The organism is Streptacidiphilus albus JL83, assembly GCF_000744705.1.
In the GTDB taxonomy this organism is placed as follows: Bacteria; Actinomycetota; Actinomycetes; order Streptomycetales; family Streptomycetaceae; genus Streptacidiphilus; species Streptacidiphilus albus.
Window position 1 is genome coordinate 3954984 of record NZ_JQML01000001.1, and the last position, 56894, is coordinate 4011877.

Annotated in this window: 58 protein-coding genes and 1 tRNA gene (1 of these 59 only partly in view); 43 read left to right on the top strand and 16 right to left on the bottom strand. The window is 69.4% G+C overall.

Annotated features, from left to right (window positions below):
* Nucleotides 1–123 precede the first annotated feature (123 nt).
* From BS75_RS17045 to BS75_RS17160, 23 genes are all read left to right on the top strand, one after another.
* Nucleotides 124–636 carry a P27 family phage terminase small subunit gene (locus tag BS75_RS17045; RefSeq protein WP_034088848.1) on the top strand — a complete coding sequence of 171 codons (513 nt, stop codon included), beginning with the start codon at nt 124–126 and terminating at the stop codon, nt 634–636.
* Nucleotides 593–2227, top strand: coding sequence for a terminase TerL endonuclease subunit (locus BS75_RS17050; protein ID WP_034088849.1), 1635 nt, complete (start codon nt 593–595; stop codon nt 2225–2227). Before BS75_RS17045 ends, BS75_RS17050 begins: the two co-directional genes overlap by 44 nt.
* Nucleotides 2224–2514, top strand: a complete 291-nt coding sequence (locus tag BS75_RS17055) for a hypothetical protein (protein ID WP_034088850.1) — start codon at nt 2224–2226, stop codon at nt 2512–2514. Before BS75_RS17050 ends, BS75_RS17055 begins: the two co-directional genes overlap by 4 nt.
* A complete protein-coding gene (locus BS75_RS17060; RefSeq protein WP_034088851.1) occupies nt 2514–3707 on the top strand; it encodes a phage portal protein in 1194 nt (397 codons plus the stop codon). Before BS75_RS17055 ends, BS75_RS17060 begins: the two co-directional genes overlap by 1 nt.
* Before the next feature lie 9 nt (nt 3708–3716).
* Entirely contained in the window at nt 3717–5000 is a 1284-nt protein-coding gene (locus tag BS75_RS44395; RefSeq protein WP_052069489.1) for an HK97 family phage prohead protease, read from the top strand.
* A gap of 174 nt (nt 5001–5174) precedes the next feature.
* Nucleotides 5175–6872, top strand: coding sequence for a phage major capsid protein (locus BS75_RS17070; protein ID WP_034088852.1), 1698 nt, complete (start codon nt 5175–5177; stop codon nt 6870–6872).
* Between the two features lie 2 nt (nt 6873–6874).
* Complete coding sequence (locus BS75_RS44400; protein WP_152646243.1) at nt 6875–7519, top strand: hypothetical protein; 645 nt, start codon at nt 6875–6877, stop codon at nt 7517–7519.
* A gap of 52 nt (nt 7520–7571) precedes the next feature.
* Entirely contained in the window at nt 7572–7829 is a 258-nt protein-coding gene (locus tag BS75_RS17080; RefSeq protein ID WP_034088854.1) for a hypothetical protein, read from the top strand.
* Nucleotides 7813–8178 carry a hypothetical protein gene (locus BS75_RS17085; RefSeq protein WP_034088855.1) on the top strand — a complete coding sequence of 122 codons (366 nt, stop codon included), beginning with the start codon at nt 7813–7815 and terminating at the stop codon, nt 8176–8178. The genes BS75_RS17080 and BS75_RS17085 overlap by 17 nt, the downstream gene beginning before the upstream one ends.
* Nucleotide 8179: 1 nt before the next feature.
* Nucleotides 8180–8647, top strand: a complete 468-nt coding sequence (locus BS75_RS17090) for a hypothetical protein (protein WP_034088856.1) — start codon at nt 8180–8182, stop codon at nt 8645–8647.
* Nucleotides 8648–8660: 13 nt separating this feature from the next.
* A complete protein-coding gene (locus BS75_RS17095; protein WP_034088857.1) occupies nt 8661–9521 on the top strand; it encodes a hypothetical protein in 861 nt (286 codons plus the stop codon).
* A complete protein-coding gene (locus tag BS75_RS17100) occupies nt 9518–9706 on the top strand; it encodes a hypothetical protein (protein ID WP_034088858.1) in 189 nt (62 codons plus the stop codon). Before BS75_RS17095 ends, BS75_RS17100 begins: the two co-directional genes overlap by 4 nt.
* The gene (locus tag BS75_RS17105; protein WP_034088859.1) at nt 9703–10197 is read left to right on the top strand and encodes a hypothetical protein; all 495 of its coding nucleotides are present in this window, start codon (nt 9703–9705) and stop codon (nt 10195–10197) included. Before BS75_RS17100 ends, BS75_RS17105 begins: the two co-directional genes overlap by 4 nt.
* A gap of 9 nt (nt 10198–10206) precedes the next feature.
* Complete coding sequence (locus BS75_RS17110; RefSeq protein ID WP_034088860.1) at nt 10207–10512, top strand: hypothetical protein; 306 nt, start codon at nt 10207–10209, stop codon at nt 10510–10512.
* A complete protein-coding gene (locus BS75_RS17115) occupies nt 10509–11630 on the top strand; it encodes a phage tail tube protein (RefSeq protein WP_034088861.1) in 1122 nt (373 codons plus the stop codon). The genes BS75_RS17110 and BS75_RS17115 overlap by 4 nt, the downstream gene beginning before the upstream one ends.
* Nucleotides 11630–12202 (top strand): hypothetical protein, encoded by a 573-nt coding sequence (locus BS75_RS17120; RefSeq protein WP_034088862.1) that lies wholly within the window; start codon nt 11630–11632, stop codon nt 12200–12202. Before BS75_RS17115 ends, BS75_RS17120 begins: the two co-directional genes overlap by 1 nt.
* Nucleotides 12202–12708, top strand: a complete 507-nt coding sequence (locus BS75_RS17125; RefSeq protein WP_034088863.1) for a hypothetical protein — start codon at nt 12202–12204, stop codon at nt 12706–12708. Before BS75_RS17120 ends, BS75_RS17125 begins: the two co-directional genes overlap by 1 nt.
* A 66-nt stretch (nt 12709–12774) precedes the next feature.
* Entirely contained in the window at nt 12775–15474 is a 2700-nt protein-coding gene (locus tag BS75_RS44405; protein WP_052069491.1) for a phage tail tape measure protein, read from the top strand.
* 1 nt (nt 15475) lies between these two features.
* A complete protein-coding gene (locus BS75_RS17140; RefSeq protein WP_034088864.1) occupies nt 15476–17698 on the top strand; it encodes a hypothetical protein in 2223 nt (740 codons plus the stop codon).
* Between the two features lie 12 nt (nt 17699–17710).
* Nucleotides 17711–18247 carry a hypothetical protein gene (locus BS75_RS17145; RefSeq protein ID WP_034088865.1) on the top strand — a complete coding sequence of 179 codons (537 nt, stop codon included), beginning with the start codon at nt 17711–17713 and terminating at the stop codon, nt 18245–18247.
* A gap of 13 nt (nt 18248–18260) precedes the next feature.
* Nucleotides 18261–19094: a GH25 family lysozyme gene (locus BS75_RS17150; protein WP_034088866.1), complete on the top strand. Its 834-nt coding sequence runs from the start codon at nt 18261–18263 to the stop codon at nt 19092–19094.
* 35 nt (nt 19095–19129) lie between these two features.
* Nucleotides 19130–19447: a hypothetical protein gene (locus BS75_RS17155; protein ID WP_034088867.1), complete on the top strand. Its 318-nt coding sequence runs from the start codon at nt 19130–19132 to the stop codon at nt 19445–19447.
* 75 nt (nt 19448–19522) lie between these two features.
* Nucleotides 19523–19903, top strand: a complete 381-nt coding sequence (locus BS75_RS17160) for a hypothetical protein (protein WP_034088868.1) — start codon at nt 19523–19525, stop codon at nt 19901–19903.
* 56 nt (nt 19904–19959) lie between these two features.
* Here the strand turns inward: BS75_RS17160 and BS75_RS17165 are convergent, their stop codons facing one another.
* Both BS75_RS17165 and BS75_RS17170 read right to left on the bottom strand, forming a co-directional pair.
* Nucleotides 19960–20937 (bottom strand): SUMF1/EgtB/PvdO family nonheme iron enzyme, encoded by a 978-nt coding sequence (locus tag BS75_RS17165; protein WP_081982394.1) that lies wholly within the window; start codon nt 20935–20937, stop codon nt 19960–19962.
* Nucleotides 20938–20947: 10 nt separating this feature from the next.
* Complete coding sequence (locus tag BS75_RS17170; protein WP_034088869.1) at nt 20948–21745, bottom strand: aminotransferase class IV; 798 nt, start codon at nt 21743–21745, stop codon at nt 20948–20950.
* Between the two features lie 358 nt (nt 21746–22103).
* Here BS75_RS17170 and BS75_RS44410 point away from each other — a divergent pair, with 358 nt between their 5' ends.
* Both BS75_RS44410 and BS75_RS17185 read left to right on the top strand, forming a co-directional pair.
* The gene (locus BS75_RS44410) at nt 22104–22541 is read left to right on the top strand and encodes a hypothetical protein (protein WP_152646242.1); all 438 of its coding nucleotides are present in this window, start codon (nt 22104–22106) and stop codon (nt 22539–22541) included.
* Complete coding sequence (locus BS75_RS17185) at nt 22538–22771, top strand: hypothetical protein (protein WP_034088871.1); 234 nt, start codon at nt 22538–22540, stop codon at nt 22769–22771. The genes BS75_RS44410 and BS75_RS17185 overlap by 4 nt, the downstream gene beginning before the upstream one ends.
* Nucleotides 22772–22777: 6 nt before the next feature.
* Here the strand turns inward: BS75_RS17185 and BS75_RS17190 are convergent, their stop codons facing one another.
* From BS75_RS17190 to BS75_RS17215, 5 genes are all read right to left on the bottom strand, one after another.
* Nucleotides 22778–23026, bottom strand: coding sequence for a helix-turn-helix transcriptional regulator (locus tag BS75_RS17190; RefSeq protein ID WP_042440498.1), 249 nt, complete (start codon nt 23024–23026; stop codon nt 22778–22780).
* A 501-nt stretch (nt 23027–23527) separates the two neighbouring features.
* A tRNA-Arg gene (locus tag BS75_RS17200) sits at nt 23528–23600 on the bottom strand.
* A gap of 221 nt (nt 23601–23821) precedes the next feature.
* On the bottom strand, nt 23822–25324 hold the full coding sequence (locus BS75_RS17205; RefSeq protein ID WP_231607801.1) for a hypothetical protein: 1503 nt from the start codon (nt 25322–25324) through the stop codon (nt 23822–23824).
* Complete coding sequence (locus BS75_RS17210; RefSeq protein ID WP_231607802.1) at nt 25321–26331, bottom strand: site-specific integrase; 1011 nt, start codon at nt 26329–26331, stop codon at nt 25321–25323. The genes BS75_RS17205 and BS75_RS17210 overlap by 4 nt, the downstream gene beginning before the upstream one ends.
* 103 nt (nt 26332–26434) lie before the next feature.
* Nucleotides 26435–27235, bottom strand: a complete 801-nt coding sequence (locus tag BS75_RS17215; RefSeq protein WP_152646241.1) for a helix-turn-helix domain-containing protein — start codon at nt 27233–27235, stop codon at nt 26435–26437.
* Nucleotides 27236–27459: 224 nt separating this feature from the next.
* Between BS75_RS17215 and BS75_RS17220 the strand changes: the two genes are divergently transcribed.
* Nucleotides 27460–27924 carry a helix-turn-helix domain-containing protein gene (locus BS75_RS17220; protein ID WP_231607803.1) on the top strand — a complete coding sequence of 155 codons (465 nt, stop codon included), beginning with the start codon at nt 27460–27462 and terminating at the stop codon, nt 27922–27924.
* A 208-nt stretch (nt 27925–28132) separates the two neighbouring features.
* Here the strand turns inward: BS75_RS17220 and BS75_RS17225 are convergent, their stop codons facing one another.
* Both BS75_RS17225 and BS75_RS17230 read right to left on the bottom strand, forming a co-directional pair.
* Nucleotides 28133–28648 (bottom strand): hypothetical protein, encoded by a 516-nt coding sequence (locus BS75_RS17225; protein WP_152646240.1) that lies wholly within the window; start codon nt 28646–28648, stop codon nt 28133–28135.
* A gap of 455 nt (nt 28649–29103) precedes the next feature.
* Nucleotides 29104–31806, bottom strand: a complete 2703-nt coding sequence (locus BS75_RS17230; RefSeq protein WP_034088875.1) for an AAA family ATPase — start codon at nt 31804–31806, stop codon at nt 29104–29106.
* A gap of 1089 nt (nt 31807–32895) precedes the next feature.
* Between BS75_RS17230 and BS75_RS17235 the strand changes: the two genes are divergently transcribed.
* The 9 genes from BS75_RS17235 to BS75_RS17275 all read left to right on the top strand — a co-directional run bounded on the left by BS75_RS17235 (nt 32896) and on the right by BS75_RS17275 (nt 42149).
* On the top strand, nt 32896–33186 hold the full coding sequence (locus BS75_RS17235) for a hypothetical protein (protein WP_034088876.1): 291 nt from the start codon (nt 32896–32898) through the stop codon (nt 33184–33186).
* A gap of 86 nt (nt 33187–33272) precedes the next feature.
* Nucleotides 33273–34646, top strand: coding sequence for a B12-binding domain-containing radical SAM protein (locus tag BS75_RS17240; RefSeq protein WP_042440464.1), 1374 nt, complete (start codon nt 33273–33275; stop codon nt 34644–34646).
* Between the two features lie 24 nt (nt 34647–34670).
* A complete protein-coding gene (locus BS75_RS17245) occupies nt 34671–35483 on the top strand; it encodes a GNAT family N-acetyltransferase (RefSeq protein WP_042440461.1) in 813 nt (270 codons plus the stop codon).
* Nucleotides 35484–35619: 136 nt separating this feature from the next.
* Nucleotides 35620–36684 (top strand): dienelactone hydrolase family protein, encoded by a 1065-nt coding sequence (locus BS75_RS17250; protein WP_042440459.1) that lies wholly within the window; start codon nt 35620–35622, stop codon nt 36682–36684.
* A 27-nt stretch (nt 36685–36711) separates the two neighbouring features.
* A complete protein-coding gene (locus BS75_RS17255) occupies nt 36712–37728 on the top strand; it encodes a biotin synthase BioB (protein WP_052440113.1) in 1017 nt (338 codons plus the stop codon).
* Nucleotides 37725–38996, top strand: coding sequence for an MFS transporter (locus BS75_RS17260; protein ID WP_042440456.1), 1272 nt, complete (start codon nt 37725–37727; stop codon nt 38994–38996). Before BS75_RS17255 ends, BS75_RS17260 begins: the two co-directional genes overlap by 4 nt.
* Complete coding sequence (locus BS75_RS17265) at nt 38993–40594, top strand: class I adenylate-forming enzyme family protein (RefSeq protein ID WP_152646239.1); 1602 nt, start codon at nt 38993–38995, stop codon at nt 40592–40594. The genes BS75_RS17260 and BS75_RS17265 overlap by 4 nt, the downstream gene beginning before the upstream one ends.
* Before the next feature lie 18 nt (nt 40595–40612).
* Nucleotides 40613–41326, top strand: a complete 714-nt coding sequence (locus BS75_RS44415; protein ID WP_052440112.1) for a 2OG-Fe(II) oxygenase family protein — start codon at nt 40613–40615, stop codon at nt 41324–41326.
* Between the two features lie 40 nt (nt 41327–41366).
* Nucleotides 41367–42149 carry an aspartyl/asparaginyl beta-hydroxylase domain-containing protein gene (locus tag BS75_RS17275; RefSeq protein WP_052069496.1) on the top strand — a complete coding sequence of 261 codons (783 nt, stop codon included), beginning with the start codon at nt 41367–41369 and terminating at the stop codon, nt 42147–42149.
* A gap of 561 nt (nt 42150–42710) precedes the next feature.
* On the opposite strand, the gene BS75_RS17280 is transcribed toward BS75_RS17275, so the two are convergent.
* Entirely contained in the window at nt 42711–43934 is a 1224-nt protein-coding gene (locus BS75_RS17280) for an IS701 family transposase (protein ID WP_081982125.1), read from the bottom strand.
* Between the two features lie 257 nt (nt 43935–44191).
* Between BS75_RS17280 and BS75_RS17285 the strand changes: the two genes are divergently transcribed.
* A complete protein-coding gene (locus BS75_RS17285; protein ID WP_034087588.1) occupies nt 44192–45541 on the top strand; it encodes an IS701 family transposase in 1350 nt (449 codons plus the stop codon).
* Between the two features lie 252 nt (nt 45542–45793).
* On the opposite strand, the gene BS75_RS17290 is transcribed toward BS75_RS17285, so the two are convergent.
* The 4 genes from BS75_RS17290 to BS75_RS44420 all read right to left on the bottom strand — a co-directional run bounded on the left by BS75_RS17290 (nt 45794) and on the right by BS75_RS44420 (nt 49992).
* Entirely contained in the window at nt 45794–46156 is a 363-nt protein-coding gene (locus BS75_RS17290) for a transposase (protein WP_081982396.1), read from the bottom strand.
* 445 nt (nt 46157–46601) lie between these two features.
* Nucleotides 46602–48062 (bottom strand): IS1380 family transposase, encoded by a 1461-nt coding sequence (locus BS75_RS17295; protein WP_081982397.1) that lies wholly within the window; start codon nt 48060–48062, stop codon nt 46602–46604.
* A gap of 85 nt (nt 48063–48147) precedes the next feature.
* Nucleotides 48148–49221 carry a hypothetical protein gene (locus BS75_RS43400; protein WP_052069498.1) on the bottom strand — a complete coding sequence of 358 codons (1074 nt, stop codon included), beginning with the start codon at nt 49219–49221 and terminating at the stop codon, nt 48148–48150.
* Nucleotides 49222–49266: 45 nt separating this feature from the next.
* Entirely contained in the window at nt 49267–49992 is a 726-nt protein-coding gene (locus tag BS75_RS44420; RefSeq protein WP_152646391.1) for a hypothetical protein, read from the bottom strand.
* A 188-nt stretch (nt 49993–50180) separates the two neighbouring features.
* Between BS75_RS44420 and BS75_RS51500 the strand changes: the two genes are divergently transcribed.
* Complete coding sequence (locus BS75_RS51500; protein WP_267970554.1) at nt 50181–50312, top strand: hypothetical protein; 132 nt, start codon at nt 50181–50183, stop codon at nt 50310–50312.
* Between the two features lie 803 nt (nt 50313–51115).
* On the opposite strand, the gene BS75_RS17310 is transcribed toward BS75_RS51500, so the two are convergent.
* Both BS75_RS17310 and BS75_RS17315 read right to left on the bottom strand, forming a co-directional pair.
* A complete protein-coding gene (locus tag BS75_RS17310) occupies nt 51116–51346 on the bottom strand; it encodes a DUF397 domain-containing protein (protein WP_042441001.1) in 231 nt (76 codons plus the stop codon).
* Complete coding sequence (locus tag BS75_RS17315) at nt 51330–52220, bottom strand: helix-turn-helix domain-containing protein (RefSeq protein ID WP_034088883.1); 891 nt, start codon at nt 52218–52220, stop codon at nt 51330–51332. Before BS75_RS17315 ends, BS75_RS17310 begins: the two co-directional genes overlap by 17 nt.
* A 285-nt stretch (nt 52221–52505) precedes the next feature.
* Here BS75_RS17315 and BS75_RS17320 point away from each other — a divergent pair, with 285 nt between their 5' ends.
* The 6 genes from BS75_RS17320 to BS75_RS17340 form a co-directional block, all read left to right on the top strand.
* Complete coding sequence (locus BS75_RS17320; protein ID WP_034088884.1) at nt 52506–52721, top strand: hypothetical protein; 216 nt, start codon at nt 52506–52508, stop codon at nt 52719–52721.
* Complete coding sequence (locus BS75_RS17325; protein ID WP_231607804.1) at nt 52718–52930, top strand: hypothetical protein; 213 nt, start codon at nt 52718–52720, stop codon at nt 52928–52930. The genes BS75_RS17320 and BS75_RS17325 overlap by 4 nt, the downstream gene beginning before the upstream one ends.
* Nucleotides 52930–53118 (top strand): hypothetical protein, encoded by a 189-nt coding sequence (locus tag BS75_RS17330; RefSeq protein WP_034088886.1) that lies wholly within the window; start codon nt 52930–52932, stop codon nt 53116–53118. Before BS75_RS17325 ends, BS75_RS17330 begins: the two co-directional genes overlap by 1 nt.
* Nucleotides 53119–53252: 134 nt before the next feature.
* Nucleotides 53253–53423: an FxLD family lanthipeptide gene (locus tag BS75_RS46550; RefSeq protein ID WP_081982398.1), complete on the top strand. Its 171-nt coding sequence runs from the start codon at nt 53253–53255 to the stop codon at nt 53421–53423.
* Nucleotides 53424–53508: 85 nt separating this feature from the next.
* Nucleotides 53509–56538 (top strand): lantibiotic dehydratase, encoded by a 3030-nt coding sequence (locus tag BS75_RS17335; protein ID WP_034088887.1) that lies wholly within the window; start codon nt 53509–53511, stop codon nt 56536–56538.
* Nucleotides 56535–56894: the 5' portion of a lanthionine synthetase C family protein gene (locus BS75_RS17340; RefSeq protein WP_034088888.1), read on the top strand. It continues 777 nt past the right edge of the window; only the first 360 of its 1137 coding nucleotides appear in the window; it begins with the start codon at nt 56535–56537; its stop codon lies off the right edge, out of view. Before BS75_RS17335 ends, BS75_RS17340 begins: the two co-directional genes overlap by 4 nt.

The following is a 56894-nucleotide window of genomic DNA, read 5'->3' on the forward strand; positions in this document are numbered from 1 at the left end:
CGGCCGGGCCGGATGATCTTTTTAGCATGATCATCTTCCTGACCCCGCGCCCTTGGCTCCCTTTTTGCGTGGTACCAAGCGATCCGTTTTTTCCCAGCGACCGTTTGCCGGAGGGAGGCCCCGATGCCCAGGACCAAGAAGCCCGCCGGCGCGGCCGTCGACCGGCGCAACGGACGCAAGGCCGAGCTGGTCGCCGTCGCCGGTGGCCGCCTGGCCCTCCCCGACCCTCCGCCCGGCGTCGAGTGGTGCGCCGACGCGGTCACCGCCTGGTCCCGGTACTGGGACGACCCGGTCGCCTCCGCGCTGACCCCCGCCGACGAGCACCTGGTCACCCGCTGGCTCGAGGCGCTCAACCGCTACCTGCTGATGTCCCGCACCGCCGACCAGTCGCCGCTGGTCACCGGCTCGCAGGGCCAGGACGTCCTCAACCCGCTCTACCGCGCGGCGGAGTTGGCCTTCAAGACCGTCGAGGCCTGCGAGAAGCAGATCGGCATCGGCCCCGCCAACCGGGCCTCGCTCGGCATCGCGCTGCTCACCGAGAAGCGCACCTTGGCCAGCATGAACGCCGCCTACGTGGCGAAGGAGGTGACCGGTGCCCAGGACGAAGACCCCCGCGTCGCCCGCATCGACCGCTGACGTCTGCGTCGACTGCGGCTGGCTGCCCGAACCGGGCCAGCTGTGGCCCACCTACGGCGGCCTGGCCTGCCGCTGGATCCAGGAGAACCTGATCCTGGCCGAGGGCGACAGCTTCGGGAAGCCCTTCCTGCTCCGGCAGGACCAGAAGGCCTTCATCTGGCGCTGGTACGAGTACTGCCCGCACTGCGACACCTGGCGCTACGACGAAGCCCTGCGCGGCGCGGCCCGCGGCGACGGCAAGACCGCCCTGGTCGCAGCCCTCGGCGTGCTCGAGTTCGGCGGCCCCCCGCAGCTCGCCCCGATCAGCCCCAACGTCGTCGTCGCAGCAGCGTCCTGGGACCAGGCGAACCTCCTCTACGCCGCCGCCTCGACGATGATGGGCGGCCGGGACCAGGACGTCGAGGAAGCCCCGCTGTGCGGCTTCTTTGAGGTCTACGACGGCGAGACGAAGCTCGCCGACGGCCGTCCGGGGCGCCTCTTCCGGACCGCGACGGTCGCCGGCACCAACCAGGGCGGCCAGCCGACATTGCTGTTGGCCGACGAGATCCATGAGTTCGGCGCACCCGGCAGTCCCCGGGCCAAATTCCATGACGTCGTGTCAAAATCCTGTACGAAGCGCCTGCTTACGTACCGAATCCCGCTGGAATCCGGGGAAATCCGGGAGGTTCGGCGCGGTCCGGGCAGGGTCATCGACCTGTCCACGGCCGGCGACGATGTCGACCACTCCTTCCTCGGGCTGAAGTACAAGCGGGGCCTGCGCGAGATGCACCAGGGCGAGCCCACGAAGTTCCTCTTCGACTGGCGCCAGGCGCGCCCGGGCCTGGACTACACCCGGCCCGAGGACCGCGCCATCGCCTGCCGGGACGCTTCCGGTGCGGCCGACGTGATCTGGTCGGTCGACACCCGGGTCCGCGAATGGGACAAGGACGAGGTCCGACACAGCGACTGGCGCCGGTACTTCGCGAACGAGTGGGTCGACGTCGCCGACGAATCCTGGCTGGCCGACCACCCCGGCGCCTGGGACGCCTGCAAGGGCGAATGGACCCTCACCGGCACCGAACCCGCCGTCTTGGCCGTCGACATGGCGCTCAAGCACGACTCGGTGGCCGTCGCCGAGGTCCGCGAGCTCGCCGACGGACGCCGCGCGGTCACCGCGAAGATCTGGTACCCCGGCGACGGCAACATCGACCACGTCGCGGTCTTCGAGTGGATCAAGGCCCGCGCCGGCAAGCTCGGCACCGCCTTCCAGGGCCTGGTGTACGACCCGCGCTTCTTCCAGCTGCCCGCCATGGAGCTGGAGGACGAGGGCTACATGGTGATCGAGATGCCCCAGTCCCCGGAGCGGATGGCTCCCGCCGTCGGTCTGACGTACGACTCGATCCTCAGCGGCGCCCTGGTCCACGACGGAGACCCGGATCTGGCCGCACAGGTCAAGGCTGCGAACAAGCGCCCCGGAGAGCGTGGCTTCACGCTCTCCAAGGGCCGCTCCCGGAAGCACATCGACGCCGCCGTGGCGATGTGCATGGGCGTCTGGACGTCCGCCGAGCTGTCCGGGCAGATGGAACCCTCGATAACGGAGTGCATCTGGTGACCGAGAACACGATGATGACGACGCGTCTGACCGCTGGCACCGCGCACCTGCGGCGGCGGGCCCGCGCCTGCGGCGTGGCCGCAGCCGGGACGGTGGCCGCCGGGCTCGGCCACGCGGTGCGCCTCGGGCGCCTGGCCGTGCTCTTCGTACCCGGGCTGGCCGGGGCGGCCCTGGTGAGCTGGGGTGCGTGGATGGCCTGGCACCCCGCCGGACTCATAGCGGCCGGCGGCTTCTGCCTGGCCTGCGACCGGCTGCTGCCCGCCCCGGGCCGGGGCGGTGAGTCCTGATGGCACTGTTCGGCCGCGGCCCGGCCGGGCACCGGGAGACGCGCACGCTCAGCTTCATCGCGCCGATGATCGGCGCGCACGTCCAGGCCCAGGAGGACTACTCCGGTGGCAGCGTCGAGGGCGCGATGCGGCACGCCGCCGTGTGGAAGTGCGTGCGGCTGCTCTCGGACGTGACGAGCTGCATGACGCCGATGCTGTACCGGGGGACGCCCGGCGTCCCCGGGTCGGTGCGGCTGGATCCGCCGATGATCCTGACCCAGCCCTCGGCCGGCGCGGACATCAACGACTACGTGTACATGGGTATGTCGTCGCTGCTGCTGCGCGGCAATGTCTACGGGAAGATCCTGGACTGGCAGAGCGGCTATCCGACGCAGATCGAGCTGCAGCACCCCGACCACGTCAGGGTGCAGGTCGACCGGGACGGCAATACGGTCTACAAGTTCGGCAACAAGGTCATGGACGCCCGCACCGAGGTGTGGCACCGGATGTCCTACCGGATGCCCGGCATGCACCAGGGCCTGTCGCCGATCTCCTACGCCAAGGGCCTGGTCCACCAGTCGTTCTCCGCGCAGAGGTTCGCGCAGGACTACTTCGACTCCGGCGGCCACCCGACCGGCATTATCTCCAACTCGACCGCGAAGAAGTTCGCCGACCAGCGCGAGGTCACCACCGTCAAGGAGCGGTTCCTCGCCGCGACGCGGAACCGCGAGCCGGTGGTCATGTCGGGCGGCTGGGAGTACCAGGACCTGAAAGTCTCGCCCGAAGAGAGCCAGTTCCTGGCCACCCAGAAGTACACCGGCAGCCAGATCTGCGGGATCTTCGGCGTCCCGCCGGAACTGGTGGGCGAGGCCAGCGAGGGCTCGGCGATCACCTATGCCAACGTCGAGTCCCGCTCGCTGGACTTCGCCAAGTACTCCCTCGCGGGCTGGATCGGCCGCTGGGAGCGCTGGCTGGGCTCGCTGGCCCCGCGCGGCCAGTACGTCAAGCTCGACAAGGGCGGCCTGCTGCAGGCCGACACCCTCGTGCGCTACCAGGCGATCCACATGATGGTCGCCGCCCGGATCATCACGCAGAGCGAGGCCCGGGCGATGCTCCTGGAACTGCCGCCGTTCACGCCTGAACAGCAGGCCGAGGTCGACAAGCTCGTGCTGCCCACCCCGCCGCCCGTCGGCTCCCCGAAGATCGGCTCGTAGGAGGTCACCATGTCCATCACTCGTCCCGGCCGTGCGCTGAGCGTGGCCACCCCGCCCGAGCTCCTGCGCGAGCGCCGGTCGTCGATGCGCGGCCGGCGCGAGGAGCGTCGGCAGCGCATGCCCGCGCAGTTCGAGTTCCGTGCCAACCCCTCCGGCGCGGGCCCGCAGACGTTCCGGTTCAGCGGCTACGCCGCCACCTTCGAACAGCCGTTCGAGATGTGGGATTCCTGGGGAGACCCGTACCTCGAGACGCTGGCCGCCGGCGCTTGCGCGCGGACCCTGGCGAACGGCGCGGATGTCCAGTTCCTCATCGGGCACAACACCATGGGCATCCCCATGGCTCGCACACGCTCCGGGACCATGACCCTGTCGGCGGACACCACCGGCCTGCTGGTGGAGGCCCCGAACCTGGACGGCCGCCACTCCCAGGTGCAGGACCTGGCGGTGGCGATGGAGCGCCAGGACATGGACGAGATGAGCATCGGGTTCATCGCGCTGATGCAGCAGTGGTCTCCGGACTGGATGGAGCGCCGCATCACGGAGATCTCCCTGAACCGCGGGGACGTCTCGGTGGTGTGCTGGGCGGCCAACCCGAACGCCACCGGAGCTTCGCTGACGACGGCGCTGCCGGTCACCGCCGCCGGGGCCCTGGCCGCCGGCGCCGGGCGCGAGCGGCGCACGCCCACGGCCCCGTACTCGGCGAAGCCCGGCGAGGGCCTGGAGTGCCCGCAGTGCCACTCCGCGAACGACGCGGACGCCAGCTACTGCGACCAGTGCGGCACGGCGGTCCGCTCGAGCGGGGCGTCGACCGCGCAGGAGAACGAGACGCAGCGGTGCGGCTGCGGCGTGTGGAACGCGGACGACGCGAAGTTCTGCGCCAGCTGCGGCACCAACATCTCCTCGGACCTGGACGCCGACAACGGCGGTGCGGGGAACGGCGCGACGTCCGCGCCGTCGCCGTACGGATGGGCGGCGCGCAGGGTCGAGACGCGGGCGCTGCCCGCCGACGGGCCGCAGCCGGATTTCACCGGCAAGCCCGCCCATGACGCGGCCGCGCACGGCACCGGATCGCCGCAGTGTCCCGACCCGAACTGCGGTGCAGCCAACGCGTCCGACGCCGCGTTCTGCGACCAGTGCGGCGGCGGCCTGTACGACCAGGGCGGCCTGGTGCAGAGCGTCGGCGACATGGACGACGTCGTCACCGACTCGGACGGCATCGTCGAGGAGGACGGCCAGGAGTCGCTGTCAGCCGAGCGGGCCCGCCTGCGGGTACTGATGCTCTCCGCTCCCTGACGACCCGCCAGGCCGGTGCTATCATCGGCCCAGAGTTGATCTTTCAGCCAGCATGACCCGGAGCACCCGCGCCGCCCGGCCCCGACCCCCACCCGATCGCGGGGGCACGACCCGGGCGAACGGCCCGCAACCACTCCTCTGCGGCTACGTCCCATACGACGTAGAGGAGTTGTCATGCCAGTCGACGTCCTCGCGGACATGCGCGAGAAGCGCTCCGGGCTGCTGGCCCAGATGCGCACCCTGACCGAGCTGCCGGCCATGTCGCCCGAGCAGCGCACCCAGTTCAAGACCCTCGACGGCGAGATCACCGGCCTCGACGAGGAACTGGACCTGCGGCAGAAGCAGGCGGACCGCGAGGCCCGCGCCGCCGCCGCCCGGGCCGAGTCCGGGAACACCGGCGCGAACGCCCCCGACGGCGAGCAGCGCCAGCGCTCCGGCTGGTCGGTGGGCGAGGAGCCCACCATCTACGGCCGCGGCTCCGGGCACTCCTACTTCCTGGACATGGCGCGCGAGAAGCTGGGGCGCGGTGACGGCGACGGCGGTATCGCCGCGTCCAGCAACCGCCTGCGCCGGCACGCCCAGGAGCTCGAGGTCGAGGTGCCCAAGCGCCGCGAGGCGCGGGCCCGGGCGGCGGCCGCCGCCTACGAGGAGGCGTTCGCCGGCGGGAACCGGGCCGAGCGGCGCGCGATGGCCCGGATGATCCGCGAGGGCCACACCCCGTTCGAGCGACGGGCGCTGAACCGCACCGACGGCACCGGCGGCTACGAGGTCCCGCCGCTGTGGCTGATCGACGAGCTGATTCCCTACCTGCGCGCCGGCCGTGATTTCGTGGACCTGTGGAGGCCGCTGCCGCTGCCCCCGGGCACGGACAGCATCAATATCCCGCGCCTGCAGCTGGGCAGCGCGACCGGCCCGCAGACCGCCGATGGCGGCACGGTCCCCGGCCGCGACATGCAGGACAATTTCGTCAACGCCCGCGTGGTCACGGTCGCGGGGCAGGAGGACGTCGCGCTGCAGCTGCTCGACCAGAGCCCGGTGGCGTTCGACGAGATCATCCTCGGCGACCTGGCCGCGGACTACGCCATGCAGCTGTCAGGCCAGTCCATGGTCGGCGGGGGGCCGGGCATGGGGCAGCTGACCGGCATCTGGCCCAACGGCGCGATGTCGACCGCCTCCGGCATCTACGTCGCGAACACGAACAACACCTCAGGTCAGACCTGGCTCAACGGCGGCAGCTCGTCCGTCGTGAACTCGGTGTTCCAGGCCTGCGGGCAGCTGCTGTCGCTCGGCGCCCGGACGCGCATGATGCCGTTCACCCACTGGGTGTTCCACCCGTGGATCTGGTACCAGCTGACGACCACCGTCGACTCCCAGCTGCGGCCCCTGGTCGTGCCCGGGACGCCGAACAACATGGCGTACAACCAGATCGCCGTCGACGACGGCGGCCCGGCCGCGAGCGGTCCGGTCGGCTACTACATGGGCCTGCCGGTCATCCTCGACCCGAACGTTCCCACGACGTTCGGCGGCGGCACCGCGCCGCAGATCACCACGATCTCGGCCGGCCAGACCGCCGCCACCCCGGGCTCCGGCGTCTACACGCCGGTCGTCGCCGGCCGCTGGAACGACCTGTTCCTGTGGGAGGGCGACATGCGCACCCGGGCCCTGAACGAGGTGCTCAGCGGGACGCTGCAGGTGCGGTTCCAGCTCTACAACTACGTGGCGAACATGCCGAACCGCTACCAGGCCTACAGCACCGTGCAGACCGGCTCGGGCCCCACGACGGTGGCCAACGCCGGAGCGTCGGTGTCCGTCGCCACCCTCAGCCAGTTCACCGCCAACGGCGTGCTGAACATGACCGGACAGGGGTTCTGACCATGGATATGCCTGGCGGGCGCTACCCCGACTACGAGCAGGAATGGCTGCTGGACGGCCAGCCCGCCTCCCAGTACCGCCGCAGCATCAGCCGCGGCGACATCAACACGACCGCCGTCACCGGCGCCGCGACGCAGGTCCCGTACGTCGTCGCGGTCCCGGCCCAGATCGGGGACGTCATCAACTTCGTGACGTTCGGCATCGGCACGCTGGCCGGCACCGCGGGCAGCACGTCCTTCGTGGTCGTGTACTCCGCGATGCCGACGTCCTCGGCCGCAGCGACCGTCCTCGGCGTCTCGGCCGCGACGACCTTCACCGCCGGAGCGAACAAGATCGCCCTGGCGGCGCCGGTATCGCTGGTCCCCACCGTCGGCACGCCGCAGAACGCCGCCGCGCAGACCAACAACCAGGGCCCCCTGGTCCTGGGCGTCGCGATCGTCGAGACCTGGACCACGACCGGTTCCCAGTTCGACGCCATGGCCGGCGGAAGCTCAGCGTTCAAGGGACTGCTGACCGGCCAGCTCCCGCTCGTCACGAAGCTGCCGACCCTGGGCGGCACCCCGCCGACGGTCGGCACGAGCTCGGGGACCACGGTGACCGCGCCAGCCACGGGCCTGGTCCCGTACGTGGTCCTCAGCCGGACCTGACGCTCCGGCGGCCCGGCACCAGCCGCCGGGCCGCCCACAGCTGGAGGCACCCATGCACACCACCGAGCCCTTCCCCCCACAGGTCCCGCGCTCCGACGCCCTCGGGCGCCTGCGCCGCGAACTGAGGCTGGCCCAGGACGTGGGCGAGACCCGCCTCGCGCAGGACCTGCAGAACCGGATCGACCGGCTCTGCGCACGCTCCACCAGCACCTCGCCGCAGCGGGAGACCACTGCCGCCGCCACACCGCGCCGGGAGACCACCGGCGCCAAGCCCGCCAACCACAGGAGCCCCCGTGTCCCTCGCCAGTGACCTGCTGTCCGTCCTCGACAAGTTCCGCACCGTCGTCGCCGGGCACGTCAACAGCGGCCAGCTCGTGACCATCGACAACCACATCAACTCCATCGCTAACGTCGCCGAGAACGACGTCCAGGCCGCCGACGACCGCGCCACCGACGTCCTGGGCCAGCTGTACACCGCGCTCCACGGCCACGACAGCGAGCCCGCACCGACCCCGACCGCACCGCCGGTCGACGAGGGCCAGGCCGCGGCCGCCGTCCCCGGAACCGCGGCCGCGAGCGCGCCCGCCACGCCGGCCAAGACGGCGGCCGCCGCCCCGGCCACCACCAGTGCCCCGGCCGCCACCGGGACCGCCGGCTGACATGGCGACGTTCCAGGTCTCCACGACCACCGCGACGCTGGCCGCCTCGACCGCCTACTCGGCGATCGAGCTGCGGCCGGTGTCCGCCACGCCCATCCAGATCCTCAAGTGGTGGATCGACCTCAACTCCTACACAAGCACCGACCACCCGGTGCTCGTCCAGGCGGGGAAGTTCAGCGCGGCAGTGACGACCAACACCTCAGACACGCCGCTGGCGGTGGACTACCGAGGCCAGGACTCCACCGCCAACACCTTGGTCGGTGTCAACGCGACCAGCGAAGGCGCCGGTACGTGGGTTGCCAACGGCGAGCTGCACAGCCTTGCTCCACAGGGATTCCCGTACGCGTGCTGGGAGACCGAGGACACCGCCCTGTGGGTACCGGGCGGCAGCTACTGGCGACTCCGGATCACCCCGGGGTCGACGCTCACGTCCACGACCGTGACCTGCGGCGTGCTCTGGAAGGAATGAGGGGAGGACGGCTGTGCCATACGACCTGGGCGGCGTAGCCGTCCTGACCTTCACCGCGCTCGACGTCGACGACGAGGCCGCTGCCGCTGCGGCGGTCACGCTGACCATCACCCAGCCGGACGGCACGTTGGCCACGCCGACGATCCAGTACCCGTCGGCCGGCAACTACACGGCCTACTTCCAGACGACCCAGGCAGGGCGGCACACCTACCGGTGGCTGGCCACCGGCACTCCGGGGCCCGGCGTCGGGGTCGGCGCGATGATCGATTCCTTCGACGTCGAGGCGCCGCTGGCGGGCACGATCCTGTCGCTCGCCGATTGCCGCGAGACCCTCAACATCCCGGCCAGCGACACCACGCACGACAGCCGGATCCGCGCCTACAACTCGGCGATCACGGCCGTGATCGAGAAGCTCTGCGGCCCGGTCGTCGTCCGTCAGGTCACCGAGCGGTACCTGGAGAACGGCATGTCCGAGGTGCTGATCCTCAGGAGCACGCCGCTCTACCAGCCTGCCGGACAGGCCTACCCGGTCATCTCGATCACGCCGGTCATGACCTACGGCATGGAGTACGACCTGTCGCTGATCGCGGTCGACCCGGTCACCGGCGTGATGCGCCACACCGCCGGCCTCAGCTTCTTCAACGGGCCCTACGACGTGTCGTACATGGCGGGCCGCCCGATCGTGTCCGACAACATCATGACTGGCTCGCGGATCGTCCTGCGGCACCTGTGGTCGCTGGAGCGCGGCGGCGCGGGCGCGGTCCGCGGCCAGGTCGCCGACGACGTCACGATGATCATGGGCTACGCGATCCCGAACCGCGCCCTGGAGCTCCTCGACGGAGCGGGCACCCGCGACCCCGGAGGCATCGCGTGACCGCCTTCCTCAACCACTGGCTCATCGTGGACTTCTGGGCCCAGGTCTGGCCGAACCTGGCCGCGTCCCCGATCTGCGCGGCCTCCGTGCTGGTCAGCCACGTCCTGCGGGAACGGGCCGCCCGGGCCCGTCACGCCGAGCTGCTGGGGAACCAGCACTGCAGCTGCGCGGGTGGTGCCCGGTGAGCATCACGACCTCGAGCATCCCGGCCGCCGTCGACTACCTGGTCACGACCTGCACCAGCACGTTCGGCAGCACAGTCCAGGTGATGGACGGCCCACCGGTCAGCGGCACCGAGCTCACCGCCAACGACCGGCTGTGGATCGGCTACAGCCCCCTCAGCCCCGACCTGCCTGCCGTCACCGGCGACCAGCAGTTCGCCAACCTCGGCGCCCGGTCCAGGAACGAGACCTACGCGATTGTCTGCGCGATCGAGCAGTGGTCCGGCGACCCGACCATGCAGGCCCTGCGCGACGGCGCGTTCAGCCTGCTGGCCACCGTCGAGACGCTGCTTCGCGGCACCAACGGCGACCCCGGCGACACCACCCTGGGCCGCGCGGTCCTGTTCTCGCAGATCGCCGGTGGGATCCAGGTCGACACGCAGACGGACACCTCCGGGGCCGGCGTGCTGATCCAGTTCCACGTCCAGTGCACCGCCCGACTGACCGCCAGCTAGGAGAACGAGATGGCCCGCTTCAAGAACGGGTTCGGCGAGGGACGCGTCGTCCCGACGCTCGGCTACGTCCTGGTCCCGGACGGGGGCGAGATCACCGTTCCCGACGACGAGTGGCACCACTGGCAGGCCGGCGGCTGGACGCCGCTGGACCCCGACCCGCGGCCCGCCCCCGACCCGCAGCCCGCCCCCGAGCCGCCGGCCGAACCGGGGCCCGAGGTGCTCCCGGCGCCCGCGGCCGCCGTACTGGCCCGGCCGCAGGCCGGCGCCCTGCCGGCGGCGCCGACCGCCCCGACCACCAGTGAGGACGCGACATGACGATCACCACCGTCGGTGCGGGCATCGGCGCGAGCGCCGCCATGGTCCCCGAGACCGCCTACTCCACCGTGGTCGCGAGCCCGGCCTGGACCTGGTTCGAGCCGAACTCGATCACCCCGAAGCGCGTCAAGACCACCAAGCAGTCGAGCGGCTTGGCCGCCGGCCGCATGGTCGACGAGACCCTGCGCCGCGTCGTCGTCGAGCGCGCCGCGACCATGGAACTGCCCCTGGACTGGTGCCAGGCCTCGCACATGACCACCCTGCTCAACCAGATATCGAGCACGTACACGGTGGGCGCCGCCGGATCCCAGGCGGCATCCGGCGGCATCTGGGTGAGCGGCAGCCGCGTCACCCCGGCCGCCCCCGTGTACGGCTACGACCACACGTTCCGCAACTCGATCGCAGGCCGGAGCTCCGCCTGGCAGCTCGGGATCCCCACGGTCGACGGCGTCCTGCGGCAGTACGACGTGCTCGGCACCAAGGCCACCAAGTACGCGTTCAGCTGCAAGGCCGGCGAACTGCTGACCTGCACGACGAGCTGGGACGCCCGGTACCTCGCCGACCCGCTGATCGACACGACGTACCCGGCGCCGCCGCCTGGCGGCGCGGACGCGCAGACGCCGTACACCCAGGCCACACCCTCCTACGCGGCCGCGATCCCCTGGGACTTCGCGAACGCCCAGGTCCAGGTCGGCAGCAGCATCGCGGCGGCGTCCACCGCGGCGGCGGTCGACGGCGTCACCGGCTTCGACGTGAGCGTCGAGCGGAAGATGAAGACCGACCGCCAGTACTACGGCAACCAGGGCCTGAAGGACGAGCAGGTCACCAACGACCTCGTGTCCATCACCGGCACGATCAGCAGCGACTTCGTCAACAAGACCTACTGGGCCGACGCGTTCTACTCGGACACGCCGCTGTTCGTCCTGGTGACCTTCGGGGCCCTGCTGGCGACCGCGCCCGCGACCCAGTTCGTGCTCAGCAACATCTTCCTCAACGGCGACAGCCCGGCCGCCGCGAGCAAGGACGTCGTCAACGGCTCCTTCCCGTTCACCGCGACCTACGACCTCACCAACGAACCCCTCTCGGTGATCATCCAGTCGACGGACGCGACCGTCTGATGCCGCTGCAGATCGAGGGCGCCGAGCAGCTGCGCACGCTGGCCGCACGGCTGGCGGAGTGCGACAAGGAGGTCCGCGCGACCCTGACGAAGGGCCTGCGCGCGGCGGCGAAGCCGATCGTTGCCGAGATCCGCGCCGAGGTGAAGGGGCCGGGCGGCCGGTCGACGGGGGCCGGTTCGCAGGCCCGTGCGGCCTACCGGCTGTCGCGGTCCAGGTCGACCAGGGCGACGGCGGCCGCCAGCGCCGAGCGCCGGTCCGGGCTGCGCGCGACGATCGCCGCCGCGACCGGGTCCTCGGTCACCACCGGCACCGACCGGACCAACGTCACGTTCCGCATGAAGTCCAGCCAACTCCCGCCCTCGCAACGGACGTTGGGGAAGCGCTGGAACATGGCCAAGGGGTGGAGGCACCCGGTGTTCGGACACGACGCCTGGGTGCAGCAGTTCGGCCGCCCCTACTTCGACAAGGTCATCCGCGCGAACCAGCCCCTGCTGGAGGCCGGTGTGCGCGAGGCGATGGCCGTGCCCGAGCGAATCCTCGCTGCGGGCGACCTACAGACGGGAAGCAGCTGATGATCACCTTCAAGTTGAACGGCGCCGGCGACGAGATCACCGTCGACGAGGACAGCCTGCTGTACGCCGAGGCGCTGGAGCTGGAGAAGCAGACCGGGATGGGGGCCAACAAGTTCCTCGTCGAGCGGGCCGCCGGCACGACCCAGTCCACTGCGGCGCTGCTGTGGATCGGCGTGGTCAAGGCCGCTGCGGCCCGGGACGGCGTCAGCTTCCGCGACGCGGCGCGGACGCTGACGTTCGCGAAGTTCACCGAGTCCGTCGACCTGCTGGCGTCCATGGCGACGTCCCGGCGGGTGGTGGACGCCCCGGCCGCACCGGAGGGGGGCGAGGACGAGGACCCTACGCCTGGCTCGGCGGAGAGCACGTCCCCCGCCACGTCCGAGCCGCAGCCCAGCGCGACACCCTCGCCGGACTCCGCGCCCACTACCTCGGACTCTTCGCCCACTACCTCGGAGTCCGCCCCTGGGAGTGGGACCTCCTCACCGTCGCCGACATCCGCGCCCTGACGCCGTTCATCGACGCCCTGAACCAGCCCGGCAACACCTGACACCTGACGCCTGAGGGGAGGCCTTGTGAGTTCCACCGACCTCGTGTTCCGGATGCTGGGAGTCAACGAGGCCTCGAAGGTCTTCAGCGAGGTCTCGGCGTCCGCGCGGGAGACCGCCGCGGTCGTCGACGAGTCCAACGCGGCCATGGCCGACTCCTCGGAGGAGTCGGCGGCGAAGCAGGCCGAGGCCTCCGGCGCGCGCGACGAGGACGGGCTGCTGAACTCGGGGCCGATCCTGCTCGGCGTGGCGGCCGCCGCCGCCCTGGTCGGCGCGAAGTGCGTCGACATGGCCGCCAAGTTCCAGACCGGCATGACCAGTCTGGTCACCGGGGCGGGCGAGTCGCAGAAGAACATCAAGATGGTCTCCGACGGCATCCTGAGCATGGCCGTCGCGACGGGCACCTCGACGTCGCAGCTCACCGCCGGTATGTACATGATCGAGTCCGCCGGTTTCCACGGCGCGCAGGGGCTCACCGTGCTGCAGGCCGCGGCCGAGGGCGCCAAGGTCGGCAACGCGGACCTGTCGACGGTCGGCAACGCGCTGACCGACGTGCTGAACGACTACCACCTGCCGGCCTCCCAGGCGGTCGCGGTCACCGACGAACTGGTCAAGACGGTGGCCTCGGGCAAGACCACCATGGAGGAGCTCGGGAGCTCGCTGTCCAACGTCGTGCCGCTCGCCTCGAGCGCGCACATCGGCTTCGACCAGGTCGCCGGCGCGCTGGCCACGATGACCGGCCACGGGATGAGCGCGGACCAGGCCAGCCAGGACCTCGCGAACACCATCCGCTCCCTGCAGAGTCCGAACTCGGTCGCGGTCAAGGAGATGCAGTCCCTCGGGCTGAGCAGTACCCAGGTCGCCCAGCAGCTCGGCAGCAAGGGCCTGACCGGGACGCTGGGGGAGCTCACCCAAGCGATTACCTCGCACATGGGCCCGGCCGGCACCGTGATCCAGAGCGCGTTCGCGAACTCGACCACGGCGGCCGCCGACGCCAAGACGATGATCGCCAGCATGCCCGCGCCGCTGGAGAAGCTAGCGCAGAGCTACCTGCAGGGCAGCATCACCAGCCAGCAGTGGACGACCGACCTCAAGGCCCTGGACCCGGTCAACAAAGGCCTCATGACGCAGTTCGGCTCCGTCGCCGACAAGGCCCACAGCTTCAACGACCTCCTGGCCAGCGGCGCGCCGGAAGCGCAGACCTACAACGCCGCGCTCGGCAAGATGGTCGGGGGCGCGACCGGGCTGACGACCGCGTTGATGCTGACCGGGGAGAACTCCAGCACCTTCGCGGCGAACGTGAAGGGCATAGGGGCGGCCGCCACCGGCGCGGGCAAGAACGTCGACGGCTGGTCGCAGGTCACCCAGACTCTCGACTTCAAAATGTCCCAGGCCCGGGAGGTCGTCGAGACTCTCGGCATCAAGATCGGCATGATCCTGATGCCGGTGGTGAAGGACGCCGTCTCGGGGTTCACCTTCCTGGCCACCGGCGCCGAGATCGTCGTCGGCTGGCTCGGCAAGCACAAGACCGTGGCCGAAGCGCTGGGCATCGGCATCGCCGCCGTGCTGCTACCCGCCCTGTGGGGCGTGGTGTCGGCGATGGGCGCCGCCGCCATCTCCGGCGCGGTCGTCGCCGCCGAGTTCCTGATCCCCATCGCCGTCGTCGCCGCCCTCGGCTACGGGATCCTCGAACTGATCAAGCACTGGGGTGATGTCGAACATGCTTTCGATATCGGTGTCGACTTCATCAAGGACCACTGGAAGGAACTGATCTCGGCTCTGCTGCCCGGAATCGGGATGATCATCGTCGGGGTGACCGACCTGGTCGAGCACTGGGGCGCGGTCGAGCACGACCTGGAGGCGATCTGGCACGACGCGGAGCGGGCCTTCGACGAGGCCTTCGTCGACCCGATCGAGGAATCCGCCCACGACCTGGAGGGCGCTCTCGACGACGGCCTCCACTTCTTCGAGACCCTGTTCACGCACGACATCCCGTCCTGGTTCCAGGAGGGCGAGCGTCTCTTCGACGAGGCCTTCGTCGATCCCGTGGAGCAGACCGTCCGCGACCTGGAGCACGACTTCACCAACGGGGTGCAGTTCTTCAAGACCCTGTTCACGCACGACATCCCGTCCTGGTTCCAGGAGGGCGAGCGTCTCTTCGACGAGGTGTTCGTCGACCCGGTCATGGAGACGGTGACCGGCCTGGAGCATGGCTTCGAGGCCGTCTTCCACGGCATCTCCGGCTTCGTCTCCAGCGCCTTCGGGGACCTGCTCGGCATCGTCAAGGCACCGATCGACGGCGTGATCGGCCTGGTCGACGACGCCATCGGGTTCCTCGACGGCCTGCACGTCAGCATCCCGAGCTGGGTGCCCGTGGTCGGCGGCGACTCGTTCGGGGTGTCGATCCCGAAGCTGCCGATGCTGGCGTCCGGCGGCCTGGTGATGCCGCAGCCCGGCGGCGTGCAGGTCACAGTCGCCGAGGCCGGGCAGGCCGAGATCGTCACGCCGCTGCCCGCGATGCAGGCCGCGATGACCGCAGCCCTGGTCGCCGCCGGCCGCACCACCGCTCCCGGCGGCGCGGCGGGCGGCGCCGGATCGAGTCCGGGCAACCCGCTGTACATGGAGCTGACCATCAAGTACCCCGACGGCCAGACCCTCGACAAGCAACTCGTCAAGTTCCTGCGCAACGGCGGACGTCTGCAGTCCGTCGCGATGGCGACGGCCTGACATGCCCAACATCACCCGCCTCGGCACCCGGCCGCTCCCGCGCAAGGCACACCCGCGCCTGCCCCGCCAGCTCCGCGGCGCCGTCCCCGTCGGCACCGGCGAGAGCCTCACCGTCGAGCTGGGCGGCTGGGCTTTCCAGCCGCGGGTGTACGTGGCGTGGGACGGCCCCTACGCAGCGGCGCCGGCGTGGATCGACGTCACCGAGATGGTCGACGTCACCGCCGGGATCACCATCACGACCGGCCGCGTCGACGGCCTGTCGGACGTCAACGCCTCGACGTGCACCCTGACCGTCGACAACTCCGACGGCCGCTGGACGCCGATGAACCCGTCCGGGGCGTGGGCCGGACTGATCCGCAAGGGAGCATGGCTGCGGGTCGACCTCATCCCGCTGTCCGGGACCGTCTCAAGGCGGTTCACCGGCTACCTCACCGGCCTGCCGACGACACTGACCGGCTTCTACGCCGACACGCAGATCACCGCGTCCGACATCATGGTCCTGGTCACGCAGGCCCCCAAGCTCCCGACGATGATCGCTTGCGAGTGGCTGTCCGACCCGGTCGGCGCGCAGTACATCGCCGGGTACTGGCAGCTGCACGAGCCCGCCGGCGCGACGTACTGCTCGGACCTGTCCGGCCGCGCGCCGGTCGGGGCGCAGGCCCTGCAGGTCCGCACGATCGGTGTCACCGCCGGCTCCGGTGTGACCTTCTCCAGTGCGGCCGCGCCCGGATTCGACGGCCAGTCCACGGCCGTGTTCGCGCCCTCCGGCGGCGCGATCGTGGTCTCCAGCGTCACCACCGGAGCGCACCCGAGCGGCTCGTACCTGCAGGGCTCCATCGCGATGTCCGGGTGCGCGCAGGTCACCTGCTGGATCCAGACCTCGACTCCGCTGCAGCCGGTGTGGTCCTGGTCCGACCCCGCCACCGGATACGTCCTGCAGCTGTCGATCGACTACGCGGGCTACCTGCGGGTGCTCCAGGGCCCGCTCGGGACGGGCACCGGCGTGGCCGCGTTCACCAGTCCCCAGCTGTCGAAGATCCCGCTGACCGACGGCGGCTGGCACCAGGTCTCGATCCGGCTGCAGACCGCGGCCGCCACCCCCGGCGGCTACGCGTTCTGCAGCGCTGTCGTCGACGGCCAGCCCGGCTACAACTTCTTCGGCAGCAACGCCGCGTCGACCGGGTTCGCGCCGAGCCCCACGCTCACCCGGTTCCTGCTCGGCGGCGCCGAGGGCTGGCTCGCCGCCAACACCCCGTCGAACCTGTCGATGTTCACCGGTGCGCTCAGCGACTTCGTCGTCCACAGCCTGCCGTCGTCGACCATCAACCCGAACTGGAACTCGCCGGCGGTCGCTGCGATCACCGGCCACTCCGGCGAGTCGACCGGGCTGCGCGTCTCACGACTGGTGGCCTACGCGGGCCTGCCCGCGCCCGAGACGGCCGTCACCCCGCCCGGGACCGGCCTCACGCTCTACCAGCCCACCCTGGGCACCACCACCGCGGTGAACCTCGGGCCGACCGCGCACCCCGCCGGCGTGCAGACCGTCTACAACCAGAACGCGCTCGAAATGCTGCGGCAGGTCGCGCGCACCGAGAACATGCCGCTGTTCGTGGACGCCTACGGCCGGCTCACCCTGCAGGCCTCGACGATCCGCGAGAACGCGACCGCCTCGGTCACCCTCAGCTCCTCGACCGACCTGGACCCGTCGACCGCCTGGACCGACGACTTCCAGTACACCGTCAACCAGGGGCAGGTCACGCCCTCCGGCCAGTCACAGGTCACCGTCAACCTCGGCGGCGGCACCAGCCAGGCCCTGTTCGGCGTCTACCCCACGCAGATCGACACCGCCAGCCTCAACGCCCTGGAGGCCGCGAGCCTGGGCGCCGCCCTGGTCGCCGCCAGCGCGAACCCGCCACCGCGTATCGCGCCGCTGGCGGTCGAAGCCGCGACGCTCGCGCAGCGCCCCGGCTACGGGGCCGCCTGGTACGACGCCGTCCTCGCCCTCACCGTCTCCAGCGCCGTCGCCGTCAACAACTGGGTCGAGCAGTCGCCGTACGGCGCCGGCGGATCGAGCCTGCACCTGATCGAGGGATGGACCGAGACGATCGGCGAAGGCACCCACCTGATCGCCTGGGCGACGTCGCCCGCCCGCGCCCCCACCTACCAGTGCGACTCGGCCACGCTCGGCCTAGTCGACACCCCCGGCATCACCCTGGCCTACTGAGGAGGACGACGCATGGCCCGCACGCTGCCCACGATGCCCTCCTGGAGCGCGGCCCAGGAGATCACCTCGACCCTGCTCAACCAGATCACGACCTACACCCAGTACATGTCCAGCCCGCCCTCGTTCCGAGCCGAGCAGCACACCACGCAGAGCATCACGACCGGCGGGACCGGGCAGCAGATCACCTGCGACACCGTCATCCACGACTCGGATTCCGGCCTGAGCGCGGTGAGCCCGTACCCCTACGTGGTGCCGGTCGCCGGAATCTGGGACCTCTCCGGCGCCGTCGGCCTGGCCGCCAACGCCACCGGCGCCCGGCTCCCGTTCCTGACCCAGAACGGCACGACGATCAACGGGAGCGGGCCGTTGGCGATCACCTCGGCCAACACCGCCCTGTGGAACGTCTTGGCCAGCGGCGTGCCGCTGAACGTCGGCGACATCATCGGCCTGTGGATCATCCAGACATCCGGCAGCACCCTGTCGACCGCCCCGGTCGGAGGCCAGTCCTCCTGGTTCGCCGGCCGCCTCGTCTCCCTCCAGAACCCGTGACAAGGAGAACCTCATGACCATCCCCGGCATCGACGTCGCCAGCTACCAGGGCCCGGCGCCCGATCTGACAGGGTCCGCCTTCGTCGTGATCAAGGCCACCGAGGGCACCAGCGTGCTCAACGACGAGCAGGCCACCCAGGCCGCGCACGCCCGCGCGGCCGACGCGCTGCTCGGCTTCTACCACTTCCTTCACCCTGGCGACATCGCCGCCCAGGCCGCTTACTTCGTGGCCCAGGCCGCGTCGGTGGCGGGCGACACCCTGTGGATCGACTGGGAGACGACCGAGGACGGCACCTACGCCAGCTGCGCCGAGAAAGACGCGATGATCGCCGCGGTGAAGGGCCTGCGGCCGGGCCACCGCGTGGGGCTGTACTGCAACCTGGACTTCTGGAAGAGCATCGACACCACCAGCGACTGCGGCGACGCCCTGTGGATCGCGGACCCGAGCTCGCCGGCCGGGCGCCCGGCGGTCGAGCACCCGTGGACGCTCCACCAGTACGGCCTCGCCGGCGGCATCGACCGGGACGTCGCCAACTTCCCGACCGCCGAGGCCATGCGGGAGTGGGCGAACCCGGCCGCGCCGAAGCCGCCCGCGCCGGTGTACCAGCCGTTCCCGGGGGCGTCGTGGTTCCGGGAGGGCAGGGTGTCGCCGATCGTCGGGCGGATGCATGAGCGCCTGGTCGCCGAGGGCTGCGACCGCTACCACTCCAGCCTCGCCAAGGACCTCATCGGGCCCGGTGACGTCCGCTCGTACGAGGCCTGGCAGGCGAAGTGCGGCTTCACCGGCGAGGCGGCGACCTGGCCGCCCGGGCCGGAGAGCTGGGACCGGCTGCACGTCCCGGCGTAGTCGCACACCGCATAGACCAAGGGCAGGGGGAACAGATGAACGGTTTGATCGGACTGTGGGCAGGTGGCGCCGGGGCGCTGGGCGCGTCCGGCGCGGTGCTGGGCTGGGTCGCGCGGGCCTCCGGACGGATGCACCACACAGGTGAAGTGGTGGAACGGATCGAGCGGCTCCTGGAGCCCGAAGGCGACGCACCCGGGCTCGGCGAGAGGCTGCGAGCGCTGGAGAGCGGGCAGCGCCGGATCGAGGCTCAACTCAAGCCGAACGGCGGCGCGTCCGCCCGGGACGCGATCAACAGGTTGGAGGCCGGGCTGAGAGACGTGGCCGCGCGCTTGCCGCCGACTCCGCCACCGTGATCTGCAGTTCCCCGGTGATCAAGCGATCCCCCCGTGCATGATGAGCCGTCAAATCTTCTCTGACCGGGGGGTCACATGGATCTCAGCCGTCTCAACCCGTATTCGCCGGCCTCGAAGGCGGCACCGGCCGGGACGTACATCAACCGGGCCCTCCGCGGGGCCCGCACGAGCGCGGACCAGCTCGCCGCCGCCGGATGGACGGCGACGATCGAGAACGGCGCCAACGTCGGAAGCAGGATCACCGCGACCCGGGTCCTGGCCGTCGGCGTCCTCGCCGCCGGCGCACGCAAGACGACCGGCGACCAGTACGTACTGTTCACATCGCCGGACGGGACGCAGCAGGAGATGGCCACCGTGCCCGCACGCCTGGAGAAGTCGATCCGCCAGTGGGTCCTCCTCTACGCCAAGAAGCGCGCCCAAGCGGCACCGACCGGCACCGGTCGACACCGCGGCTGACCTCCTACCGCTGGCCCGTGTCCTCAACCTGCCGCGAGACACGGGCAGCAGGGCGGTCAGCAGCCACCGCTGTGGCGTACCTGGGCAGCAGTGCCCGCCGTCGGACGGCCAGGGTCGGCCTCCATGCTGGCAGCCACGCACCGGAAGCCGGTGTCGTCGTCGCACATCGTCGCCAGGGCATCGTTGACGGTCGCCGGCGCGCAGCGGTCGAACGGGCTTGTCCAGGCCCCGCCTCGTAGCTCATGCCGCCCTATCTCCGACGCGGACGACAGCCACTCCCAGACGTTGCCACACATGTCGAACACGCCGTACGGGCTGACGCCGGAGCGGTAACGGCTGACGGGCGTCGTGGCCTTGATGCCCGATTCGCGGACGTTGCACTTCGCGAACGTTATGCCGTTGCCCCAGGGGTAGGTACTACCTGTCTGTCCGCGTGCGGCTTTCTCCCACTGTCGTGCGGTCGGAAGCTCCTTCCCCGCCCATTGGGCGTAGCTTGCGGCAGCGTGCCAGTCGACGTACACCACCGGGTGATCAGCGAGGGTTTCCGGGTATCGGCCGTCCTCCCAGTGGTACGGCGGCTTCGCCCTGGTCGCCGTAACGAACGTCGCGTAGTCGCGGTTCGTGACCGGGAACGTGTCGATCCAGAAGTCGGCAACGTACAGTGACCGGCCTTCGTCTCCGGCGAGGAATCTTCCTTCCGGGATGTGGAGCATCAGTCGGCCGTCACCGGGGTGTCGTCGCTGCTCGTCCACAGCGGTGGACTGTGCCTCGTCGGCGATGATCCCGGTAGAGCTGCCGTCCACCAGGGCGTTGAAGCGCGCCTGGGCGTCGGGCAGCGCGATCTGCAGCATCGTGTCGAGGGACTGCTGGTTGCCCATTCGGATGCGGGTCTCCTCGGCGCCCTTTTCCCAGCGGCTGACCATGTTCGTAGAGACCTGCAGGGATTTCGCGAATTCAGTGACCGTCAGCCGCAGCGCAACCCGTAACGCTCGCGTCTCGCGGCCTGTCCATTCGGTGACCAGGACCCCCGTCATCGTGATCTCCTCAGAACAGTGGTTCGCCGGGGATGTTCGCATAGGCCACGCCGAGGGCGGCCAGGGCCGGATGCTGGTCGTCGAGTTCGAGCGTGCCGATACGGCTGATGGGCCGCACGCCGATGGAAGTGTTCGTCGCGAATGCGGCGGCCATGCTGCGGAGGTCGTCGCGGCACACCGGTGCCACGATGTGCGCGCCATTTTCCTGCAGGAGACGCATCGTCACGCCGTCCAGGACATCAGCCTTGGGCCAGACGACATGCCCTTCGGCGTCCACGAACCCGATGTTCCAGGTCGCGCCTTCGGACACGAGGCCATCGGCGCCCACGAACAGCACATCGGCGAAGCCGGCGCGCTGCGCCTGGCGCCGGTAGTACATGGTGGCGAACAGCCCGATGTGCTTGACCTCGGGCACCTCGCGTTGATACTCCGCCACGGCTACGGTCAGCGGCGGGAGCTGCTCGATTGCTGCTGGCCGGGTGGTCACGAAGATCTGCGGGGCAGCATCGCTGCCGGGGTGGCCCATTTCGAGGCCGGGGTCATAGACGGTGACGCGGATCGTGTAGGAGCCGCTGGAGCTACGGCCGTCGTCGGTGACCGCTTGGCGGATCAGGTCTAGGGTCCGCTCGACGTCCAGGCGCGTGTTGAAGACCTGGGCGCAGTTCTCGACGAGCCGGTCCAGGTGGAGCGACAGTCCTCGGACGTGCCCGTCGTCGACGCGCATGGACGTGAAATGGCCGAGGTTGACGAGTCCTAGGGTGACCAGGTCGGATTCGCTGGGGACACGGCCGTTGAGTTGAGGTGGCATGACTGTGAGTGTCCCAGTTTTTGGGCACGACGTCAGTCCCCAGGACGGCCAAGTGGTAGGAAAGTTGTGCCCTAGTTGAGGTTTGATTGGTGGCTGCCTGACGGGGAGCGAGCGACGATGAATCAACGCGCCACGCAGAGTGGCGATTGGATCACCTGGCGATGCAACGAGGCTCCATGTCCGAGATTCAGCAGTCCCCGGCCTACACTGACGACCAGCTCCACGGCCGCGCCTGCATTGTGTGTGGCCTTACTGATAGCGATCTTCTGCCGTTCGGACACGTCCCCTCCGAGGTCCGGCCCGGGCAGAGCCTAGTGTGGGCTGTCGTCGCCTGCCCGGAGCACCGGGGCGGAACGTCATGAGCGCTATGGAAGCCCCGGTCGCCCCACAGGCCGACTGGTTGCTGAACGAGCACGCGATCCAAGCGTTCGCCATGTCCGCGATCCTCCTCGCGGCCGGCTACGGCTGGGACGCGGTCCGGACGCCTGAGGCACTCGGCCTCGCCGCTGCCAAGCGGCTCCTTGGCAGTGCGATCACCCGCAACCGGCTCGGCCCAGTCCTGCACTCCCACCGCTCCGGTGTCCTGTACTGGATCGTCCGGACCGGCTCCACCTCGCACTACCCGACCGGCTGCCAGCTCCTGCGTCGGGGCGACTGGATCGCCGCCCCAGGCGACCACGCCCTGCACCCAGACATCGTCCGCTGGCTCCACCTGCCCGAGCCAGGCGTCCTCACCTCGGCCGTATGGCTCGCCGCTGCACTCCACGACACCCAGCTCCCCGGGGGGACCAGATGAGCCGCGAGCACACCGATGACACCGCCGCGATCTGCGCGGCACCATGGGCCGACGGTGAATGCAGCAGCTGCAGGCGGGCCGGGAAGATCACGCCGGTCCAGGGCGGCGATGCGATGTGCCGGATGTGCCTCGCCTACGCGCTGATCCTCGACCGGGGCTGCGGCGAACCGTTGCGCACTCTGGCCCTCGACGCTGCTGAGCAGAGCGGCAGGTTGCTCGAGCGCGAGTAGGGGCCGCTACGGCTGCGGGACGTCGGACGGATCGTCCGATCGGGTCCAGTCGTCCGCGAAGAGCCACTCGACCGGGACGCTGAGGGCGCGGGCGAAGAGGTGCGCGTGGTCTGCGTTGAGGGGGGACGTGCCCAGCTCGGCGCGGTAGACCGTGTATCGACTCAGGCCGGCCCGCTCAGCCAGGTCGGGTTGGCGAAGGTTCCGCCACTCCCGTAGTCGTCGTAGCCGGTCGCCGACTGCCAGTCTCTGGCTCATCAGCCAGGGGTCGGTCAGTCGCTTGTTCGTCGGCACCCTTGCCACGTTTGCCCAGACAAGATCCAATGTCAGCAGCAGATATGCGGCAGTACATGATCTTGATGCGCCTGGGCGGGCGGTCGAGGCCGGACGCCTCCCGGGCTGATGGGAGCGCGCGCCTCAAAAATCCCGTACGACCCCCCTACCGCAGCACTACCGTCGGGAGCATATGCCAGGAGCGCATGGCCCCGATCTTCCCCAAGTACGTGCTCGGAGCACAGGCTGAACTGACCCCCCTCGGCTCCGGCACGAAGCGCACCCCCGGCCAGCGCTGGTCGGGGGTGCCTTTCTTGCAGCTCAAGGCCATGATCATATGGGCGATATCTGGGCGATGATCTTGTGTAGCCGCCCCGTATTTCGAACGTACTGGCGACGTAGTGCGAACGTAGTGCAGCAAGAAGCCCAGCCCCGGACTTACGTCCTGAGCTGGGCTTTTGACGGTCTATGACCTGGTCAGAGAAGTGCCCCAGGCAGGATTCGAACCTGCGACACCGGCTTTAGGAGAGCCGTGCTCTATCCCCTGAGCTACTGAGGCGGGGATGTGTCGGGAAATGTGTCTGATATTGCCCAACTTGTGGGCAATGCCAGGAACGCCCCACGAGACATGCCCGGTGGCACGGCGTGAGCTGTGCCACCGGGCAAGTGTAGCGGCTCCGACGGGCGGACCTGGGAGCTAGGTTCGGATGCCTGAGAGCAGCAGCTCAGAGGTCTGGCGAGGATGGCTCAGGGCTGCCTTGGCATCAGCAGCCGGTGTCGTCATGCGGCGGCCGCCAGGCCGGCCCTGGCCTCGGCCTTGGCTCGGGTGATGGAGTTGTTGACCCAAGCGAAGCCGATGTAGATGAGCAGGGCTGCGTCGGCCCCGTATGCGGGTACGGCTTTGTGTTTATACGTCTGGTCGAATGTGGAGTGTTGGGCTTCACTGTCTTGGCGGAATCCCTTGAGCCTCCTTCCGGCATTGGTTCCAGGAATGATCTGCCGGAGGTGTTCAGTGCGGTTGAAGCGCTTTCTTTTGGTGGACGGGTCGATTTCTCTGTCCTCTTTGGTTTCATCGACCCGAATGCGAAGCTTGTGGTCACCGCGGGAGCAAGGGATAGAAAGGAGGTGATAGAAGCGTGCCCTCTTCACCTTGCGGGGCTCCAGGTCGAGGGCAGGGAGTGGCGTGTAGAGCGTTTCCCCGTCGACGGTGACTTGGCGTTCGCAGACGCGGCCTTCTGCTGCGTACAGGATATGGATGCAGGGGCCGTCGGTGTATTCGAGGACGGGTTGCGGGGTGATGCCGTCGTGTTGGGGCGAGTAGACGACGAGGCCCTCTTCAATGAGCGGGGCGCGGTGGACGCCGCGGATCACGGTGTCGTAGGTGATCGCCCGCAGTCCGGGAGCCTGGGCGGTGATGTGTTTGACCAGGCGGACGACGGCCGCGCCCTCGTCGTCGCGCAACTGGTCATGTCGGCGTGATTTGCTGCGCACTGATTCCAGACTGAGGATGATGCGGCTGTGCGGGAGGTCGGCCGCGCGGATTGCGATGGAAAGCATTTTATTTCCGTATACGCGGCGTCCGCCGCCTTCGGTCTGCATGGTGGCGTCCGGGTCGACGCGGTGGATTCGGATTTCTCCTGTTTCTTTGTCTTCGCTGGTCGGGTGGGTTTTCATAGACGGGGGCTTGGCGACGGTGGCGTCGCCATGGATGACCTGGTCACGTTCGGGTCGGATCCAGGTGCCTCGATTACGGTTTTTCGCCATCATTCCGGCGTCGATGGCCTGCTGGATCCAGGCGTCACGGCTGAGGTCGCGGGCCTGGGGCACGACGGCTTTGAGGTAGTGACGAAAGGCGTAGTTCCACTGGCTCAGGGTGGGGCCACTGGCCGGGAGGGCCTGGGCTTCCTGTTCCCCGGCGTAGTTGCCCACGGCTTCGCGGAGCATTCCCCACCACATGGGGCGGGCGAGGTGGGCTGCGGTACTACGGGCCGAACCGAAGACCGAGATCGCGCACAGGAAGATGAAGTAGATGTAGCGGGGGTACTCGGCGGGCCGTCCGGCGCCGCCGGCGGCTGGCGCGGGGAGGATCTCGCGGGCGACCTGGTGCAGTTGGGGGTTGGTCACCAGGTACTCGAAGCGTTCGTCGAGAGTGACGACCTCGGCCTTGGGGCTGTCGGGGGGCGTGTAGGGGAAGTTGAAGATGTCGTCGGGAAACGGGCCGACCTTGTAGCTGGGGGCTTTCGCCTTGCGCTTGCCGGGCTTCTGGCTCGTGGGGATGCTCACGATGTCCCGCCTCCGCAGTTGGGCCAGTCGTAGGAGGCGTAGGCCGCGGCGACTTCCAGGGAGCGCAGGCCCAGGCGGGCCGCTACTTCGCTGAGCTGTCCGGTCTGGGCGAAGACGCGGCGGGCGATGTAGCGGGTGACGTCGCGGAACACCACGGTGCGACTGCTGGTGCGCAGGCCCGCGTGGCGGGCGATCTCGATGAAGCCGGATCCAACACTGGCCTGGCGGCGGTAGTCGGAAGTGGCGGAGGTGACTAGGAGCTGGGGGCCGTTGGCCAAGGCGGTTCGGGTCAGGTAGTCGGCTCGCATCGCCAGGACGCGCGCGCTCCAGGAGTCCAGCGGGCAGTAGCGCGCATCGGTGGCGTGGGTGCCGTCCGTCCACACCCGGGCACCGGGCAGGTCGAGGTCGGCGGTGCTGGCCGCGGCGACCTCGGCACTGGTCAGGCCGGCTTCGGCCAGGGCGAGCAGGGATGCGTTGCGGGTGGCCGGCATCCCCGCCTCGGCGTGGAAGCGCATGGCTGCGATGTCGTGGTCCCGGAGCGTGGTGCCGGCCTTGCGGGGTGTTCGTGGGATCTTGGGGGTGTCGGACAGCGGGGCTGCCGTGGTCAGGCCGCTCATGCGGCTGGAGCGGAAGAGGGCTTCGAGAGCGGAGGAGCGCTGGCGGGAGGTGGCCGGTGCCGGGACGGGGATGAGTCGGCCATGCCGGTCGCGGCCGGGCGCCTGGATGAACGCCTGCGCGAGTGCGGGGGTCACCCGGTCGAGGTCAACAATGCCGTGGGCCGCGGCGAAGGCCAGGAAGCGTTCCCCGATCTGGGCGTACTCGCGGAACGTCTGGTGGCTCATCGCTGCGGTGGCGACCTTGGTCTCCCAGTGCGCCGACGCGAGCACGAGGGCCTGCATGATCGTGGCAGGGGTGGGCTGGTTCGGGTGGCGCTTTGCCGATGGTGGCTCGCCGCCGTCGTTGTCGGCGCTATCTTGGGGATCGTTCCTCGGCTCGTACGAGGGCATGCAAAAGCCCCCCTTCTGCGGCTGTGCCGCGGTTGGTGTGGGTGGATGCGGGGGTCCGGGGCGCTGTCCGGCCAAGGAATGGGCGCTCCGGGCCTGCTTGACGTCAGGTCACGCCGGTTGCCGGCGGCTGCGGTTCGGTTCCGCGGAGGCGTTCGGCGGCACGGGTGATGGCGTGCAGTGAGCGGTGCAGGGTGATCACCTCCCGTTCGGTGAGTTGGGCCAGGTCGGCGATGCGGAAAGTGCGGGTCATCAGGGCCGCCAGGTCCTGCGTGGGGGCCTGCCGGTCGTACGGCGGCTCGGCGTGTGCGCCGGGGGCTGCGGCGCTCTCCTGGGACGGTGTGTCCGCTGTCGGTCCGGGGGCGGTGGGCGGATGGGCGCGCTGGGTGGGGATCTCGGCCCCCGGGCCGCGTCCGCGCGGCGCCGATGCGTCGGTCCAGCTGAGGTAGCCGACGGCTTCGCTGTGCACCAGCCCGATGGCGATCATGATGTCGACGAGGGCTTCAGCGCCGCCGCGTCTGAGCTTGTCGACGTGGGCGCGGTCCATGAGGTGTGCGACCAGGCTTACACGTAAGCACGGTCCGGGGCCCGAGGTCAGTCGGGTCCTGGCGGCTGTAGCGAACCACGTGGCGTGCCATAGCCTGCCCAGCGCCGCCCGGCCCTGCGCCTCGCTGCTGTCCCACTCGCTGGCCAGTGCGACGGCGGCGTCGGTGGCGCGGTACATCCCGCGCCCGGGGGCGCGCTGTGCGAGCCCGTTGGCGACCAGGAACCTCATCGCGAGGGAGGCGCGACTGGCGGGAACCCCGGTGGCCCGCGACAGGTCGTCCTTGGAGAAGGCCGCAGTGGAGCAGCAGACCGCTCCGGCGATCAGGAGCTGGCGGGGACCCGGCAGGCGGTCGGTCGGCACGACCAGGACGCCGGAGGCTGACTGCGATCGGGGCGGGCGCGATGAGGGCACAATTCCTCCACATGAGGCCATAGGTGCGGCGACCTGGGCGTATGCCCGGCCGGGGACGGTCGGGTCGCGACACCCCTGCCGCATTGCCGGTAAATCACTTCCGTTGATCTCTCACTTGAATAGCATGTGAGGCGGGAGCCTGCACGCGGCGGCCCGTGGGTCACACTTGGGAAGTGCCTGGAGGAGATCGTCGTGCCAAAGCCCCGAACGGATACATCGTCAGCGGCACCTGGCCGCATGCGCTGATGGAGCCGGTGAAGATGGCGCAGATCGTGCAGGCAATCGCGCGGGCACTGGGTGAAGCGATGGAGCAGGGCGGCTGGAGCGCGAACGCGCTGGCCAAGGAGGCCGGGGTCAACCGGCAGGTGATCGCCAACGTCCTCGCTGGAAGCGTCTGGCTGGACGTGTACACAGTGGGAGCTCTCGAGGACACCCTGGGGGTGATCCTTTGGCCGTACCACCTCGACTGGCCGCAGCAGGGCCAGCCGAAGGACGGCGGCCGCGCCGTGGGACCGGTCGGCGACAAGCGCGGCCAGGAGGCCGGCGCGGCGGGAGCGGCCGACGGCGAGGAGACTGCGCCGCGGGTGCGTGCTTCCCGCGCGGGTGAACGTGATTCGCATGAGCGTTCGACTCTCTGATGCGCGCGCAGGACGAATCGGCCGAACGGCGGACAGCCGGCCCGGGGGGCCGGTAATGTCCAAACGAGGCCTGTAATCCAGCGCTTAGCTGTTTACGGGTGGCCGCCGCCCTGCCCCGGGGTCCTCGAAAACCATTTCCGGGGCGGGCGGCTCTCTCCTTCCTTGATCGCTGTTCGGTCTGCGCGGCAGACCGACAGACGCGGTCCGGCTAGTCGACGAGGGCCCAGGGGGCGCAGACCCGGTAGTAGACGTGCTCGGGATCCTCGGGAACGGGCACCTTCTCCAGTGCGCCGCGCCGGAAGACGTGGTCCAGGTTGGCCGAGACCCGGCCCCGGGTGGTGGGGCCCTCTTTGGCGAGGGCCTCGGTGATCTCGTCCACACTCCAGGGCGCGGTCCGGACCGGGTCGGCTTCCAGCAGCGCCAGGATCGACGCGGAGATGCTGCCCCTCTTGAATTTGATCACCTTCGGCTCCTTCGCCGGGCCGGGTTCGGGGACTACCCGCAGAAGTGGCTCCGTGTCCCCGCGAAGCTCGCGGCGGATCGAGGCCACCAGGCCGGCGGCCCCCCGCAGCGCCTCCAGTGCGGACATGGCCTGATCGCGCCGCTCCTTGAAGCGCTTCATGCGGCCTTCATGGAATTCGATACAGCGTTCGCATTCCATGACCAGCCCCAGAAGATCAGACTCCACCTGCGGAATCGGCGGCCCCTCGGCATGCATGGTCATGGCGTCAGCGTAGAACCGACCCATGGACCCCCGAGGGCCTTCGGCCCTATTGCCCAAGTTCGGTCATGACCAGTCATTTCCATTTACAGAGTGCACAATTGCTGGCCTCTCGGCCGTCGCTCGCGGACACAGCCCTGCCACTGCCGCGCCCGGTCCGCGCCACCGCGATGCGCGGCACCGTCGCAGGCATGCACGGCCTACGCGGCTGCGGTGCAGTGCTACTGAAGCTGGCACCTGGCGAGCGTCAGGGAGCCAGGTCCAGCGGTCCGACCCGCGCCTCTCCTCCCCAGCGAGCGCGACCGGGCCCCGCCCGCCGCGGGGCCGCCGGAACGGGCACCGCCGCACACCCGGGACGAAGCACACGAGCCGGCGAAGGCGAACCCCAACTCCACTAACGATAAGGGAAGTTGGACTTATCCCGTCGACGTGCGAGCGGGCAGCGGAGGCCACGCAGACTAGGGCTCCCCCGGTTGCCCTTCATCCAGGCGGCGCACCAGGTCCTCGCTGCCGTCCTGGAGGACTTCTATCGCCGCCCGTGTGACGAGCCCAACCAAGTCGCCGACCACGCCCCGCGTGCGAGTGTGAAGCAGATCGGCCCGTTCGGCCAGAGTGCCGGGGCGGTGGTGGCGCAGGCGCAGCTGGTCCTCCAGTGCGCGCACCAGACGTTCCCACGCCGGCCCGGGGGGCACAGGTCCACCCTGCACGTGGTCGTACCGGGCCGCGACCTGCTGGGTACGCGCGACGTCGAGCCCCACAGCGGCGACCATGAACAGGGCAGGGACCTGGTCGGCCAGATGCCGCAGGACCTCCAGGTCACCTCCGGCGCGCCGCCCCAGAGAGCCGGCGTCGTCGACAATGACCACCCTGGTGCCGCGCTGCAGCAGTTCGTCACGCAGAAGGTCGCACAGATCCCAGGTGGAGCGGCGGCCCCCGGGAACACCGAGGGACTGCAGGGCGTCGGCCAGGTACTGACGGACGCCCCCGCCGGGCCGGACCTGCGTGTACAGGACCGGAGTCAGATCGCGCCGCCCGGGGTTTTCGGCCCGCTCCCGTTCCTCGACGCCGCGGGCGAACGCGCGCAGCGCCGTGGTCTTCCCGATGCCCGGGGCACCGGTCACCAGGAGCACGCGCCGCCGACCCTCGGTGGTGCGCTGAAGCACATTCATCACCAGCAACGTCTGCGCGCGCTCGCGGACCGCCTCCGCCAGCGGCGTGTCCACGAGCACCAGCTGTGCGTGGTGGGCCAGCCGTGCGCAGTAGCCGTCGCTGCCCGGTGGCCCCCAGAAGTCATCGGCCTGTGCCCGGGCCTGCTGCCCGGGCAGCACCGGGCCCGAGTGGGTAGCGGCCCGGGTCGCCGTGTCCGACGTGCCGCCCGAGACCGCACTGGTCGGCAGCGGCCGGGGCAGCGAGGGCTCTGTCGCCGGACGGCGGGACGACGCTTGACCGACCTGCGGGATCGCAGCCCAGCCCTGCTGCGGCAATTGGATCCACACCCGCTCGGGGTCGGTGGAATCGACGGAAACGCGCACCCTGCCCGCCTGTTCCGCGGCCTGCCGCCCGGGCGATGGCCGTAGCCGGTCCAGGACGGCACCGTCGTAGCGCCGTCCCCGCACGTTCACACCGTAGTGGGTGACCTGGCGCCACATCGAGGGCAACAGCGGCAACGTGTCCTGCGGCGGATAGGGCACATCGACATAGGGCACCTCGCTGGACCGGCCCCGTCCGCTGCGGCCGGGCAGGGTCTCGGGGTCCCGGACCACTGTCGGCTGCCACACCGCGGGAATCCACCGGTCCACGAAGCACTGCACCGCCACCCGAACCGCCTCGGAATCCTCCGGCTCCGGGAGGCCTGGCCACAGGCTCTGTGCCTTCAACGCGGTCTCCAGCGCCGGCCGCAGCCGAAACGCCGCCTGCTCCGGCCTCGGCCTGTCCGCCGAGGCGAGCTTGCCCCGCACCACCAGGTCCAGGCCCAGCCCACGGCAGGCCGAGCGCAGGGCCGTCGAACGGGCAAGCGGTCCGCGGTCCAGCACCAGCCGACGGGGGCGGACGTACGAGCGCTCCAGCGCCGCCGGATCACCGGATTCCTCAACACCGGGAATCAGTTGCCGGGGCGTGCACATACGCACCAGCAGCGCCATTGCGTCCGGAAGCGACGAGGGGAGATGAACTACAGCCGCGAGGAGCAGGGAGGTGGCCGTGTCCACGGCCACCGTCAGCTTCAGCGGGACGCGCCCGCCCCCAGGGGTGCGCAGGTCGAACAGCAGGGCGTCCACCTCCACCAGCTCGCCTGGACGGCGCCGCTCCTGCTGCGTACTCAGCCCCCATGCCCCACGACGGATCGACCGGGGGTCTGCTGCGATTGCTTTTCCGATGATCCGGCGGATCGTCGAACGCGACGGCACCGCACCGACCAGGTCGGGATGGTTGCGCTGCACCTCGTCGACCAGGAACCTGTGCAGGCGCTCCGCGGAGATCCGGCCCGGCGTCCTCTCCAGGGCCTGGGTATAGAGCAGTTCCAGGATGACGGGGTTGACCCGGGCACCGTTGGCCTCCGTACGCCCGACGCGTCCATCCAGCAGCCCGCGAAGGCCCTGGGCCTGGTAGCGCAGCCGCTTGCGGCGTACCGTCCGCGCGGACACGGCCCCGGGCCAGGGCATCTGTGATAGCTCCTCAGCCTTCGTGGCCTCACGCTGCTCCAGCGTGGTCGCCCGCACGTCGTAGCCGGGGCGCGGCACCCCCGGCGCGCCTGCCCCGCTCTGCCGTCCGCTGATCACCTCGAGGATGTGCCGCTCCCAGAACTGGGCCTTGGCCCACGCCGCACTGCCCGGTGTCGGCAATCGGTCCCGTGCCGAGGCGGGTTCCGTCGTGCCCGCGTCGGCGAACTGCGCGCCGGCTGCCAGCACCCGCAGGAGCGTCGACTCCCGTTTCCCGCCTTGTTCGTCTTCCAGCACCAGCCGGGGGCCGTCGATGCCTCGCACGGTCCACAGGAGATCGTCAAGCAGAAGCCGGTCGCCCGGGCCGATCCGCTCGGGCCAGAGCCGGTCCTCGTCTCCCCGCACGGCCAGCTCTGCGGCCGTCCGATCCTCCCCGCCGATGGACGCCCCGCCCACTTCCCTCCGCGCGCAGTCTCCCCGCAACAGGGCCACCTCCCAAGCCATTGCGTCCGTAGTAGCTCTACCCCTGGGCGCACCCCGTGCGACCTGCATTTCGGAAGGTTGCAACCTTCACGGCCCCGATCGGCGGCCCTTCATCGATGTTCCCTGCATCCGGCCTGTTCCTGGTACCGTGCCGGGCCCGCGCACGGGCCCGCTCCGCTCCCCTGGGCACCGATCCACACGGTCCACCGCAGGTCCCGGACGACAGGACGACTGGCTCCGCCAATCGCCGCCGAGACCGCTGCGCACGAAGCATGGGACCTCCTCGACGAGACTGTCCGCTGCATATGGCTTGGGACGGCGCCTGGGACGAGTGGAAGGCTCAGGACCAAATCTCCCCATAGCTGCAACAGCTCTCCAGCCACGCAGCCCAAATCGTCGCTGCTGCCCTGCAGCCCCACCCAAGCGCTGCACGACACTTCGGCCGTCTCGTCGAAGATGGGAACGTCGTGAGCGCCATCCGCCAGGCGACCAAGAGCCATGGACCGCAAACGCTCTGACAGCCAGGCTCGCACGGGCAGCCACACCCAACCCCACGCTCGCCGACGCGTACAGCGGCGCGTCGGCGGGGTTCTTGCCGACCAGCAACGGCCGGACGCCGAGGTGCCACGGGCGGGCCAGGAGGAAGGAGAAGACAGTGCCGGCGACACGAAAAAAGCGCAAGGGAAATATGTACTTCCGGTACGCCCGTCAGCGTATCGAGCTCACAGACCCCCCCTGAATCCTAACCATTCACTGCTGCGCGAATCCGACTTTTCATCCTTCCGAACGCTTCGCTTTGCCCGCGACACACTCTATATATATGCCCAAATCCGACTAAAAGGGGGAAATGGACAAAGCTCGCGCGATACTCCACGACCCAAACGCATCTCTGCCACTTAAAGTAACCACAGGCCCCATACTAGTTACTCACTGTGCCCATGGGGGTCGAATGCAGCCAGGCGTCAGGCATTTTCAGTCAGTCCATGTCATGTACTGGACCGAGCTTCAAAGCAGGGTTGTAATTGCTTCGCGCACAGCGTTGATTTTTCTCGCCGCGCTGTGGGGCTGCCCTTGCCAATCCCTTACAAGAGGGAAGAACAGGAGAACTGCATGCTCCAGCAGGCTGCCAAGTACTCGGCCGAGCAGATGACGGAGGCCAACAACGCCGCCCTCACCATCGAGGCCATGATCGGACGACTCAGCTACGACGAGGGCTTCGCTCGGGACCTCGCCAACAACCCCATGGACACGCTCACCATGTCCGGGATGCTGATGGACAAGGAAGCGATCCAGGTCCTCCTGGCGACCGACCCGGACCGCTTCGACAAGCTCTGCGAGTCCCTGTTCGCACTCGTGGACTCCGACTTCCTGCATGCGATCGTGGGCCCGTCCTGCGACTGACCGCACACGAGGATGGGCCGCCCTCGCGGCCCATCCTCCCTGGTCGGGAGCTTACGTACGCATGGATTCCCTCTGGAGGAGAGAAATTGGCCCGCGTCGCACTCGTCAATCTGGCTAGCCTCCCGATGCCGGGCAATGAGCCGATCTTCCCGATTGGACTGCGGTGTGTGCAGGATGCACTCGACCGTGCGGAGCACGACACGCGCCTGTTCGACTTCGTGCAGGACCCCGCCGCCGCCGAGGATCTCAGTTGGGTCAGCGAGCCCTGGGACGCCATCGGCTTCACCATTCGCAACATTGACCCCATCGACATGGCGTGCGACGGCCACGTCGAGCACTACGTGGCCTTCCTGGACCGAGTGCGCGCGGCGCTTGGCGACGCTCCGGCCCCGCTCCTGATCGGCGGCGGGCCCGGCTACAGCCTGTTTGCCGACCAACTCCTGCCCCGCCTCGGGTTCGACGTGGGGGTGGTCGGTCCCGGCGAGCAGGCCATGCTGGATATCCTCAAGGCTCCGAACCGATACCGGAAGGCCGGCCGGAACATCACTGGGCGCAGCTACGGCGGGTTCATGGTCAATTCGTTGGATCATCCACGTCCGCTGATGGAGACGTATACCGCTTTCGACGGGGCGATGATCGGGGTCGAGACTCGGCGGAAGACTTGCTACCAGGGCTGCGTCTACTGCCCCTACGCCTACATCAGCGGCGACAACGGTGGCGACCTGAAGCCACTGGAACTGATCGGCGCGGAGTTGCGCACGATCCACGCATCGGGGATACACCGAGTCTTCTTCACCGACGGGATCTTCAACAGCGAACTCCGCTTCGCGAAGGAGGTCGTCCAGCTGATCATTGACCTGGCGCTGCCCGGTCTCACCTGGTCTGCCTACTTCACCCCGAAGCCCTTCGACGATGAGTTCGCCGCCCTTCTGGCCGCGAGCAAGGTCGAATTCGTCGTCATCTCCCCCGACAGTCTGGATGATCGGGTGATGAGGCTACTCGGGAAGAGCTTCGAGACACGGCACGTCGACAAGTGCCTGGAGCGGTGCAGGCAGCACGGCATACCCGCGCGGGTGAACGTCGTCTTCGGCGGGCCGGGTGAGACCCGGGAGAGCGTTCGCAACAGTGCTCAGTACATCAACTCCCGCCTGGAGCAGGGCGAGCTGGCCATGCATCTGGGGTACCGGGTACTACCGCAGACGCATATGGCCCAGCAGCTCTCCATCCCAGACGCGGATCTGGTCAGCCCCACCTTCTACCCGTTCGACCCCGACCTCTTCGGATGGGTCATGGAGGATCTCGACAGTCGCTTCATGTCGACCCGAGTACTGATGAATCTGATGGCCGCTCGAAGCTCCAGCAGGCGAATGACCAGGATTCCGCTCCCGCAGGACCCGGCGGGCGCAGCGCCCACGGAGTTTCCTTACCTGGCCCTGAGCCGGCAACTGCCGCTCGTCTGAACGCTCGTACTGAGGTGGAGATCCATGAGTATCGGTCGCGTGCGTCGGCTGAGGCAGGATGACGCCGAAGAGATCCTTCGGATCGCCGATCTCGAAGGGCTCGATGCTCCCACGCTGGCAAGGGAGTTGGCCAACGGGGACGACTACCTCTGGCTGGGCGTCACCACGCAATCCGGCGTTCTTGGTGCAGTTCATCGCAGTATGCGGTGGGGAGACAGGCTCCTGCTCAAGGGTGTCTTCGTAGACGAGCCGCTGCGCGGCAGCGGGGCCGCACTGGAGCTGGGCTTCCGCCTGCGCGACACGGCCCGCGACGCCGGCTATCGAGGTGTCCTCGCGTGGGTGGAGCCGCACCGGCCGGAAGCCGGGCTCGCCCGGATGCTCCGGCTGCAGGCGACTGGCTTGTTAGTCCACCGCTTTGAGGTACCTCTTCCGGACTGCATCGGGCCGAGCACCGTAACAGCCGCCAGCTGTGGCACTGTCGCGTTCGGGCAGTCCGGTACCGGCTCAAGGGCACCGCTGGTGACCGACATGCTGGGAGACGGGATTTCTGGCACGGTGCAATGGGTGCACGACCGGCACCGCCTCGTACTGAGCGGCTTCCCTTCTCCCACTATCGCGGATCTTGCCACACTGGCAGCCCAGTTGCGGCCACTGGCCCAAGCGACCGGGGCTGGCTTTGTAGAGTTTCCGCTGCCTGCGGCAGACCTGTCGGCGGCGCTGGCACTGACGAGGTCGAACGCGAGGCGGCTCAGTCGGACACCAGTCCGCCTCGGCTTCTTGGACTTTCACTCCGCCTCCGATCCAGAAGGCAGGACGGTCGCTGTTGACGCCGCATGAAGCGCGCTCGCTCTGTCTCCAGGACGACGCCCAGGCCGGGCTAGACAGCCTACGCCGACGGAACACGGATGCGGCTGCACTGCGGGAACTGCTCAGCCAGGCTGATGAGGGAGGATTCTCCGCCTGGGATGGCACGGTGGAACTCACAGACGAGTGGGGGCGCCGGACCGCCATGGCCGTCCACGTGCCCTCCCGGCCTGCGGGTAGGCGCCTCGGCGCGCTCATCGTCCTGCACGGCGCCGGAGGCAGCGGTGACCAACTGCTGCCTCGATTCGCGGCTCTCGGGGACCGGCTGTCGATGGCCGTCCTGTGCCCAAGTGCGCAACTGCCCAAGCGGACGACGGCCAACCTCGATCTGGCCGGACTCTTCGGCAACCGCTTCCGGATGCCGCAATGGGACATGGCCGGCCGGGACTTCCCGCTGGCGGCCCTTCGCTGGGCGAGGACCGAGCTGGGGGTGGACTCGAACCGATGCGCACTTACCGGTGTCTCGATGGGCGGTCTGGCAACCTGGAACCTCGGGATGCGCTTCTGGCACTCCTTCTCGGCCATCGCCCCCGTTAACGGGGCGCTTTCGGTCTGGGAGTCGTTCGGAACCGATCGACGAGCGCGCAGCCTGCTGCCGAACGTGCTGCCACTGCCACTGTTCGTGGTCCACGGAGGCAAGGACGAACAGATACCGGCTCGATTCGATCGGGAGTCCGTCAGGAGTCTGCGAGCGCTGGGCCACGCGGACGCCTGCTACGTCGAGGTGCCCGACGGTCAGCACAGGTTGGAGACCCTGGGCCTGGAAGACGGCAGTGGCCTCTTCCAGCGACTGGAATGCTGGCTCGGTGGCGCAAAGCGGGCGACAGGATCCGCTGTGCTCCGGCACCGGGCCGAGGAGGACTTCCATGGCCGTGCGCACTGGGTGGGCATCAGCGGGATCACCGCCCACCAGGCTGGCGAGGTTCGCGCTCGGCGGCGCCCGGGCAACCAGGTCGAGATCGAGGTCAGCGGTGCCGCCGAGGTGACGCTCTATCTACGCAGCGACCAGTTCCGGAGCGGATCGGAGATCACAGTCTTGGTCAATGGGGTCTCCACCTCACTGCGCTTCGAACCGGACCTAGCGACGGTTTTCAGTTCTTTCCGTGAGCACGCCGACCCGGAGCTGACGGCAGAACAGGTGCTCCGCATTCCCGTCCCCTCGCCCTATGCCTGATGGACCGATACGAGACTAGGTGTGCCCATGCTGACTCGATCTGACATACGCAAGCTTCTCACTGCCAGGGGGCCTGCCCAGGAGGAGCTCTTCGCGGAGGCCCGCCATCTGCGGGAAAAGCACTTCGGGGGCAGCGCGGTCCTGCGGGGGGTGATAGAGATCACCAACGTGTGCCGGGTCAACTGTGTGTACTGCCCCATGCGCCGCGACAACACTGCTCAAAATGAGCGCTACTTCATGACCGCAGATGACATCTTGGAACGGGCGATCGAGATCCGCGCGGCGGGGATCGACGTCATCCTGCTCCAAGGTGGTGAGACGCCGCGCAATCTGACGGCGCTGGAGGACGCCATCCCCCGCATCCGCGCACTCTACGAGGGACGCGTAGAGGTCCTGCTCAACCTGGGAAACATGCGCAGGGGACAGTACGAGCGCCTCCGGGAACTGGGGGCGACCAGCTACATCCTCAAGCACGAGACCAGCGATCCTGTCCTGCACGAACAGCTACGGCAAGAGCCGCTGCACGAGCGTCTGCGCTGCCTGCGCGATCTACTTGATCTGGGGTACCGCGTGGGCACCGGGATCATCTCCAGCCTGCCCGGTCAGACAGTCGACAGCATTGTGGACGACATCGAGCTGGCAGCCTCGCTCGGGGTGCACATGTGTAGTGTCAGCCCATTTGTCCCCGCACCGAACACCCCGTTGGAGCTGTCTCCCGCAGGGAGCAATGACCTGGCCCTCAACGCCCTCGCCTGCCTCCGGCTGCACCGGCCTGGGCTACTCATACCCTCGGTGAGTGCCCTGGAGAAGACCTCCTCAGGAGGGCAGACGAAGGGGCTCGCGGCAGGCGCCAACGTGATGACGATCAACTTCACCGGTGACACCAACCGGAAGCGCTATCTGATCTATGGAAAGGACCGGTACGTGGTGAGGAAGCAACACGCCGAGAGCCTGCTTCAGGCAGCAGGCCTGCGCAGCAGGGGATCGGTGTTCCTGGACGAGGAGGCACCCGTCGCCGCCAGCGGGACGAGGCGGGCACTGTGACCACGTACACCGTGTCATCCACGAACTTCCGGCGGTTCTGGTTCGGACAGACTCTGTCAGAGTTCGGCGCCCGGATCGGCGCGCTGGGCATGTCCGTGACCGCTGTCGAGTTCCTGCACGCGGGCAGCGAGCAGGTGGGCATCCTCGCCGCTGCGTCCACAGTGTGCTACCTACTAGTCGGCCTGCCGGCCGGTGCTTGGGTGGACCGCTTGCTCAAGCGCCGAACCATGATGTGGGCAGCTCTCCTTCGGTGCGTAGCGGTGCTCGTAGTCCCTGCCCTCTGGTTCGCCGGAGGGTTGCGCATGGGAGTGCTCTACGTGTCCGCGGTCGTGGTCGGAGTTGTGACCGTCTTCTTCGACATCGCCTACCAGTCCTACGTACCGATCCTTGTGCCCGATGACGATATTGCGCCTGCCAATGCCCGGCTGGAAGCCAGCGCCCAGGTGACCACGCTCGCTGGACCTGCACTCGCCGGCTTCCTGATGCAGGTGGTGAGCGCCCCCGCCATGCTGATCGCGGACTCCGCGTCATACCTGGCAAGCTTCCTCTGCTTGACCGTGACCAAGGACGACGAGCAGCCGTCCCCACCAAGGGGCCAAGACGCCAATCACCTGGCAGCAGACATTGCGGAGGGGCTCCGCTTCGTCCGAGACCAGCCGGTGATCAAGCGATTGGCGGTGTCCATGGGGGTATCCAACTTCTTTGCCACGGTGGTGGCCACTCTGGTCCCAATCCTGGTCATGCGCACCATCAGCCTCGCCCCCTTCGTGCTCGGGCTCATCATGACCAGCGGTGCCGTCGGCGGAACGCTGGGGGCGATGATCGCCCCCAAGCTCAGGAATCGTTTCGAGGTCGGAACCGTCATGGCGGGCGGCCTGCTTACGGCTGCCTTCTTCACGGCATCGAGCCCGCTCGCTGCCACAGTCGGCCCGCACCACAAAGTCCTCGCCTCAGCAGTACTGCTGGTCGGAGAATTCGGCCTCACCATCGGGGCGGTGGCATTCAACGTGACCCAAGTTAGCCTGCGTCAACGGCTCTGCCCCAAGCGACTGCTCGGACGGATGAACGCCTCCATTCGCTGCGTAGTCTGGGGGAGCATGCCGCTGGCCTCTCTGGCCGCGGGCTGGCTGGGCACGGCGATCGGGGTGATTCCCACGCTGTGGATCGGCGTCGTCGGCAGCGTCGCCACCGTGCTGCCCATCATCACGATCAACCGACTCATCCCACAGAGCACCCCTCAGGTGCAGGTGCCGGAGACCGTAGCGTGAGCGCCAACCGCCGCGCCCTCCTCGCACGTGTCCTGGCGCAAGGCGCACGCATCGACGGCGAACCAGTGGACGTCCCAGGCTCCCTCTTCCATACCTTGACGCACCGGCTCTCCCGAGCACAGGTTAAGGCAGGAGACGTCGTGGTGCTGAGCGGACTTCAAGGCCGGGAACTACTCCTGGCCAACCTGGCAGCGTGGCAAATGGACACCGTTCCCATGGTGCTGCCCAGCACGAGTGCGGACACCGATGCCTTTCCCAACGCCTGCCGCATCACGTGCGACCTGGACGTGACTCCACGGCGCGAAGGCGGCGACGTACCGGTCGGCCTGGACGACACCGCAGTGCTCCACCTCAGTTCAGGCAGCACCGACCGCCCGAAGATCGCCCGACGCAGTGCGGCCAGCGTGATCCTCGACGCCGAGGGATATCGGGCGGGCCTGGCTCTCGTTCCCGACGACCGTGTCGCGGTCCCGGTACCGCTGACACACTCCTTCGGCTGGGGAGTCGCCTTCGCCGCGCTGCTCTCCGGATGCGACATCGACCCGGTACCTCTCATCCGGGCCGGCACTGTCGCACGCAAGGCCGACCAGGGTGCCGTGTCAGTACTCGCGCTGACCGCTCCGCTGGCCCGGCTTCTTGTCCGTACCCCCCGCCAGGGCGAGGCTGTCCTGCGCGCCGCAATGGCCGGCGCGGGTTCAGTCTCAGACGAACTCAACGCAGCGTTCCAGACCCGCTTCGGGCTCCCCCTGCTGCGCGGCTACGGCTGCTCCGAGACCGGAGGCACACTCTTCGGAGAATCAGGCCTGGGACGGCCAGTGCACGGCGTCGAGATCCTTTCGCCACCGCCAGGGCACCAGGGAGAACTCGTCCTGCGCCTGGCGGCCCCAATCGAGGGCTACCTCGGCGGCCTTGGCGAACCAGTTCACGAGTGGCGCACAGGGGACCTCGTACAGCACAACGGCGACGGCGACTTGCAGTTCGTCGAACGGATCCGGGGTCCGCTCCGCCTGAACGGCAGATTCATCAGAGCGGACATCGCGGAGCAGGCCCTGCGCTCGGTCCCCGGGGTCACAGACGTGTTCCTCTTCGTCCTGCCCCGGAGCACAACACCGGAGACCGAGGACCTCTATGCCGTGGTCGAGGGCAACGCGAAAAGAGATGCCCTGCTGGCAGCCCTGGCCGATCACCGGAGCCAAGTTCCCTCGCCCAGGCTGATGATGGTCGACACACTGCCCAGGACTGCCGTGGGCAAGCCCGATCGACGGGCAATGGAAGCTGCGGTCCAGCAGGAAGCCTCACTGCGTGCGGAGTGCGATGCACTGGTATCGCACAGACTCGTTCAGACCCTGACCGCTCTAGGCCTCGATGCCCCGGATCCACAGGACTTCACTGGCGATTCCGAGCTGCGCACCCGCGACTTGGCGCTTTTCGGCCTCAGCTCGCTGGACTGGATAGCCCTCGCCACGGCGATCGAGCAAGAGATCGGCGCTGAGATCCCCGACGGCACATTGGTGACGCCCGAGCAGCGCTGCGTCGCCGGTTGGGGCGAGGCCGTGTTCGCCGCCAGAGCAACCGCCGCAGGACCCCAGCGACCATGAACACCCGGAGGTGGCAGCGTGAAAGAAGTGCAGCGCGGGAAGCGATTCGTCGTCCTCGACGACTTCCTGAGCGTTCGGGACTTTGCTTCGGCTCAAGGCCTCATGGAGCACAGCAGTTTCACCCGGCGGGAAAGCGTCATCTCGACCGAGGACGGTCCCGCCTACCGCTCCAAGGGCGCCCGGTTCACAGAGGAACTCGGGATGGACGGGGCAGGCGGCCGACCGAGGGTCTACGAGGAACTCGCACAGATGGTCCACAACCAGCGCAGTTTCTTCGGCTCGCCTGGCGATGACTGGGACCGGATCGCCTTCGCATTCTGGAAGTACCCGGCCGGCAGCCGCCTCGGGTGGCACAACGACGCCGGTCGCGGTCGGCGCGGCGAGTTCATCCTCTTCCTCCACGACCGTTGGCGGCCATCCTGGGGCGGCGAGTTGAAGCTCCTGGACGTGGACCCGCCAGCCGCCGAGCCGGACGAACCTGCCGAGGACGACGTGGTGCTACGGATGGAGCAGCGAATCGAGCGGAGCGAGACAAGCCCACTGGCCATCGTGCCCAAACCGAACCGCCTCGTCCTAGTGCGGTCCGGCACCATTCACACGATCAGCAGGGTGGACCCTACGGCCGGGGACACTTTGCGCCACTCGCTCACCGGTTTCGTCTCCAAAAGCTCCAAACACGAACTGTATCGGACCGCTGCGCGCGAGGCATTCAACACGATTTTGGCCGGTTGAACCGCTTCCTCTAGCGCCATTACCGATCCTAGGAGTCGTCATGCAGCCGTGGCTTACTGAATGTCCCGCTTACCTTGAACAGTGGATTGAGCGGCAACAAGTCGATCGCGTCTCCGTCCAGCGAGTCTTGGACGGAATGAGGATTTCGACCCGCGACGAGGTCGGCCAGTACGCCCGCCGCGGACAGGAACCGAGCATCTACATACCCGGACTGTCGGCGACCCCGTGGTGGGACGGCGATGCCTTCCCCTGGCTGGCTTCCCTGGAGGCCGCCACCGCGGACATCATCGCCGAGTTCGAGAGTCTTGGCGGTCTTATCGGCAGCAGGACCCTGTCCAGCCCGTCCGAGCGCGCAGACCGAGGGCGCTGGTCGGCGCACTACCTCTACAGTGCAGCCAAGTCGTTTCCTCGGAACATCGCCCGGTGCCCGCAAACCGTCGCAGCGCTTGAACCGATCCCCGGGGCATTGGGTTGCGGAATGACCTACTTCTCAGTGATGGACCCGGGTACGCATGTAGAGGCACATACTGGCTTCACCAATGCTCACCTGCGATGCCACCTGGGGCTGGTCGTCCCCGAAGGCTGCCGGATGCAGGTCGGCGCCGAGTCGCGGGGGTGGCAGGCGGGCAAGGCCTTCGTGTTCGACGACTCCTACGTACATGAGGTGTGGAACGAGAGCCGTTCCGGACGCGCAGTACTGCTGTTCGATATCTGGCACCCGGAACTCACGGAGATCGAGGTGCAGGCCCTCTCATACCTGATGGAGGTATCGCGGAAGCTGATCTACCGAAACTTCTGGACCAAGGAGTTCGTGGCCCGCTGACTCGGTACGCTCTGTATCGCGGCATCCGCTGTGTCCCCCGCAGGTCGTGTCGCATTACCACGGCTCTCGGTTTCGCTGCTGTGTCGCGCTCGCGGCCGACGTATTGTCCCTTTCAACCGAGCGATTGCCCCTGGCAGGTGATGAAGGTCATGTCCCAGGGGGGTGATGTCGAGGCCCGCGGCGTCCGGCATGCTCCGGGGCGTCCCGGAGCGCGCTGCCGAACCATCACTTGAAGTTGCTGACCTGCTTCTCGGCTTGTGCTTTAACCTCCTCGGCGTTCAGCGGGTTGGGCTCGATCAGAGCTGCAGCAGTCCGTATGCGCCGTTCTGAAAGGTGATGACGGTCGGCTCGGCGTCGTACTCTTCGCGGAAGTACCCGTTATCTAGTACTACAGCCGGTGGTTTTACGGTGAGTGAGCGCGGGCGGTTCGGGTGCGGTAGTGGCTGTGGCGGGCCCGGGTTTGGTGGCGGGTGCGCCAGCGGTGCCAGTGCATGGTCAGCCAGGTGCGGGCGGTGCGCACTGGTGCCTGGACGATGCGGTCGTACAGGCGGCGGATCTCGTTCACGGTCGGGGGTCGACTGTCGGTGGACGGTGCGGTATTAGCCGGCTCCGGACGTCGGCCAGGAAGGCCATGGCGAGCATGCATACGGTGGTGTGCCGGTACCACGAGCACCATTTGCGTACCTCGTGCTCATCGAGTCCGACCTGGCCCTTGGCCACCTGGAAGGACTCCTCGACCATCCAGCGCTGCCCGGCGGCGGTCACCAGGGCGGCCAGGGTGGTGCCGGGGTCGGCGTGGCACAGGAAGTAGGCGACCTCGCGGACCAGTTCGCCGGTCTTCTTGTTCACCTTGTTCGGAACGGTGGAACGCCGGATCAACAGGTGGCGCTCCAACTCCAGATCAGTGTGGGCGAGTTGGACGATGGCCCAGTCGTAGTCGCGCGGGCCCTTGGCGCCGTCGGCGCACGAACGGCGCTCGAAGACGTCCTCGGGCACGGCCGCGTACAGTTCGCGGGCCTGGCGGGTGCGCCCGTCGGGCAGTGGCAGCGCCTCGTCCTTGGGGATGGCCAGCACGTAGCGGATGCGCTGTTCCTCCAGCCAGGCACGCAGGGCGCGGGCCTGGCCGTAGACCTCGTCAGCCAGGAAGTAGGAGAACGGGACCCCTGCCCGCACGGCGCGTTCCACCATCCGCCGGGCCAGTTCCGGCTTGGTGGCCACTTGCGTGGCGCGCTCGGGCGGGATGCCCTGCTCGGCACTGCGCCGTTCATGTTCGGCGGTGGTTCCAGCCCATGTCCTCCCGAGGTAGAGCTCGCGGTCGATCAGTGTCCGACCCCGGCTGGATCCGTAGGACAGGTGGACGCTGACCTGGGCGTTCTCGATCCGGCCTGCGGTTCCGGTGTACTGCCGCTGCACCCCGGCGCTCTTGGTGCCCTTCTTGATGTCACCAGTCTCGTCCGCGATGAGTACCGCATCCGGGGCGGTCAGGGCGGCGACGGCATAGTCCCGGACCCGGTCGCGCAGTTCGTCCGCGTCCCACGCCGCCTTGGCCAGGAAGCCCTGCAGCCGGTCGGGGTTGGGGTGACCGGCGAACTCGGCCAGCTGCCACAGGTTCTTGCGCGGCACCTCAGCCAGCAGCCCGCGCATCATCGCCCGCAGGTTCTCCCGCGAGGCCGGGCGGGCGAACACATCGTCCACCGAGGCACACAGCGCCTCCAACTCACCCTCCATGGAACGGACATCAGCCTCGCTCAACTCGCCCGTCGGCACCGCACCTGGCGGCAGCATCACTCCCACGAATGGAGTAACGAGCCAGCCGCCATCACGTCACGTGAACAACCGGCTGTAGTACTAGGGTTGAAATCTGTGGTCAGGCATGTTTGCCAAGTACGCCCTGGTGTACGTACCTGACTAGTACTACAGCCGGTGGTTTTACGGTGAGTGACACGGCAGCTGTAGATCGTGATCTCGGTGGTGTTGCTCCTGGTCAGCGAGGCCGGGGCCGTCTGCGGGCATGAGGACAGCCGCCGCGATCATGACGAGATGTGACTCAACATCAGTACGCGGCGGCTGCCGCGCCGACGATAGCGCATGACTGGCACCGTGAGCTCTTCGAGGACCTCATGGGCGCTGTGGCCAGCGGTTTTCCCCGCCGGGAGACGCGTTCGACGTTCCGCCAGCTCGCCGAGGGGCTGCTGATGGAACTGGAGAACGTCAACTGCTGGACCCTGGCCGAGGCGATCGGCCACAGCGGCCCACACCGCCTGCAGCACCTGCTCTCCCGCGCGAGCTGGGACGACGAAGCGGTGCTGGACGCGGCCGCCGCCTGGGCCGTCGCCGCGCTGGACGACGGCGACGCGGTGCTGATCGCGGACGAGACCGGCGACGCGAAGTCCTCCACCGACGCGGTCGGCGCCGCCCACCAGTACTCCGGCTCGCTCGGCGGGATCGGCCTGTGCCAGGTCGCCGTCCACCTCACCTACGCCACCAGCCGCGGCCACACCATCGTCGACCGCGTCCACTACCTCGGCCGTCAGTGGGCCGCCGACGAGGAGCGTCGCGAACACACGGGCGTGCCAGAGGAGTTGATGTTCGCAACCAAGACCGCCCAGGCCCAGGCCATGCTGGAGAAGGCGCACGCCGCCGGGGTCCGCGCGAGCTTCTTCGCCGGGGACGAGGTCTACGGCGCCAAGGCCCTGCGGACCACCTGCCGCCGGCTCGGCCTCGGCTACGCAGTCGCGGTCCGCAGCAGCCACCACCTCACCCTGCCCTCGGGCGCCAGGCTGTCCGCCGCCAAGGCGAAAGCCCTGGTCCCCAAGGGGGCCTGGCAGCGGATGCGCACCGGAACCGGCAGCAAGGGCGCACGCGACTACGACTGGGCCATGCTCGACGTCCACCCCGACGACACCCCCGCCGACCACGCGGAAGGCGGGGTCTCGGTGCTGCTGGCCCGCCGCCACCGCTACACCGGAACCGTCTCCTACTACCGTTGCTGGAGCCCGATACCGGCGAGCCTGGCGCGGCTGGTGGGCATCGTGTGCCTGCGCTGGAAGATCGAGGAAGACTTCCAAGCCGCGAAGAACACCGTCGGCCTGGACAAAGGCCAGGTCACCACCTGGACCAGCTGGCACCGCTGGTCCACCGCCGCCCTGGTCGCCTACGCATTCCTCGCCGTCGCCACCGCCCTCGAAGCAGGCGAACCCACACCCGCCGGGCTCGAGCTGGTCCCACTCAGCAGCTTCGAACTCCTGCGCCTGCTCCGGCTACTGATCCTCCCCACGCCCCGCCGGGACGCCGGCCACGTCCTGCGCTGGTCCGCCTGGCGACGCCGCCACCAACACCGCGCCCGCGCCTGCCACCAACGCTGGCACGCCTACGCCGACAGCACCCCATGAACCCAAAGATCACGATCTACAGCTGCCGTGCCTGAGCCGCAGCCCGGCCTCGTAACCCGCCAACGGCCCCATCACGACGATCCTGGTCATCCCCAGCCCTCCCTCGATCGCTTCCCCGACGACGAAATGCCCGGGACCGGACTGAGACAGGCCGAAATTATGACGAGACCACTCGAAAGAAACGCCAGCACGCTGGCCTCGCCGCGGCATTACTGACCAGACGTCATAAGGCGACTAATGCCGATATCGGCATTAGGTGCCCTTCTTGATGTCGCCAGTCTCGTCCGCGATGAGTACCGCATCCGGGGCGGTCAGGGCGGCGACGGCATAGTCCCGGACCCGGTCGCGCAGTTCGTCCGCGTCCCACGCCGCCTTGGCCAGGAATCCCTGCAGCCGGTCGGGGTTGGGCTGACCGGCGAACTCGGCCAGCTGCCACAGGTTCTTGCGCGGCACCTCAGCCAGCAGCCCGCGCATCATCGCCCGCAGGTTCTCCCGCGAGGCCGGGCGGGCGAACACATCGTCCACCGAGGCACACAACGCCTCCAACTCACCCTCCATTGAACGGACTTCGGCCTCGCTCAACTCGCCCGTCGGCACCGCACCTGGCGGCAGCATCACTCCCACGAATGGAGTAACGAGCCAGCCGCCATCACGTCACGTGAACAACCGGCTGTAGTACTAGTATCCGAGGGTTCGTCAGGCACGTTGGTTGGTCGCCTTCTCTCCGTCGGTGCGCTCTGTCCTGGCAGTTCGTTCCTATCGCGATTAGCGTCCGATTCGTGCGGGAAAACGGCCAGAACCATTTTTGCCGCCGATGCGCCTTTTGCAACCAAGGCCAGGCCGGTGCGGGTGTACCGTCCGGGTTAAGGCCATAGCGTTTTAGGGCCTTGGCCTCGATTGCTCAGCGGTCTGATGTCGGTGGTCGGCTCGGCTGGTTGACCGATATGTCCTCGGCCGTTCGAGGTCGGTTCGTCGCGTGACGCTGCGGTGTGCGCCGGGTTCCACGGCCCGGTGCCTGCGTTGCCTCCTTGCTGGTCCTCGTCGGGGTGGTGGCCGGCCGTCAGTTGAGGGCCGGAAGTTCGGTGGCGTGCCGCCAGGCGGTCGTGAAAGCCGCTGCCCAGGGCCATCGCTGGTCCAGGTGCAGGGTGCGGCGTCTGGCGTGGGCGGTGAGGCGGGCGGGCTGGTGGTAGAGCTTCCTGCGGATCGTTGCCGGTTCGGCCTTCGCCAGTTCGGGCTCGTCGTGCAAGAGCAGGAGACGGGTCCAGGCGTCGAGGTCGGCGGCGAGGGTGGCTGCCAGCACCCAGGCCGTGTTGACCTGCCAGGACTTGGAGGGCAGCAGTCCGAGGCCAACCCGCTTGATCGCCTTCACCCGATCCTCCACCTCGGCGTGGTCACGGTACAAGGCGTCGAGGAACCAGGCCTGGCCGGAGCCGGAGACGGCGGAAAGGCCGTGGTGAGCGGGGATGTCGGTGGCCACGACCTGGTAGCGCCAGCCGGTCTTCTTCTCGAAGGCGGTCAGCTTCTTCGCGTCGCGGCGCGAGGGTTTGACCCGGCGCACGATCAGCCGCAGGCCGGTGGGCCAGCCCGACAGGTCGCGCAGGCCGGTGATCTCGGCGACCTGGTAGGTGACGGTCTGGCCGTCCTCGCCCTTGATCTCGTGGAGGCTGCCGTCCTGGCGCAGTGCCGCCGTCCACACGTGTCCGGGCAGCAGGGCGATGGCCTGCTCGTCGGCTTCGTTGATGGCCCAGCCGGTGATGAAGCGGACCCGGCGCCGAGTGGTGGTCAGGGCCTGGAGGTGGTCGAGCAGGCCGTGGGAGAACGCCGCGCCGTCGATCCGGACCAGCAGCTTCGACCAGGCTGGCAGCGGGAGCTGCCGCAGGGCTGCGGCGAGGACCGTCTTGTGGTCGGCGATGTCGTTGGGCGGCGCGTTGCCCGGCCTCAGCAGCATCGCGACGCATTCTCGGGTGTTAGCCACCCACGCTCCCAGCGGCATGTGTCCGAAGGATCCTTTGTAGGTACCGGCCGCGCCTTCCTTCCTGCTGGTGCAGGGCACGATGGTGGCGTCCAGGTCCAGCACATACCAGCCGGTCAGCACCCGGCCGGCGACCTGTATCCAGGGGAAGCCTCCCGGCCGCAGCGCCAGCCAGGTCCACACCGCACGGCGGATCGCGGCCCGCACCCGCTCGACACGCACGGCGACCGGGGCGTCGATCGCCTCCAGGGTGCGGCGCAGGGTGCTGTCGGAGACCGGGAGCGGGAACAACGGCCGCCAGTGGTACTGCAGTTGCTCGGCCTCCAGCAGGTTCGTCGCTCCCATGGCGATTGCGCAGGCCAGCTGGACCAGCGCCAGGCCGCGGTCCCGCCATCGCGGCCCGCTGCCTGCCGGGAGCACGGCGGCCAGCGCGCGGGCCAGGCCGAGCCGGTCGGCGACCCTGCGCAGCAGCACGATGCCCGCGTGCCCGACCAGGCTCTTCCCGTCGGCCCGCACATCGAGCCGGTGATCCCATTGGGTACTCTGCACCTGTTGGGTGTCTCTTCTCTGCGACGTTCTTGATCTCAGCAATCAGATCATCGCAGGTGGGAGGTACCCTTCTGCTGTCTGTACGTCAGCTCACATTCCCGGCTGAATATCCGAGGTTGGCGCCCTCGTGGTCCCCGGCCTGCTCCCGTAGTTCGGCGAGGTGGAGCAGCACGTCGGCGATCCCGGCGTCGGCGGCGCGCCGATAGAGGGCTTCGGCACCCTCCCGGTCCCCGGCCAGCCTCCGCAGCTCGGCGAGCCAGCATAGGGCGTAGGTGTTCCCGGCGTCGGCGGCACGCCAGTAGAGGGCGTCGGCACCCTCCCGGTCCCCAACTCGCTCCCGCAGCCAGGCGAGCCGGGTCAGCGCGTCGGTGTTCCCGGCGTCGACGGCGCGCCGGTAGAGGGCGTCGGCCCATTGCAGTCGTTGGCGGCACTCAGCGGCGTCGGCGAGGTGGTTGAGGTCTTCGGGGTCGGTCAGGTGCTGGTGGGCGGCGTGCCAGAAGGACGCGGGCGGGCACAGTAACCGGCGTTCGTGGCGGGTGTGCTGTTCGAGGTAGTCCGCCAGGCGGTAGCGCAGCCCGGATGCCGCGACGGCCGACGCATGGGCCGAGTCCAGAGGGCGGTGGTCGGGGGCGTGCCGTATCCGGCGCAGCGGGGCGAGGTTGCCGTGCACTGGTCGGGCCAGTTCGGCCCGGGCCTGTTCCAGCCAGTCTTCGGCCAGGGTGTCGTAGTCGTCCTGCCCGAGGTAACCGGGGCCGTCGACGGCGTGGGCGAGGAACTCCAGCGGCAGGTACAGGCCCACGCCCAGGCGGAGGGCGTCGCTGGCCGCGTCCAGCAGCGCCCGGGCCGGCGGGGACACATCGTGGTAGCGCTCCAGCAGCGCGGGCGCGCCGGCTAGGTGCTGGGCCACCCGCCTGTCGTGCCCGCGCTCGAGCGCCGCATCCAGCAGCTGGTCCCCGCCCGCCGCGAGCCGGCGGGCCGCGGCCAGGGCCGTGCCGTCGAACGCGTCGGGCACCGCGATGGACCGGCCGGCCAGCAGCTCGCGTACCCGCGCGTACGGATCCATCGCGCCGGGGCCGGGCAGCGCGGTGTACGTGTCGTGGTAGTCCTTCCACAGCGTGCCCAGTACCAGCACCGGGGCCCGGTCCGGATCGGTCAGCAACCGGTGCAGGGCCGCGGCCAGCTTCTCCCCGGCACCCAGGTAGTGCTAGGCCTCGTTGAGCCACACCACCGTGCGCGGCCCGACCGCTTGGATCCCGGCCAGGGCGGCATCGGCGCGGGTCGGGTCGAATGGATGCCACAGCCGCCAGCCCGCCCCGGCGTGCGCCAGCGGCTGGATCGCCTCCCAGCACGCCCGGGTCTTGCCGGTGGAGGAGGAGCCCACCAGCACCGCCATCACGCTGCGCCCGGCCGCGGCCTGCGCCACCACCGCCGCCAGCTGCGCATCATGCGCGCGGGGCACGTACCCGGGCAGCCGGGCCGCGGCATCGCGCCCGGAGCCGTTCTCGGCCGGGTGTACCTCCAGGTCCAGCGGGTCACACGACCCGATCGGCACACCCACCGGGGCGAAAGGCGCGTCGGGATCCGGCGGGTCGAGCGGTCCGTCCTTCACGGTCCGCCCCCGGCGCCCGGCCTGCCGCTCGGCGTGCGCCGCGACGCGCAGCCGATCCCATTCCTGTGCGCTGCGCCGGGCGTGGCCCGGGCGCTTGCCGGCCTGTCCCTCCAGCAGCATCACGAACACAGCGAAGGCCCGAGTGCTGCCCGGTCCCGGCACGCCGGGGCCCTTGAGCCAGCCGCTCATCGTCGCGTCGTTGAGCCCGGCCGGACGTACCTGCCCCTCGTCGTGCCGTACGAGTTCCGACAGGGGCGGGGAGCCCGCCGCGGCGTACAACGCCTGTAAATCCTGGGTGAACCGCTGTGCCGACTCGCCCACCGCCGTCCCCTCCCCACCTCCGGGGACGCTCCGAGCCGGAAGCGCCGGAAGCGCCGGAATCATCCCGCCCACCAGGCTAGAGAACCCCCACCATGCCCGCGGCGCATCGCCGGAATCAGTACCCGCAGCTTCCCTGGACCCGGGACACCACGTCCCGCACGCAGTACCCGCATCTCAGGGAGGGCACCATGACCCGCGAGCCCCGGCACCACCCGCACCCCAGCGACACCGCCCAGACCGCGGCCTACCGCGCCGCCGTCCTGCGCGGCGCCGTCTCCGGAGCCGTCCACGCTCTGATCACCTGGCTCCTCGAACACTGAAACCACCCGTCGGCAGCCCGGCCCGACGGGCGCACCACCCGGGCGGGAACTGGTAGACCGGTTCCCGCCCGGACAGCGAAACCCCTCCCGGATGCCCAGCCCGACAGCATGATCACTCACATGACGGGCTGCGGGCCAGACCGTCGGCATACCCGCGCCTCGCGACCACCGCACCCGCCCTGGCCGCAGGACTCGTACACATGCCGTACGGGACCGTGCCATACATGCCTCACTTGCTTGTCCAACCGCTGAACAGGCATGAGAGACCAACAGCCCTAGATAGCCGGAGCCGTAGCCGGTCTCTTCGATGTGGGGCGCGAGTAGGTCAAGGATCGTGACGAGCTCGCCCATCTCGTCGTCGAGCCAGTAGTTGCGGCTGAACAGTCCCCAGGCGAAGAGTTCGCGGCCGGCCGCGAAGCCTCGGGACTGGCGCCACAGGGAGGCGATGTCTCCTCCGGGCAGGTAGCCGTTCGGAGCCGGGAGGAGCACCGGGTGCTCGTCTGTGTCGAGCCCGGCAGGACGCTCGGCGACCAGGCCGAGGTGCCATCGCAGAACGGTGCAGGAGACAGCTGAGAACCGTCGGCAGTCGGCGCCACCCCGCAGAGGGTGGGCCAGAGCTGGGGCGGCAGAGGCGGGTCGGCCATGCACTGCCCGCTGGCCCGCGTCGATCAGGTCCGGGCCGTATCGGGGCGCGGGCCCGTACGGTTTTGGGGCGCGGCCGTCCGGGGATGGACTCTCAGGACGGCCGAGGCCGCTTCCCCCTGTTATCGGCGGGGGGAAGCGGCCTCGGTTCTCAGGTGCGGTCAGGTCCAGTTCTGCTTGAGGCCGCCGGTGAACGCGGCCCATTCGCGGGCATTGAAGCGCAGGTCCGGGCGGTCGGGGTTCTTGGAGTCGCGCACCGCGATGCCGCCATCGGGCAGGTCGGTGATCTCGACGCAGTCCGCGCCGTTCCCGGTCAGGGGCGAGGTGCGCCACTGCGCGTCGGTCAGGTCGAGCGCGTACAGGGCTTCCTTGCGGTCAGGGGTGGTGCTCATGGCCGATCCCTTCCATGTGTTTCCTGATGGTCTCCCGCGACTGGTCCGCGGGCAGTGCTGAGGCGACGATCCGGTCGAAGTACTCCCCGTAGAGCTTCGTCTCCTCGGCGTCGTCTTCCTGGTAGCGCATATCGTGGCGGTTCTCTACCGAGATCAGCGCGGGCCAGGACTTGGGGAACTGGGTGATGGTCAGGTTGCCGGACGCGCCGGGATGGGCCCCGGCGGTCAGCGGCATGACCTGGATGGTGACGTTCGGCAGGTCGGCCATGTCCAGCAGGTGGCGGAGCTGTTCGCGCATCAGGGAAGGGTGCGAGGCGAACCGCTGCATCAGCAGGGACTCGTGGATGACGGCCCAGTACTTCACCGGGTTCCGCGGCCTGGTCAGGATCGCCTGGCGCGCGATCCGCACCTCCACGATGGCGGCGTGCTCCTCGGGCGGCAGGTTGAAGGCGGTGGCCGCCGTGATCTCGCGCGCGTAGGCGCCGATCTGCAGCAGGCCGGGGATCGCGGTGGGGTGGTACTGGCGGATGCTCTCCGCGTCGTCCTGCGCGGAGATGGTGTCCTGGAGGTGCTGGGGCACGGCCCCGCCGTAGGCGGTCCACCACCCGGTCCTACCCGCAGTGCGGGCGAGCTCCTCCAGAGCGGCGACGATCTCCGGATCGGTGACGCCGTACTCGCCTAGCAGGACGCTGACTTCCTTCGGGCTGATCCGGGCCTTGGCGTTCTCGATGCGCGACAGCTTCGGACCGTCCCAGCTGCCCTCCATCCTCTCGACAGCCTGGTCCAGGCTCAGCCCCGCCGCTGAGCGGTAGTTCCGCAGTGCCTCACCGAGGCGCCGGCGGCGGAGCGTCGGGGCTGCGTGCACGTTCGGCATGGTGCTGTCCTCCCCTTGTGCGGTGCGAAGTTCAGTCCCTGCGGTGCAGTGTTCCACCACCCAGGTTCACAAGTCGATGGAACAGCCATGCCTTCTTTTGCTAATTCGGGTTACAACCTTGTGAGTTGGCGGCTGCCAGAGGAACCTTGGAGGCGCGGAAAGGTGACTCTTCGTCACTTTCTGACGGCTGCTGACGCACGGTCGCAGCCCGCCCAGACGGCCGCCGCACGGCCTCTTCCCCCGACGGGGCCGTGCGGCGGCATCCACAGCCCCGGAGCGTCCGCCATGATCGAACGGCACATCACCCACGTCAGTCCCCGCAAACGCGACGTCGCCTACGACCCTCTCGCCCAGCAGGCCGCCCTTCCGGTCCAGGTCCACTACGTCGACGGCACGACCGTCGACACGCTGCTGATCCTCGCTCCCGGCGAGGTCGAGCTGTTCCGCACCCAGGCCGACCAGGCCATCGCCAAGCGCACGGCTGCGGGCGTCACCGCGTGAGCGCCGCACCCGTGGACCGTCCCGCGGTCGGCGACCTCGTCCAGGTCGGTGACGGCCCCGAGCAGGTGGTCACCGACATCCGGCGCGGCGTGCCGATCGTGCGCCCGCTGGCCGGCGGCGGGGAACGGCCCGTCGAGGACCCGGCTTCGGTGACCGTCGTGGCCCGACGCGGGACCTGGGGCAGGCGACCGGGCCACGGGCGGTCGTGATGAGCGGCCGCCACACCGGAGGCGACCGGGTCCAGATCGCCATGGGCGCCGTGTGCGCCGCCGCCGGGGCCGCGCTCCTTTCCCTGCTGGCGATCGTGGCCCGCGAGCCGTGCCCGTGCTCCGTGGACGCCTCGCCGCGTCCGGTCCCGGTGTCCGCCCCGGACATCCCGCCACCGGGCACCCCGTGACCCCGGCCCGCCCCGCTGTCGTGCGTGAGCCCGGCGGGGCGGGCCGGCACCAGCCTCCGCCCGGCACCCCGGGCGGACGCGGCGGCCCCGCCGAACAGGGCAGCCGCACCACCCCACCAGTAGGAGGAACCGAGATGGCACCCACAGCACCGAGCTCCCTGGACCGCACCACCGGGGCCGACGTCGACCCGCTCGACCTGGACCTGACCGTGATCACCGAGGTCGGGACCGCCGCGATCCCGGGCTGCGACACCTCGGACGGCTGCGGCTCGACGTGCGCGAGCGCCTGCAACAGCGCGGTCTGATCCACCCGTTCTGCCGCTCCACCCGGGACCGGGGCTCCCTGCCCCGGTCTCGGGCCCCCGTCGGCCGCGAACAGCGGAGGAACAGATGCGCTCCCCCGGTAGGAAGCCGCTCTACCAGCACACCGGCACCGCCCTGCTACGAGCCGCCACCGCATCGCTGACCCGCGCCCCCGACTGGTGGCCGGACCCGGACGACACCGGGGACTGCCGCCGGTGGCTGGCCCATGTCTGGTCGCGGCCGGACTTTGCCATCGCGGTACGCGAGGCCAGTTGGAGCCTGGGCCGCCAGATCGACGCCATCGTCGCGGACCCGGCGGTGCCCGACCGGCACGTCCGCAGCGCGACCCAGTCCACGGCCCGCTACCTCCTTCGCTCCACCGGCCGCCCGACACCGTTCGGCCTGTTCGCCGGGGTCGCCCACGCGACGCTCGGGCCGGCTGCCGCCGTGCGGTTCGGCACCGGCCACCGGCCGGTGGCCCGCGTCGACACCCAGTGGCTGGCCGCCGTCATCGAACGCCTCGAAGCCATGCCCGGCCTGCTGCAACGCCTGGACCTGGTGTTCAACAACCTCGCCGCCCGGCGCGGCGCGCGCATCCAGATCCCCCGGGCAGGTACGAACCGCGTCAGCATCCGCAACACCAGCGCTGTGCGGGCCCTTCGGGACGCCGCCGCTGTCCCCGCCCCGTACAAGACCCTGGCCGGCACCCTCGCCGGTGCCGCCCCCGGGGCGAGTCGGGCACGGGTCGACGGCGTCCTTGCCGACCTGGTGCGCCAGGGCTTCCTGATCACCAGCCTGCGGGCCCCGCTCACGGTCACCGACCCGCTCGGCTATGTAATCGACCGGCTCCACGCGGCCGGGGCTGAGGCTGTGGCGTCGGCGGTGCCGGTCCTGCGGGACCTGGAAGCCGCCTGGGCCGATCTGAACCAGCACAACCAGGCCGGCGACGGGACGGGCCGCGAGGAGATCACCCGCCGCCTGCGGGACCTGTCCGGGGCCGGTCGCAGCCCGCTGGCGGTGGACCTGGTCCTGGACTGCGATGTGCAACTGCCCGGCGAAGTCGCCCGCGAACTCGAACGCGCCGCCACCGCGCTGCTGCGGCTGACCCGCCAGCCGACCGGCGACGCAGTGTGGAAGCAGTACCACTGCGCGTTCTGGGAGAAGTACGGCACCGGCGCCCTGGTCCCGCTCACCGAAGTCCTGGACCCCGCCGCCGGACTCGGCTTCCCCGCCGAGTACCCCGGCAGCATGATGGCCCCGCCCGTGACCGGAACCACCGCCCGTGACCAGCGGCTCCTGGCCCTGGCATGGCAGACGGCCGCCGACCGCAGCGGCGAGATCGTCCTGACCGACCAGACCATCGACCAACTCGCTGGTACCGCAGGGTTCGAGGAGGGACAGATCGCCCCGCACGTCGAGATCGCGGCCCGCCTCCACGCGGCCGACGCCATGGCGCTGGCACGCGGCGACTTCACGGTGACCGTGACCCCGGCCCGCTCGGCGGGCACCCTCACCTCGCGCTTCACCCCGGTGGCCACCGGCAATGGTCTGGCCGAGGTCTACCGGGGACTGCCCACCCTGACCGCCGGAGCGCTGCCCGCGCAGTTGTCGTTCCCACCGCTGTACCCGCACGCCGAGAACGTCTGCCGCATCCCGGCCTACCTGCCCCACGTCATCGCCCTGGGAGAGCACCGGCACCCTGACGATCCGGCGACGACGGTCATTGACCTGGAGGACCTGGCGGTGACCGCAACCCGCGACCGGCTGCACCTGGTCAGCGTCTCGCGGCGGCAAGTGGTCGAGCCGCTGGTGTTCCACGCCATGGCCTTGGACAAGCAGGCGCCGCCGCTGGCACGGTTCCTCGTCCATCTGCCCCGCGCCTTCACCACCGCCTGGACCGGCTTCGACTGGGGACCGGCCGCCGCCCAACTGCCCTACCTGCCCAGGGTCAGCTACGGCCGTTGCGTCCTGTCCCCGGCCCGCTGGACCCTGACCACCACCGACCTGGCCACCCCCGGGGCGCTGGACGACTGGCGGAAGCGGTGGGGTTGCCCGCGGACCGTCGAACTGCGCGACGAGGACCGGACCCTGCGGCTGAACCTCGGCGAGCCCCTCCACGCCGCGATCCTGCACGCCCACCTGCGACGCCACCACACCGCCGTCCTGACCGAGGCCGTCGGCCCCGGCTCGCTCGGCTGGCTCGAGGGGCACGTCCACGAGGTCGCCGTGCCGCTGGTCACCACCCGCCCGCCAGCACCATCGCCCCTGGCCGGGCCGCTGCCGACGATCACCAACAACGCCCACGGATCACTACCTGCCTCCCCGAGAAGCCGGTGGCTGAACGCGAAGCTCCACACCCACCCCGAGCAGTACGACGAGATCCTCACCCGGCGCCTTCCCCCGCTGCTGGACACGCTGCCCGGCGCCCCGCAGTTCTGGTTCGTCCGCTACCGCAGCCCGAACGAGACCGACCACCTGCGGCTCAGGTTCCGCACCCGCCACGCGGAGCGCTACGGGCAGTACGCAGGGATCATCGGCGCGTGGGCCGAACAGCTGCGGCGCGACGGACTCGCCTCCGGTCTGGCGTTGGACACGTACACCCCCGAGGTCGGCCGCTACGGCGAAGGCCCGGCCATGAAGGCCGCCGAGGCGGTGTTCAGCGCCGACTCGACCGCGGTGACCGCCGCACTGCGGCTCCTGCCCGCCGCAGTCCTCGACCCGGCTGCACTGGTCGCCGCAGGCATGGTCGACATCACCTGCGGGTTCCTCGGACATGCCGCGGCGATGACCTGGCTCGCGGAGCGGCCCACCCCTGCCGCGAAACCGGTCGGCCGGCACCTCGCCGACCAGGCCATCACCCTGGCCCTGGACCCGGCCCCCCGGTGGCCGGACGAAGTGGCCCAGGCAGTGAAGGCCCGCGCGCTGGCCCTGGCGTTCTACCGGACCAGCCTGCCCGCCGACGCCGACACCGCCAGCGTCCTGGAGTCGCTGCTGCACATGCACCACAACCGGGCCCTTGGCCTGGACCGGGACAGCGAATGGACCTGCCGCCGCCTGGCCCGGCAGGCAGCCCGCGCCCACCAGGCCCAGCAGGACCAGCGGGGCAGTGCGAGGTGAACGCATCACAGCAGGCCGACTGGAGCCAGAGCCTGGGCACCGGCGCCCCCGGCATCGCCCTGGTGGACATTGAGGCAGCCCGTACCGGGGCCGGCACCTGGGGTGCCGTCCACCGGTGGGCCGCCGCCATGACCCGCGACCCGGTGGTCGCCGACCCGGCCGCCTGCGGCCTGTTCTACGGGGCACCCGCCGTCGCCTTCACCCTCCACAGCGCCACCCAACCCGCCTACAAAACCATGCTGGACATCCTCGACCAACACATCGCCGCCCTCACCCGGACACGCCTCGACCAGGCCCACCAGCGCATCGACGAGGGACGGCTGCCCGCCCTGCGGGAGTTCGACCTGATCGGCGGC

Excerpts from the sequence above, each read along its gene's own strand:
- BS75_RS17225 (WP_152646240.1), bottom strand. The coding sequence starts at position 28,648 with ATGACCATGCATGCCGAGGGGCCGCCGATTCCGCAGGTGGAGTCTGAT.
- BS75_RS17080 (WP_034088854.1), top strand. The coding sequence starts at position 7,572 with ATGCACACCACCGAGCCCTTCCCCCCACAGGTCCCGCGCTCCGACGCC.
- BS75_RS17245 (WP_042440461.1), top strand. The coding sequence starts at position 34,671 with ATGAGTATCGGTCGCGTGCGTCGGCTGAGGCAGGATGACGCCGAAGAG.
- BS75_RS17320 (WP_034088884.1), top strand. The coding sequence starts at position 52,506 with ATGATCGAACGGCACATCACCCACGTCAGTCCCCGCAAACGCGACGTC.
- BS75_RS17330 (WP_034088886.1), top strand. The coding sequence starts at position 52,930 with ATGAGCGGCCGCCACACCGGAGGCGACCGGGTCCAGATCGCCATGGGC.
- BS75_RS17230 (WP_034088875.1), bottom strand. The coding sequence starts at position 31,806 with ATGGCTTGGGAGGTGGCCCTGTTGCGGGGAGACTGCGCGCGGAGGGAA.
- BS75_RS17125 (WP_034088863.1), top strand. The coding sequence starts at position 12,202 with ATGATCACCTTCAAGTTGAACGGCGCCGGCGACGAGATCACCGTCGAC.
- BS75_RS17160 (WP_034088868.1), top strand. The coding sequence starts at position 19,523 with ATGGATCTCAGCCGTCTCAACCCGTATTCGCCGGCCTCGAAGGCGGCA.
- BS75_RS44400 (WP_152646243.1), top strand. The coding sequence starts at position 6,875 with ATGGATATGCCTGGCGGGCGCTACCCCGACTACGAGCAGGAATGGCTG.
- BS75_RS17165 (WP_081982394.1), bottom strand. The coding sequence starts at position 20,937 with ATGACGGGGGTCCTGGTCACCGAATGGACAGGCCGCGAGACGCGAGCG.
- BS75_RS17145 (WP_034088865.1), top strand. The coding sequence starts at position 17,711 with ATGGCCCGCACGCTGCCCACGATGCCCTCCTGGAGCGCGGCCCAGGAG.
- BS75_RS17150 (WP_034088866.1), top strand. The coding sequence starts at position 18,261 with ATGACCATCCCCGGCATCGACGTCGCCAGCTACCAGGGCCCGGCGCCC.
- BS75_RS44410 (WP_152646242.1), top strand. The coding sequence starts at position 22,104 with ATGAGCGCTATGGAAGCCCCGGTCGCCCCACAGGCCGACTGGTTGCTG.
- BS75_RS17170 (WP_034088869.1), bottom strand. The coding sequence starts at position 21,745 with ATGCCACCTCAACTCAACGGCCGTGTCCCCAGCGAATCCGACCTGGTC.
- BS75_RS17190 (WP_042440498.1), bottom strand. The coding sequence starts at position 23,026 with ATGAGCCAGAGACTGGCAGTCGGCGACCGGCTACGACGACTACGGGAG.
- BS75_RS17315 (WP_034088883.1), bottom strand. The coding sequence starts at position 52,220 with ATGCCGAACGTGCACGCAGCCCCGACGCTCCGCCGCCGGCGCCTCGGT.
- BS75_RS17290 (WP_081982396.1), bottom strand. The coding sequence starts at position 46,156 with ATGCTGCCGCCAGGTGCGGTGCCGACGGGCGAGTTGAGCGAGGCCGAA.
- BS75_RS17210 (WP_231607802.1), bottom strand. The coding sequence starts at position 26,331 with ATGCCCTCGTACGAGCCGAGGAACGATCCCCAAGATAGCGCCGACAAC.
- BS75_RS17045 (WP_034088848.1), top strand. The coding sequence starts at position 124 with ATGCCCAGGACCAAGAAGCCCGCCGGCGCGGCCGTCGACCGGCGCAAC.
- BS75_RS17310 (WP_042441001.1), bottom strand. The coding sequence starts at position 51,346 with ATGAGCACCACCCCTGACCGCAAGGAAGCCCTGTACGCGCTCGACCTG.
- BS75_RS17140 (WP_034088864.1), top strand. The coding sequence starts at position 15,476 with ATGCCCAACATCACCCGCCTCGGCACCCGGCCGCTCCCGCGCAAGGCA.
- BS75_RS17120 (WP_034088862.1), top strand. The coding sequence starts at position 11,630 with ATGCCGCTGCAGATCGAGGGCGCCGAGCAGCTGCGCACGCTGGCCGCA.
- BS75_RS51500 (WP_267970554.1), top strand. The coding sequence starts at position 50,181 with ATGACCCGCGAGCCCCGGCACCACCCGCACCCCAGCGACACCGCCCAG.
- BS75_RS17275 (WP_052069496.1), top strand. The coding sequence starts at position 41,367 with ATGCAGCCGTGGCTTACTGAATGTCCCGCTTACCTTGAACAGTGGATT.
- BS75_RS17235 (WP_034088876.1), top strand. The coding sequence starts at position 32,896 with ATGCTCCAGCAGGCTGCCAAGTACTCGGCCGAGCAGATGACGGAGGCC.
- BS75_RS17070 (WP_034088852.1), top strand. The coding sequence starts at position 5,175 with ATGCCAGTCGACGTCCTCGCGGACATGCGCGAGAAGCGCTCCGGGCTG.
- BS75_RS17185 (WP_034088871.1), top strand. The coding sequence starts at position 22,538 with ATGAGCCGCGAGCACACCGATGACACCGCCGCGATCTGCGCGGCACCA.
- BS75_RS46550 (WP_081982398.1), top strand. The coding sequence starts at position 53,253 with ATGGCACCCACAGCACCGAGCTCCCTGGACCGCACCACCGGGGCCGAC.
- BS75_RS44395 (WP_052069489.1), top strand. The coding sequence starts at position 3,717 with ATGTCCATCACTCGTCCCGGCCGTGCGCTGAGCGTGGCCACCCCGCCC.
- BS75_RS17335 (WP_034088887.1), top strand. The coding sequence starts at position 53,509 with ATGCGCTCCCCCGGTAGGAAGCCGCTCTACCAGCACACCGGCACCGCC.
- BS75_RS17255 (WP_052440113.1), top strand. The coding sequence starts at position 36,712 with ATGCTGACTCGATCTGACATACGCAAGCTTCTCACTGCCAGGGGGCCT.
- BS75_RS17110 (WP_034088860.1), top strand. The coding sequence starts at position 10,207 with ATGGCCCGCTTCAAGAACGGGTTCGGCGAGGGACGCGTCGTCCCGACG.
- BS75_RS17090 (WP_034088856.1), top strand. The coding sequence starts at position 8,180 with ATGGCGACGTTCCAGGTCTCCACGACCACCGCGACGCTGGCCGCCTCG.
- BS75_RS17115 (WP_034088861.1), top strand. The coding sequence starts at position 10,509 with ATGACGATCACCACCGTCGGTGCGGGCATCGGCGCGAGCGCCGCCATG.
- BS75_RS17060 (WP_034088851.1), top strand. The coding sequence starts at position 2,514 with ATGGCACTGTTCGGCCGCGGCCCGGCCGGGCACCGGGAGACGCGCACG.
- BS75_RS17155 (WP_034088867.1), top strand. The coding sequence starts at position 19,130 with ATGAACGGTTTGATCGGACTGTGGGCAGGTGGCGCCGGGGCGCTGGGC.
- BS75_RS17280 (WP_081982125.1), bottom strand. The coding sequence starts at position 43,934 with ATGCTGCCGCCAGGTGCGGTGCCGACGGGCGAGTTGAGCGAGGCTGAT.